Origin of the sequence: Mycolicibacterium tusciae (assembly GCF_002086795.1) — a bacterium.
Classification (GTDB): Bacteria; Actinomycetota; Actinomycetes; order Mycobacteriales; family Mycobacteriaceae; genus Mycobacterium; species Mycobacterium tusciae.
Map to the genome: position 1 here is coordinate 1 of NZ_MVIM01000017.1, position 55405 is coordinate 55405.

58 protein-coding genes and 2 pseudogenes (1 of these 60 cut by a window edge) are annotated in these 55405 nt (G+C 66.3%); 15 read left to right on the forward strand and 45 right to left on the reverse strand.

Going from position 1 to position 55405, the window contains the following annotated elements; translation table 11 throughout:
• Window positions 1-315 precede the first annotated feature (315 nt).
• Complete coding sequence (gene ricR, locus BST47_RS24175; protein WP_083128223.1) at window positions 316-615, reverse strand: copper-sensing transcriptional repressor RicR; 300 nt, start codon at window positions 613-615, stop codon at window positions 316-318.
• Window positions 608-1234 carry a DUF305 domain-containing protein gene (locus BST47_RS24180; protein ID WP_083128224.1) on the reverse strand — a complete coding sequence of 209 codons (627 nt, stop codon included), beginning with the start codon at window positions 1232-1234 and terminating at the stop codon, window positions 608-610. The genes ricR and BST47_RS24180 overlap by 8 nt, the downstream gene beginning before the upstream one ends.
• Window positions 1235-1312: 78 nt before the next feature.
• Between BST47_RS24180 and ilvD the strand changes: the two genes are divergently transcribed.
• A complete protein-coding gene (ilvD, locus tag BST47_RS24185) occupies window positions 1313-3049 on the forward strand; it encodes a dihydroxy-acid dehydratase (protein ID WP_083128225.1) in 1737 nt (578 codons plus the stop codon).
• Between the two features lie 22 nt (window positions 3050-3071).
• Here ilvD and BST47_RS24190 read toward each other — a convergent pair whose 3' ends face one another.
• The 4 genes from BST47_RS24190 to BST47_RS24205 are packed head-to-tail and all read right to left on the reverse strand — an operon-like array spanning window position 3072 to window position 6181.
• Entirely contained in the window at window positions 3072-3464 is a 393-nt protein-coding gene (locus BST47_RS24190) for an SRPBCC family protein (RefSeq protein ID WP_083128226.1), read from the reverse strand.
• 43 nt (window positions 3465-3507) lie between these two features.
• Window positions 3508-4035 (reverse strand): MBOE_33420 family protein, encoded by a 528-nt coding sequence (locus BST47_RS24195; RefSeq protein ID WP_083128227.1) that lies wholly within the window; start codon window positions 4033-4035, stop codon window positions 3508-3510.
• Window positions 4036-4061: 26 nt separating this feature from the next.
• A complete protein-coding gene (locus tag BST47_RS24200; RefSeq protein WP_083128336.1) occupies window positions 4062-4841 on the reverse strand; it encodes a DAPG hydrolase family protein in 780 nt (259 codons plus the stop codon).
• Window positions 4841-6181, reverse strand: coding sequence for an FAD-binding oxidoreductase (locus BST47_RS24205; RefSeq protein WP_083128228.1), 1341 nt, complete (start codon window positions 6179-6181; stop codon window positions 4841-4843). The genes BST47_RS24200 and BST47_RS24205 overlap by 1 nt, the downstream gene beginning before the upstream one ends.
• Window positions 6182-6246: 65 nt before the next feature.
• Here BST47_RS24205 and BST47_RS24210 point away from each other — a divergent pair, with 65 nt between their 5' ends.
• Complete coding sequence (locus BST47_RS24210) at window positions 6247-6924, forward strand: IclR family transcriptional regulator (RefSeq protein ID WP_083128229.1); 678 nt, start codon at window positions 6247-6249, stop codon at window positions 6922-6924.
• Here BST47_RS24210 and BST47_RS24215 read toward each other — a convergent pair.
• The 5 genes from BST47_RS24215 to BST47_RS24235 are packed head-to-tail and all read right to left on the reverse strand — an operon-like array spanning window position 6917 to window position 10688.
• A complete protein-coding gene (locus BST47_RS24215) occupies window positions 6917-7591 on the reverse strand; it encodes an O-methyltransferase (RefSeq protein WP_107529078.1) in 675 nt (224 codons plus the stop codon). The two genes, BST47_RS24210 and BST47_RS24215, sit on opposite strands and share 8 nt — an antisense overlap.
• Window positions 7592-7601: 10 nt before the next feature.
• Window positions 7602-8090, reverse strand: a complete 489-nt coding sequence (locus tag BST47_RS24220; RefSeq protein ID WP_083128231.1) for a TIGR04338 family metallohydrolase — start codon at window positions 8088-8090, stop codon at window positions 7602-7604.
• Window positions 8091-8093: 3 nt separating this feature from the next.
• On the reverse strand, window positions 8094-8846 hold the full coding sequence (locus BST47_RS24225; RefSeq protein WP_083128232.1) for a DUF2786 domain-containing protein: 753 nt from the start codon (window positions 8844-8846) through the stop codon (window positions 8094-8096).
• Between the two features lie 16 nt (window positions 8847-8862).
• Complete coding sequence (locus tag BST47_RS24230) at window positions 8863-9852, reverse strand: alpha/beta hydrolase family protein (protein ID WP_083128233.1); 990 nt, start codon at window positions 9850-9852, stop codon at window positions 8863-8865.
• Entirely contained in the window at window positions 9849-10688 is an 840-nt protein-coding gene (locus tag BST47_RS24235) for an alpha/beta hydrolase (protein ID WP_083128234.1), read from the reverse strand. The genes BST47_RS24230 and BST47_RS24235 overlap by 4 nt, the downstream gene beginning before the upstream one ends.
• Before the next feature lie 51 nt (window positions 10689-10739).
• Between BST47_RS24235 and BST47_RS24240 the strand changes: the two genes are divergently transcribed.
• Window positions 10740-11744, forward strand: a complete 1005-nt coding sequence (locus BST47_RS24240) for a sigma-70 family RNA polymerase sigma factor (protein ID WP_420094065.1) — start codon at window positions 10740-10742, stop codon at window positions 11742-11744.
• A 91-nt stretch (window positions 11745-11835) separates the two neighbouring features.
• On the opposite strand, the gene BST47_RS24245 is transcribed toward BST47_RS24240, so the two are convergent.
• Complete coding sequence (locus BST47_RS24245) at window positions 11836-12741, reverse strand: putative endonuclease domain-containing protein (protein ID WP_337360521.1); 906 nt, start codon at window positions 12739-12741, stop codon at window positions 11836-11838.
• Window positions 12742-12911: 170 nt separating this feature from the next.
• On the opposite strand from BST47_RS24245, the gene BST47_RS24250 reads away from it, so the two are divergent.
• On the forward strand, window positions 12912-14036 hold the full coding sequence (locus tag BST47_RS24250; protein ID WP_083128236.1) for an NDMA-dependent alcohol dehydrogenase: 1125 nt from the start codon (window positions 12912-12914) through the stop codon (window positions 14034-14036).
• Here the strand turns inward: BST47_RS24250 and BST47_RS24255 are convergent.
• Window positions 14011-14475 (reverse strand): MarR family winged helix-turn-helix transcriptional regulator, encoded by a 465-nt coding sequence (locus BST47_RS24255; RefSeq protein WP_107529075.1) that lies wholly within the window; start codon window positions 14473-14475, stop codon window positions 14011-14013. The two genes, BST47_RS24250 and BST47_RS24255, sit on opposite strands and share 26 nt — an antisense overlap.
• 68 nt (window positions 14476-14543) lie before the next feature.
• Here BST47_RS24255 and BST47_RS24260 point away from each other — a divergent pair, with 68 nt between their 5' ends.
• The gene (locus tag BST47_RS24260) at window positions 14544-15305 is read left to right on the forward strand and encodes a pirin family protein (RefSeq protein ID WP_083128237.1); all 762 of its coding nucleotides are present in this window, start codon (window positions 14544-14546) and stop codon (window positions 15303-15305) included.
• Entirely contained in the window at window positions 15283-16587 is a 1305-nt protein-coding gene (locus tag BST47_RS24265; protein ID WP_083128238.1) for a PQQ-dependent sugar dehydrogenase, read from the forward strand. The genes BST47_RS24260 and BST47_RS24265 overlap by 23 nt, the downstream gene beginning before the upstream one ends.
• On the opposite strand, the gene BST47_RS24270 is transcribed toward BST47_RS24265, so the two are convergent.
• Both BST47_RS24270 and BST47_RS24275 read right to left on the reverse strand, forming a co-directional pair.
• Window positions 16584-16871: a GlsB/YeaQ/YmgE family stress response membrane protein gene (locus tag BST47_RS24270; protein ID WP_083128239.1), complete on the reverse strand. Its 288-nt coding sequence runs from the start codon at window positions 16869-16871 to the stop codon at window positions 16584-16586. The genes BST47_RS24265 and BST47_RS24270 overlap by 4 nt on opposite strands.
• A complete protein-coding gene (locus BST47_RS24275) occupies window positions 16868-17317 on the reverse strand; it encodes an SRPBCC family protein (protein WP_083128240.1) in 450 nt (149 codons plus the stop codon). Before BST47_RS24275 ends, BST47_RS24270 begins: the two co-directional genes overlap by 4 nt.
• Before the next feature lie 151 nt (window positions 17318-17468).
• Between BST47_RS24275 and BST47_RS24280 the strand changes: the two genes are divergently transcribed.
• Window positions 17469-18572 (forward strand): phosphodiester glycosidase family protein, encoded by a 1104-nt coding sequence (locus tag BST47_RS24280; protein WP_083128241.1) that lies wholly within the window; start codon window positions 17469-17471, stop codon window positions 18570-18572.
• Here BST47_RS24280 and BST47_RS24285 read toward each other — a convergent pair.
• The 18 genes from BST47_RS24285 to fadD5 all read right to left on the reverse strand — a co-directional run bounded on the left by BST47_RS24285 (window position 18569) and on the right by fadD5 (window position 36547).
• On the reverse strand, window positions 18569-19342 hold the full coding sequence (locus BST47_RS24285; RefSeq protein ID WP_083128242.1) for a fructosamine kinase family protein: 774 nt from the start codon (window positions 19340-19342) through the stop codon (window positions 18569-18571). The two genes, BST47_RS24280 and BST47_RS24285, sit on opposite strands and share 4 nt — an antisense overlap.
• Window position 19343: 1 nt before the next feature.
• Window positions 19344-20174, reverse strand: a complete 831-nt coding sequence (locus BST47_RS24290; RefSeq protein WP_083128243.1) for an SDR family NAD(P)-dependent oxidoreductase — start codon at window positions 20172-20174, stop codon at window positions 19344-19346.
• 39 nt (window positions 20175-20213) lie between these two features.
• Window positions 20214-20492 (reverse strand): DUF732 domain-containing protein, encoded by a 279-nt coding sequence (locus BST47_RS24295; RefSeq protein WP_083128338.1) that lies wholly within the window; start codon window positions 20490-20492, stop codon window positions 20214-20216.
• Window positions 20493-20568: 76 nt separating this feature from the next.
• Window positions 20569-21153, reverse strand: a complete 585-nt coding sequence (locus BST47_RS24300; protein ID WP_083128244.1) for a dienelactone hydrolase family protein — start codon at window positions 21151-21153, stop codon at window positions 20569-20571.
• Window positions 21146-21838 (reverse strand): YoaK family protein, encoded by a 693-nt coding sequence (locus tag BST47_RS24305; protein ID WP_083128245.1) that lies wholly within the window; start codon window positions 21836-21838, stop codon window positions 21146-21148. The genes BST47_RS24300 and BST47_RS24305 overlap by 8 nt, the downstream gene beginning before the upstream one ends.
• A gap of 18 nt (window positions 21839-21856) precedes the next feature.
• Window positions 21857-22714, reverse strand: coding sequence for a mammalian cell entry protein (locus BST47_RS24310; RefSeq protein WP_083128246.1), 858 nt, complete (start codon window positions 22712-22714; stop codon window positions 21857-21859).
• On the reverse strand, window positions 22681-23232 hold the full coding sequence (locus BST47_RS24315; RefSeq protein WP_083128247.1) for an Rv1363c family protein: 552 nt from the start codon (window positions 23230-23232) through the stop codon (window positions 22681-22683). The genes BST47_RS24310 and BST47_RS24315 overlap by 34 nt, the downstream gene beginning before the upstream one ends.
• On the reverse strand, window positions 23229-24200 hold the full coding sequence (locus BST47_RS24320) for an RDD family protein (RefSeq protein ID WP_083128248.1): 972 nt from the start codon (window positions 24198-24200) through the stop codon (window positions 23229-23231). The genes BST47_RS24315 and BST47_RS24320 overlap by 4 nt, the downstream gene beginning before the upstream one ends.
• A complete protein-coding gene (locus tag BST47_RS24325; protein ID WP_083128249.1) occupies window positions 24197-24808 on the reverse strand; it encodes an Rv1363c family protein in 612 nt (203 codons plus the stop codon). Before BST47_RS24325 ends, BST47_RS24320 begins: the two co-directional genes overlap by 4 nt.
• The gene (locus BST47_RS24330; RefSeq protein WP_083128250.1) at window positions 24778-26343 is read right to left on the reverse strand and encodes an MCE family protein; all 1566 of its coding nucleotides are present in this window, start codon (window positions 26341-26343) and stop codon (window positions 24778-24780) included. The genes BST47_RS24325 and BST47_RS24330 overlap by 31 nt, the downstream gene beginning before the upstream one ends.
• A 3-nt stretch (window positions 26344-26346) precedes the next feature.
• The gene (locus BST47_RS24335; RefSeq protein WP_083128251.1) at window positions 26347-27507 is read right to left on the reverse strand and encodes a virulence factor Mce family protein; all 1161 of its coding nucleotides are present in this window, start codon (window positions 27505-27507) and stop codon (window positions 26347-26349) included.
• Window positions 27507-29153 (reverse strand): virulence factor Mce family protein, encoded by a 1647-nt coding sequence (locus tag BST47_RS24340; protein WP_083128252.1) that lies wholly within the window; start codon window positions 29151-29153, stop codon window positions 27507-27509. The genes BST47_RS24335 and BST47_RS24340 overlap by 1 nt, the downstream gene beginning before the upstream one ends.
• A 12-nt stretch (window positions 29154-29165) precedes the next feature.
• Window positions 29166-30737, reverse strand: a complete 1572-nt coding sequence (locus BST47_RS24345) for an MCE family protein (RefSeq protein WP_083128253.1) — start codon at window positions 30735-30737, stop codon at window positions 29166-29168.
• Window positions 30734-31765, reverse strand: a complete 1032-nt coding sequence (locus BST47_RS24350) for a virulence factor Mce family protein (protein ID WP_083128254.1) — start codon at window positions 31763-31765, stop codon at window positions 30734-30736. The genes BST47_RS24345 and BST47_RS24350 overlap by 4 nt, the downstream gene beginning before the upstream one ends.
• Entirely contained in the window at window positions 31762-32979 is a 1218-nt protein-coding gene (locus tag BST47_RS24355) for an MCE family protein (protein ID WP_083128255.1), read from the reverse strand. The genes BST47_RS24350 and BST47_RS24355 overlap by 4 nt, the downstream gene beginning before the upstream one ends.
• Before the next feature lie 4 nt (window positions 32980-32983).
• A complete protein-coding gene (locus BST47_RS24360; RefSeq protein WP_083128256.1) occupies window positions 32984-33853 on the reverse strand; it encodes an MlaE family ABC transporter permease in 870 nt (289 codons plus the stop codon).
• A gap of 1 nt (window position 33854) precedes the next feature.
• Window positions 33855-34652: an MlaE family ABC transporter permease gene (locus BST47_RS24365; protein WP_083128339.1), complete on the reverse strand. Its 798-nt coding sequence runs from the start codon at window positions 34650-34652 to the stop codon at window positions 33855-33857.
• A gap of 212 nt (window positions 34653-34864) precedes the next feature.
• On the reverse strand, window positions 34865-36547 hold the full coding sequence (gene fadD5, locus BST47_RS24370; protein WP_083128257.1) for a fatty-acid--CoA ligase FadD5: 1683 nt from the start codon (window positions 36545-36547) through the stop codon (window positions 34865-34867).
• A gap of 72 nt (window positions 36548-36619) precedes the next feature.
• On the opposite strand from fadD5, the gene BST47_RS24375 reads away from it, so the two are divergent.
• On the forward strand, window positions 36620-37312 hold the full coding sequence (locus tag BST47_RS24375; RefSeq protein WP_207568691.1) for a GntR family transcriptional regulator: 693 nt from the start codon (window positions 36620-36622) through the stop codon (window positions 37310-37312).
• Window positions 37313-37384: 72 nt separating this feature from the next.
• Here BST47_RS24375 and BST47_RS24380 read toward each other — a convergent pair whose 3' ends face one another.
• The 4 genes from BST47_RS24380 to BST47_RS24395 all read right to left on the reverse strand — a co-directional run bounded on the left by BST47_RS24380 (window position 37385) and on the right by BST47_RS24395 (window position 40126).
• Entirely contained in the window at window positions 37385-37825 is a 441-nt protein-coding gene (locus BST47_RS24380) for an SRPBCC family protein (protein WP_083128259.1), read from the reverse strand.
• Window positions 37826-37841: 16 nt separating this feature from the next.
• Window positions 37842-38288: an acyl-CoA thioesterase gene (locus BST47_RS24385; protein WP_083128260.1), complete on the reverse strand. Its 447-nt coding sequence runs from the start codon at window positions 38286-38288 to the stop codon at window positions 37842-37844.
• 30 nt (window positions 38289-38318) lie between these two features.
• Window positions 38319-39005, reverse strand: a complete 687-nt coding sequence (locus BST47_RS24390) for a class I SAM-dependent methyltransferase (protein ID WP_083128261.1) — start codon at window positions 39003-39005, stop codon at window positions 38319-38321.
• 80 nt (window positions 39006-39085) lie between these two features.
• On the reverse strand, window positions 39086-40126 hold the full coding sequence (locus tag BST47_RS24395; protein WP_083128340.1) for an alpha/beta fold hydrolase: 1041 nt from the start codon (window positions 40124-40126) through the stop codon (window positions 39086-39088).
• A 68-nt stretch (window positions 40127-40194) separates the two neighbouring features.
• Here BST47_RS24395 and BST47_RS24400 point away from each other — a divergent pair, with 68 nt between their 5' ends.
• Complete coding sequence (locus BST47_RS24400; RefSeq protein ID WP_083128262.1) at window positions 40195-41301, forward strand: alcohol dehydrogenase catalytic domain-containing protein; 1107 nt, start codon at window positions 40195-40197, stop codon at window positions 41299-41301.
• On the opposite strand, the gene BST47_RS24405 is transcribed toward BST47_RS24400, so the two are convergent.
• Window positions 41285-42142, reverse strand: coding sequence for a mechanosensitive ion channel family protein (locus BST47_RS24405; protein WP_083128263.1), 858 nt, complete (start codon window positions 42140-42142; stop codon window positions 41285-41287). The two genes, BST47_RS24400 and BST47_RS24405, sit on opposite strands and share 17 nt — an antisense overlap.
• Window positions 42143-42258: 116 nt before the next feature.
• Between BST47_RS24405 and BST47_RS24410 the strand changes: the two genes are divergently transcribed.
• Both BST47_RS24410 and BST47_RS24415 read left to right on the forward strand, forming a co-directional pair.
• Window positions 42259-43380: an L-talarate/galactarate dehydratase gene (locus BST47_RS24410; protein WP_083128264.1), complete on the forward strand. Its 1122-nt coding sequence runs from the start codon at window positions 42259-42261 to the stop codon at window positions 43378-43380.
• A pseudogene (locus BST47_RS24415) lies at window positions 43377-43967 on the forward strand (FadR/GntR family transcriptional regulator); the annotation flags it as partial. The gene BST47_RS24410 and the pseudogene BST47_RS24415, both read left to right, overlap by 4 nt.
• On the opposite strand, the gene BST47_RS31275 reads toward BST47_RS24415, so the two are convergent.
• The 5 genes from BST47_RS31275 to BST47_RS24440 form a co-directional block, all read right to left on the reverse strand.
• Window positions 43857-45536, reverse strand: coding sequence for a tripartite tricarboxylate transporter permease (locus tag BST47_RS31275; RefSeq protein WP_083128266.1), 1680 nt, complete (start codon window positions 45534-45536; stop codon window positions 43857-43859). The pseudogene BST47_RS24415 and the gene BST47_RS31275 overlap by 111 nt on opposite strands.
• A 21-nt stretch (window positions 45537-45557) precedes the next feature.
• Window positions 45558-46106, reverse strand: coding sequence for a tripartite tricarboxylate transporter TctB family protein (locus tag BST47_RS24425; protein ID WP_083128267.1), 549 nt, complete (start codon window positions 46104-46106; stop codon window positions 45558-45560).
• A 2-nt stretch (window positions 46107-46108) separates the two neighbouring features.
• Entirely contained in the window at window positions 46109-47128 is a 1020-nt protein-coding gene (locus BST47_RS24430) for a Bug family tripartite tricarboxylate transporter substrate binding protein (RefSeq protein ID WP_083128268.1), read from the reverse strand.
• A 131-nt stretch (window positions 47129-47259) separates the two neighbouring features.
• Window positions 47260-49026 carry an acyl-CoA dehydrogenase gene (locus tag BST47_RS24435; protein ID WP_083128269.1) on the reverse strand — a complete coding sequence of 589 codons (1767 nt, stop codon included), beginning with the start codon at window positions 49024-49026 and terminating at the stop codon, window positions 47260-47262.
• 12 nt (window positions 49027-49038) lie between these two features.
• On the reverse strand, window positions 49039-49695 hold the full coding sequence (locus tag BST47_RS24440; RefSeq protein ID WP_083128270.1) for a TetR/AcrR family transcriptional regulator: 657 nt from the start codon (window positions 49693-49695) through the stop codon (window positions 49039-49041).
• 139 nt (window positions 49696-49834) lie between these two features.
• Between BST47_RS24440 and BST47_RS30930 the strand changes: the two are divergent.
• Window positions 49835-49945, forward strand: a pseudogene (locus tag BST47_RS30930) (CAP domain-containing protein); the annotation flags it as partial.
• 6 nt (window positions 49946-49951) lie between these two features.
• Here BST47_RS30930 and BST47_RS24445 read toward each other — a convergent pair.
• Window positions 49952-50575, reverse strand: coding sequence for a DUF3159 domain-containing protein (locus tag BST47_RS24445; protein WP_083128271.1), 624 nt, complete (start codon window positions 50573-50575; stop codon window positions 49952-49954).
• 112 nt (window positions 50576-50687) lie between these two features.
• Between BST47_RS24445 and BST47_RS24450 the strand changes: the two genes are divergently transcribed.
• From BST47_RS24450 to BST47_RS24460, 3 genes are read left to right on the forward strand one after another with little or no spacing between them, the layout of a single operon-like run.
• The gene (locus BST47_RS24450; protein ID WP_083128272.1) at window positions 50688-52220 is read left to right on the forward strand and encodes a Re/Si-specific NAD(P)(+) transhydrogenase subunit alpha; all 1533 of its coding nucleotides are present in this window, start codon (window positions 50688-50690) and stop codon (window positions 52218-52220) included.
• A gap of 6 nt (window positions 52221-52226) precedes the next feature.
• Window positions 52227-53672: a Re/Si-specific NAD(P)(+) transhydrogenase subunit beta gene (gene pntB / locus BST47_RS24455; protein ID WP_083128273.1), complete on the forward strand. Its 1446-nt coding sequence runs from the start codon at window positions 52227-52229 to the stop codon at window positions 53670-53672.
• A gap of 55 nt (window positions 53673-53727) precedes the next feature.
• Window positions 53728-54867, forward strand: coding sequence for an acyl-CoA dehydrogenase family protein (locus tag BST47_RS24460; RefSeq protein WP_083128274.1), 1140 nt, complete (start codon window positions 53728-53730; stop codon window positions 54865-54867).
• A gap of 163 nt (window positions 54868-55030) precedes the next feature.
• On the opposite strand, the gene BST47_RS24465 is transcribed toward BST47_RS24460, so the two are convergent.
• Window positions 55031-55405: the 3' portion of a DUF3592 domain-containing protein gene (locus tag BST47_RS24465; protein ID WP_133056242.1), read on the reverse strand. The gene runs 120 nt beyond the window's last position; the window shows 375 of its 495 coding nt (coding positions 121-495); its start codon lies beyond the right edge, outside the window; the stop codon is at window positions 55031-55033.

Sequence of the window (55405 nt, forward strand, 5' to 3'; positions counted from 1 at the left end):
GCGCAGGGGGCGGTGGCACCGGCGCGGCCGCCGGGTCGACGGGCGCCGGCGGCGGCGGCGGAACGCCAGGTTGAGCCAGTGCTGACGGAGTGCTCAGCACCATCCCGCCGACGAGTCCGGCCGCCAGCACGGCGGAGAGTAGGCGCCTCAATTTCGGCTGCCGCATACGTGACCTCCCAGTCGCATAACTTCGTCCAGTGTGGCACAGCGCGCCGGGCGCTTTTTGTAATCCGCATGTCGCCCGAACCCCGACCGTCACGCCACCAACGACGCTGACCTGCTGTGTTCATCCGCCTGAGGCGGTCGAACGTTACGTCAGGCGCGCACCAACCGGGCGATGGCGGCGGATGCCTCGGCCAGCTTGGCGTCTGCCTCGTCCCCGCCCTCGGCCACCGCCTGGGTGACGCAGTGCCCGAGATGCTCGTCGAGCAGCCCGAGCGCGACGGACTGCAGAGCGCTGTTGACGGCGCTGATCTGGGTGAGCACGTCGATGCAGTACTTGTCCTCGTCGATCATCTTCGCGATGCCGCGAACCTGACCTTCGATCCTGCGCAGGCGTTTGGCGTAGTTCTCCTTCTGGGCCGAATAGCCGTGCTCGGCCGAGCCGTCAGCCATTTCCCCCACCTTTCAGCATCTGGTTCATCTGGGCGATCTCCGCCTGCTGCGTGTCGATCATCGTCTGGGCCATGCGCTTGACGTCCTCGTTCTGACCGTTGGCGACCTCGGCCTTGGCCATCTCGATCGCGCCCTGATGGTGGCTGATCATCGACTTCAGCCACAGTGTGTCGAACTCCGCGCCTTGCAGTGACTGGAGTTTCGTCATCGTGGCCTCGTCGACCATCCCCGCCATCGCGCCGTGGCCGCCGTGTCCTCCGTGCTCCCCCTGGGACGCGTCATCGTCTGGATTTTCATCCCACTGCACGAGGAACACCCGCAATGCCTTGATCTCGGGCTCCTGCTCGGCGGAGATCTTGGCCGCCAACGCGATGAGGTCGGCATTGGTGGAGCGGTCCGGCACCATGGCGGCCAGCTCGATCGCCTGCTCATGGTGGGGAATCATGTTGGTCGCAAACGCGTGATCGTCGGCGTTGAAGCCGGGGGGCTGGGCGGTGCCGACCGGCTCGTCCGCCTGGTGCGTCTCGGTGTGGTCGTTGGACCCCGAGCACGAGATGAGAAACAAGGCGGCGAAGATGGCTACGAAGACGGTGGCGATCCGTGTGGTGCGAGGCGACATGAGGATCAGCGTACCGCATACCCCTCTGGGGTATCTAAAGGAGTTTGTCCGGTGAAAAGCCGGAGGCATACTGCTCTCATGCCCTCACAGCCCACGACCGATGCTCCCCGCGCAAGCGGCTCGTCGACGCCCGACATCAAGCCACGTAGCCGCGACGTCACCGACGGCCTCGAGAAGACCGCGGCCCGCGGGATGCTGCGCGCCGTAGGCATGGGCGACGACGACTGGGCCAAACCGCAGATCGGCGTTGGTTCGTCGTGGAACGAGATCACTCCGTGCAACATGTCGCTGCAACGGCTCGCGCAGTCGGTGAAGGGCGGCGTCCACGCCGCCGGCGGCTACCCGCTGGAGTTCGGCACCATCTCGGTGTCCGATGGGATCTCGATGGGCCACGAGGGCATGCACTTCTCGCTGGTGTCGCGCGAGGTCATCGCCGACAGCGTCGAGACCGTCATGCAGGCCGAGCGCCTCGACGGATCGGTGCTGCTCGCCGGCTGTGACAAGTCGATCCCCGGCATGCTGATGGCCGCCGCGCGGCTGAACCTGGCGAGCGTCTTCCTCTACAACGGCTCGATCATGCCGGGCGTCGCGAAGCTCACCGACGGCAGCGAGAAAGAAGTCACGATCATCGACGCGTTCGAGGCGGTCGGCGCCTGCGCCCGCGGCCTGATGTCGCGCGAGGACGTCGACATCATCGAGCGTGCGATCTGTCCCGGCGAGGGCGCGTGCGGCGGTATGTACACCGCCAACACCATGGCGTCGGCCGCCGAGGCACTGGGTATGTCGCTGCCGGGCAGCGCTTCGCCGGTGGCGATCGACTCGCGCCGCGACGAATATGCCCGGCGTTCGGGTGAGGCCGTCGTGGAGATGCTGCGTCGCGGCATCACCACCAGCGACATCCTCACCATCGAGGCGTTCGAGAACGCAATCGCCGTGGTGATGGCGTTCGGCGGATCCACCAATGCGGTACTGCACCTGCTGGCGATCGCGTCGGAAGCCGGGGTCAAGCTCACACTGGCCGACTTCACCCGCATCGGACAGAAGGTCCCGCATCTCGCCGACGTCAAGCCGTTCGGCCGCCACGTGATGAAGCACGTCGACGAGATCGGCGGCGTGCCGGTGGTCATGAAGGCGTTGCTGGATGCCGGTCTGCTGCACGGGGATTGCTTGACGGTCACCGGTGAGACCATGGCCGAGAACCTGGCCCACATCGAGCCGCCCGACCCGGACGGCAAGGTCTTACGCGCGATGAACAATCCGATCCACCCGACCGGCGGCATCACGATCCTGCACGGATCGCTGGCACCCGAAGGTGCGGTGGTCAAGTCGGCCGGCTTCGACTCCGACGTGTTCGAGGGCACCGCAAGGGTTTTCGAACGCGAGCGGGCCGCGCTCGATGCGCTCGAGGACGGCACGATCACCAACGGCGACGTCGTGGTCATCCGCTACGAGGGACCCAAGGGCGGCCCGGGCATGCGCGAGATGCTCGCCATCACCGGCGCCATCAAGGGTGCGGGCCTCGGCAAGGACGTGCTCTTGATGACCGACGGCCGGTTCTCCGGCGGCACCACGGGCCTGTGTGTGGGACACATCGCGCCCGAGGCGGTCGACGGCGGGCCCATCGCGTTCATCAAGGACGGCGACAAGATCCGCCTCGATGTCGCGAACGGAACGCTCGACGTGCTGGTCGACAAGGACGAATTCGAGTCGCGCAAGGCCGGCTTCCAGCCACTGCCGCCCGTCTACAAGACCGGGGTGCTGGCCAAGTACACCAAGCTGGTGGGCTCGGCGGCCGGCGGCGCGGTCTGCAGCTGACCCGCCGTCGAATGAGCCCTCCTCACGTCACCATGCGGTCGATCCGCTGCAGTGCCACCGCGCACACCGACAGGTAGACCGGCGCCCACCACGGGACTGCGAACGCCAACCCTGTTCCACCGTCGGCGGGTCGCACCTCATGCCGCGTGGCGCGCACGCCGGCCACCTCCCACGCCCAGCAGCGGTTCTCTTCGAATTCGGTGATCGTGAACGGCAGCGCGACTCCGATCGCCGTCCACACTTTGCCTCGCGAACCCAACCTCATCGGCCCGATCTCCGCCAGCTCTGCCCGCCGAATCGACGGACCCCATTGCGGCCACAGGTCAAGCTCGACGAGAACGTTCCACACCGCCTCAGGCGGCGCCTGAATATGCCGTTCGACGGTCGGCATGCGCTGCCGGAGGCCAAAGTCCATTAGCGGTCTGTGCCCCAAAGGCGAAGTACTAAACGAGCGCTGGCTAGCGCGGGGGCGGTGGCGGCGGGTCGGCGGGCGTCACCGAGATCGGCAGCGAGTGCACTCCTGCTCCCTCACCCGGACATCCGGCGCCCTCGACGGTGATGGTTCGCTGGCCGAAGAAGCTGCCATCAGGCCGTGGGATGAGGTAGTCCGACCGCACGGACTGCACCGCGCTGTCGGGATTCATGCGCTCGCACAGGTACGGATAGTCACTGCTCGTTTCCCAGCGGTCGTTGTTCCACCGGTACTCGAAAACCGGTGGGGCGCCGGGGTCACGGGACAGATCGTCGGAGTTGTCCATAGTCACCACGCAGCCGTTCACGTCGCAGTTGGCGGTGTATTCGACGAGGAAAGTCTTGGACGGCATGGGTGTCGGCGCACCGTTGAAGGTCTGCTGCGCGAAGTCGACGGACACGTTGTACCACCCGTACAGCAGCGGAGGCGCGGGTCTGGGTGTCGCCTGGGCTACCGGGGCCGCGAGCAACGCGGCACATGCTCCGATTGCGCTGATGGCTCGTGTCCTGGACATACCTGTGTCAATAACACACCGGAATGTCATGCACCCGCGAATTGGGCATACACCGCGGGCAGGAAGCCGGCCAGGTGGTTCATCTCCTGAGCGCAGTGCACGAGCAGATCGCGCGGAGCGGGCAGCTGGTGGGCGGCGACGGGCCGAATCACCGCGTCAGCCAACATATTTCCCTTCCGCAGGCCGATGTGGGGTCCGCCCATCCAGAATCGGGACCGCATCTCCGCGCCGTCGGCGGTGGCCCGTACGTGGTGGACGAACCAGCCGATGTCGACGGGCACCTCCGCCGATCCCAGCCGTGCGCACACCGCGACGTCTGAGCCAAGGCGTGTCGGTTCAAGACCGATCACCTGCGGTTCGACGAACTGGATCGCGGCCTTGGTGTACGACGATCCGAGGTACTCCTCGATCAACGACGTCCGGCCGACCCAGCTGCCGTCACCGCCGTTGTCGGACCAGCGCGCCGACGCATGCGCGCGTGGATGCCACAGTTTGTAGCGCGTCGTCTCACTGCCGTGCCAGCCGAACCACCAGTCCCACATGGCGGGCGTGACGCCGGGCATCTCGGTGCGCACCGACACCTGGAAGCCGCCACCGCGCAGCTGACCGAATCCGTTCTCGGTCTGCTGGTAGCCCTCGTCGAGAATCGTTCCCGCGGAATCGAATCCGAGCAGCGTCTGGTCGGCCTGAGGTCCATGCTCCAGCGCGACGACCACATGCCTTGGCAGTTCGGCCATTTCGGGATTGAAGTACGTGCCCCACGGGGTGTCACCGTCGGCATCGCGGTAACCGAGATAGGCGCTCATCAGACCCGTCCCATCCATGGGTAGAAGCGGCCGTCGGGGTCGTAAGCAGCCCGGGTGTGGTCCAGCCGTGCCATGGCCTCGTCGGTGGCGAACTTCGCAGGACGCTGTCCGAGATTCTCGTCGGCCAACTGGATTCCGGTGGCCAGATGCGCCATCTCGGCCATGTTGTCGCGCGGCCAGTTCGCGTACTTGTCGTCGTCGGCCTCGTCCATCCAGCCTCCGTAGAGCGCCAGGTAGATCTCGGCCTCGACGCTGTAGGCCATGTCCTGCCGGGCCGGTGACGGTCCCCAGTTGAGCCAGAGGAAATGCGCGGGGTGCGGCGGGAGGGTGTCGAGGATCCGACGAATGCCGGGCATCAGGTCCGCCGCCGGTGCCGAGGTCCACATGTTGTCTGCGGAGTAGCGGTGATCTTCCAGATAGTTGCCCATCACCGCGGTGTACCAGGTGGGCAGATCCGTTGGCGCATAGGGAACTTTGACCAGTGCCTTGTCGATGGCCGGACACGTGCCCAATATCGCGAGCGCCTCCTCGGCTTCGGCCTCGGTGTCGGCGAACACCGGCGACGCGAGCACGATCGCGGGGCCGTCGATCCCGGCATCCCGCACGGTTCTGGTGGCGACGATCTGCAGTTCCACGCTGCGGTCCACGTCGGCACTGATGTCACGCGCCCAGGTGAACACTTCCTCTGCGCAGTCGAACGGATAGGCGTACAGGCTCATGCCGCAGACGGCCGGCTTCGGGTACAGCTTGAGATGAAAGGCCGTGACGACCGCGAAGAAACCGGGACCGGCACCTCGCGCCGACCAGTACAGGTCGGGGTGATTCTCTTCGTCGATGTAGAGCTTCTCGCCGTCGGCGGTGATGACGTCCAGACCGATCACGCTTTCGCACGCCGGTCCGTAGACACGACTGTTCCAGCCGTATCCGCCCTGAAGTAGGTACCCGCCGATGCACACGCCCTTGCAGTGGCCGGCGGGGAAGAACAGGTCCTGCTCCTCGAGTTCGGCCGCCAGGATGCTGCCACCTTTGCCGGGGCCGGCCACGGCGAGCATCTTGTCCTTGTCGATGGTGGCCTGGTCGAAACCGTGCATGTCGAGCAGCAGACCGCCGTCGCGCAGATGGTTGGCCGCCCAGCTGTGTCCGCCCGACCGGATCCCGACCTGAAGATCGTGGGCTTTCGCATAGGCCAGTGCGGCGATGATGTCGTCGTCGTCGTGGGCCTGCACGACCATCGCCGGATAGCGATCCGGCACGCGTTGATTCCAGACCGTCGACCGTCGGGCGTCCTCGTACCCGTCGGCCCCGTGCGCGAAGTGCCGCCCCGCCGGTAGTGCCACCACTTAGCCCTCCTAGATTCACATTGCGAATCGTTGTGAGCCGCATTGCGGATCAATATAGTGGTGGAATGGTCCCCGCGGAAGAGAATCAGCCATCCGAATCCGGGCGTTCAGATGGAATTCAGGTGTTGCGACGTGCGGCCGCCGCCCTGGACGAGATCGCCGCTTCCCCAGGCCAGCTTCGGCTGGTCGACCTGGGCGGGCGGCTCGGCCTGGCCAAGTCCACGGTGCGACGGTTGCTGGTCGGACTGGTCGAGATCGGCTTCGCGAGCATCGATGACGAGGGCAGGATCAGCCTTGGCGAACGACTGCTCGGGCTGGGCGGTGCCGACGACGCGAGCCTCGCGACGCAGTTCCGGCCGACGCTGGACAGGTTGGCGCGCACGACCGGCGAAACGGTGGATCTGTCGGTGCTGCGGGGTCAACAGATGTTGTTCATCGACCAGGTGCAGTCCGCACACCGGCTGCGGGCGGTTTCGGCGGTGGGTGTGCGGTTCCCGCTGGAGTGCACGGCCAACGGCAAGGCCGCGCTCGAGCTGCTGACCGACCCGTCCGCGGGGCTCAGCGGCATCGCGTTCGACCGCGACGAGCACACCGCCGGGATCTCGGCGGCCGGTATCGCCGCCAGGACCACCGGCGGGCACATCGTCGCGATTTCGGTGCCGGCACCCAGCGACCGCTTCGACGCGAACGAGCGACGAATCGTCAGCGCGCTGCGCGACTGCGCGCGATCACTGGCTAGCTGACAACCGCGACCGCGAAGCCGTCCCAGCCCTTGGTGCCGACCGTCTGGATCGCTGCGGTGTCCAGACGCGGATGTTCACCCATCATCTCGAGCATGTCGCGCACGGCGCGGGCCTGATGGTCGTCTGCCGCGGGTGCGAGCACCCGCCCGAACCGGGCGATGTTGTCCACCACGATGATTGAGCCCGGCTGGCCCAGCTTGATCGCCCACTCGACATAGGCGATGTTGTTCTCCTTGTCGGCATCGATGAACGACAGATCGAACGTCTCGCCGCGCTCGGCCAGGCCCGGCAGGCTGTCGAGGGCCGCACCGACGATCACCTCCACCCGGTCTTCGACGCCCGCGCGCGCGAGGTTCTGGCGAGCCACCTCGGCGTGGGCGGGTTCGTACTCGAGGGTGACGACACGACCCGACGGTCCGACGGCGCGAGCCAGGTTGATGGTGCTGTAGCCGGCGAGCGTGCCGATCTCCAAGACGCGGGTCGCCCGTGCCGCCGTGGCAAGCAGGTACAGCAGCTTCCCGTGTTGCGCCGATACCTCGATCGCGGGCATCCCCGCCGCGTCGGCCGACTCCCGCGCGGCGGTCAGCGCATCGTCCTCGGTGCGCAGCACGGCGTTGAAGAGCTGATCAAGCGTCTTGGGGTCTGGGCTGGGATCAGGCTCGGCCACACGGGGCACGTTATCGGACACCCTGTTTCGCGTACACCACGCGCAGCACGTGGGCGACCTCCGGACCCATGACCCCGCCGGCGAGGTCGCAGAACGTCGCGACGAACTCGGGTCCGTGTGGCGGTTCGGCGACGCAGAGGTGGTGGGCGATCTCGTGCAGGACCACCAGTTCGCGCAGCGCCCACGTCGTGCGTTTCTCCGGCACCGCGATGCGCGCACCGTCGTCGGCACGCTCGTAGTGCGCCGCGCTGACGCCGCGCCGGGCACGCACCGTCAGCGCTCCCGCTTCGGGCCACGACTCACGGACCAGCGTCATGCCGAGCACGTCGTCGACGTAGCGCTGCACCGACTCCACCGACGCGAACCGGCCCTCGGGTGGCAGGGTCAGCTGCGTCCCGAAGAAGTCGACCACCCGGTTGCCGTGCTCAGCCGCCCGGTCGAACAACGTCCGGACGAATTCCTCTGCGGCGTAGACCTTCGCCCGCTGGGTGTCTCTGATCGCTCACGTCTCCAGGGCCGAGCGGGCACCGGACAGCTCCCCACCGCTACCCAGCCGCGCCTTGCGGCCCGCGCGATCACCCGCGCGTCGCGCCGCCGACGAATACCCCGCCGTCGCACTGGTTGGTCGCCACGTGCCCCGCGCCGCGGAGGTCTGCTGGTAGAAGTCCTTGAGCTCGATCTCTTTGTTCCGCAACGCGATAGCGGTGCCCGGTCTTCTGCGCCAGCGTGATCCGGTGGCCTCCCGTTGCGCCTCTTCGCGGGCTTCGGACAGCCGCTTGCCGATGCGCGCGCCGAAGGCGAGCTGGAAGTTGATGCGCGCGGTGATCGTCGGCGTCGGCCGGTGGTCCCCCGACGCGATATAGGCCTCCGATGCGCGCACCATCTGCATCACCAGGCTGGCGTAGAGCGCATGGCTGGCGTCGATGTCCTCGACGAACCCGTACGCGTACACGAACGTCGAATTCGACGCGACGTCGCACTTCACGTCGTTGGCCATCGCGATCACGGTGAACAGCTGGACATAGGTCCGCAGACCGCGGGTGCCTGCGTCGCCGATCGTGATGGTGCGCTGGACCGGCATCTGCGCCTTGGTGCGGTTGGATGCATGCGACCGTGCGACCGCCAGGTCGATCGACGTGGCCGTGGCCAGCCGTTGGGCTGCGGCCATGAACGCGTCTGCCTCGTGCGTGTTGTCGGTCCCCTCGGCCTGCCGCAGCAGAGCGGCGATGCGCGCCAGCATCTTGTCGTCACTCATGGGCGCCAGATTAGGTCTACTTGCCGACAAATTCGTCGAGCGCGCTGACGAGCTGTGGAGAAAGCGGATCCTGCTTCGCGTAGTTGGCGACGTTGTCGGTCGGATCGTCGCGCAGCACATGGCTGACGCCCTCGAGTTCGACGACGGTCAGCGCGGTGTGTTTGAGCGCATCCTCGAGCGGTCGGATGGATTCGCACGTCGCCTGCTTGTCGGCGTCTGAGCACGTGAGCAGCACGGGCGTGCCCGCGGGCACCTTGGCGGCCAGCGTGAGCGGGTCGATCTTGTCGGCTTCGAACACCGCCTTGACGTTGCCGGGATTGACGAGCGCGCCGAGTCCCTCGGGAAGATTGTTCGGGACCGTGCCCTCGGTGCGGACCTCGTCGACGGCGGCCAGCCAGGTGGTCAGCGCCTCCGGAGAGGCGCTGGCGCGCACCCGGTTGGTGATGATGTCCAGATACCTGCCGGGTAGCGGCTGCAACAGGGCCAGCGAGTGGATCTTCGGTGCGCCGACGTTCGCGTCCGTCGCGAGAGCCATCGCGTGGACCGTGCCTTCTCCCACCGCGTATACCGAGATGCGCGACTTGTCGGTCGCCGACTGCTCGGCGAGGTATCTCACCGCGGCCTTCGCGCCGGTGGTGTACACGGTGCTGACGACGTCCTGGGGCCGCTGCGAATAGGGTCCGAGACCCGTCTTCCCGGTACCGATTTTGTCGTACCGCAGGCTCGCTACGCCTTTGCCGGACAACAGTTCTGCGAGTTGCCGCATGTTGCCGACGGGGCCCGCGACCGCGTTGTCGCCGTTGCGGTCGGTGTTGCCGCTCTCGGAGATCAGCAGGGCCGCAGGTCCCGGTGCGCCGCCGCGCTCATGACGGTACGTGCCGTGGATGGTCAGGTCGTCTGCGGTGAACGACACGTCTTCGTCGACCCAGCCGGACGGTTCGTCGTCCGATCCGCACGCCGACACCACAAGGGCCAGCGAAAGTAGTAGGCCCGCAAAGGCTTTCAAAGCTTGGCCTCGATCCACGAGGTGACGTCGTCGAGCACCAGCGCCTTTTCGGGCTCATTGAACACCTCGTGGTAGAGCCCGGGATACACCTTGAGGTGAGCGTCGGTCGATGCGACGCATTCCAGTAGGTGACGGCTGCCGGCGACCGGGATCAGCTTGTCCTGCTCTCCGTGCACGACGAGCAGCGGCGCGGTAAGCGCCGAGGCGCGCTGCGGCATGGTCTCGCCGACCTTGATGAGCGCCTTGCCGATACCCGCGGGCAGCTTGCCGTGATGTACCAGCGGATCGGCCATGTACGCCGCGACCACCTCCGGGTCGCGGGACACCGCTTCGGTCGGGAGGTCCTCGACGGGCAGGCCCGGCAGAATGCTGCCGACCACCTTGGCAACGCGGATCATGAACGACGAGACGGCGTCCTGGGCGTCGACGGCAGGCCCCGACAGCACCATCGCGGTGTAGTCGTCGGGGTGCTCGACGCCGTAGGCGAACACGACACCGCCGCCCATGCTGTGGCCGAGCACGATCCGCGGCAGCTCGGGGTGGTCGGTCCTGGCGATGCCGACCAGGGTGCGGAAGTCGCCGATGTATTCGTCGATGTTGCGCAGGTAAACCCGCTTGCCGCCGGAGCGACCGTGCCCGCGAAGATCGAGCGCGTAGGTGATCAGCCCCGCCTCGCCGAATCGCTCGGCGACGTGGTCGTAGCGGCGGGCGTGTTCGGCGTATCCGTGGCACAGGACGACGACACCGCGCGGGGCGAGCTCCGGGGTCCAGATGTCGTAGACGATGCGGACGCCGCCGATGCCCTCGAAGCTGCGTTCGGTGCGGGTAGTTGCCACCCAGGGAGAGTATCGGGCTGCCCAATCGCACGCCGGTGACGGTTGTCACCCATGGTGACTAAGCTCGGCGGGGTGACGGTCCTGGCCCGCAATCTGGACGACGACAGTGCCGAAGACGCCTTCTTGGCCGACGCGCAGCGCTATCGACGCGAGCTGCTCGCGCACTGCTATCGGATGACCGGGTCGCTACATGACGCCGAGGATCTGGTGCAGGAAACCTACTTGCGGGCGTGGAAGTCGTACAAGGGGTTCCAAGGCAAATCGTCCGTACGTACGTGGCTGTACCGGATCGCCACCAACACCTGTCTGACGGCGTTGGACAGCCGTCAGCGCCGGCCGCTGCCGACGGGGCTCGGCGCGCCCAGCTCCGATCCCGTCGACGACATCGTCGCCCGCGACGAGGTGCCGTGGCTGGAGCCCATTCCCGACGATTCGACCGACCCGTCGAACATCGTCGGCTCGCGTGAATCGGTGCGGCTCGCGTTCGTCGCGGCGCTGCAGCACCTGTCCGCCCGCCAACGCGCGGTGCTCGTGTTGCGCGAGGTACTGCAGTGGAAGGCCGCGGAGGTCGCCGACGCCATCGGCTCCTCGACGGCGGCGGTCAACAGCCTGTTGCAGCGCGCGCGTGCGCAACTCGATGCCGTCGGGCCCAGCGAGGACGACCATCTGCAGGTCCCGGAGTCAAAGGAGGCCCGGGATCTGCTGACGCGCTACATCGACGCGTTCGAGACGTATGACATGGACAAGCTCGTCGAGCTGTTCACCGCCGACGCCGTCTGGGAGATGCCACCGTTCGACGGCTGGTACCAGGGCCCGGAGAACATCGTCCTGCTGTCGAAGACGCACTGCCCGGCCGAGTTGCCCGGCGATATGCGGTTACTCCCCACGGTGGCCAACGGTCAGCCGGCCGGCGCGATGTACATGCTCAACCGCGAAACCGGCGCGCACGAGCCGTTTCAGATGCATGTGCTCGCCACGACCGACGAAGGCATTACCCATGTGGTTGCCTTCCACATGGCGTCATTCGAGAAGTGGGGCCTGCCCGCCACGCTGTAGGTTGCCGAGTGTCGGGGTTTGTCACGCTCTTGCGCCGTAAACGTGCAAAAGGCCGACACTCGAGCCCGAGCTCAACGGGGCAAGCTCGCATCTAGCCGGACTGTCGCGTGGTCAGGCCATCCTCTGTCGCGCATCGCATCCCGAACCCGCGCGAGGAAGGTGCTCCGCCGATATCGAAGGATGTCGCGGGTGAGCCGAATGACGATCCACCCTTGGGCTTCGAGGTCAGCGATCCTCTCGATGTCGCGAGCGTGCGCTGCGGGACCATCCCAATGTCCCCCTGCCCTTCGGGCGGGGGTGCCCCCAGTGGACCGTCGTATTCAATCGCGACCCTCCACTTCCGATAGCCGAGATCGACACGGCCCACGAACTGCCCGAAGTCGTCGCACACCACGATCTGCGTCTCGGGCCGCGGAAATCCGGCTGCGATGAGAAGTAGGCGCGTCCGCGTCTCCTGCGGGGACTCCGCGCCGCCGTCCATCAAGGCGATCACGTCCCGCAACTGCGGCAACCCGCGGGCGCCGCGGTGAAGTGACAATAAGGCCGCGACGTCCTCCGGCTTCAGATCTGTCGTGTTTGCCAGCGCATCAAGCCTCATCACCGCTTGCATCAAAGTCCCTCGCCGCCCTAGGTCGTAAGCGGTACGCGCCGGCGTGGTCGCTGCGACTCCGCGGACAACGCAGGTTTCGGTTTCGACTAGACAGTCGCGATGGATCACGATCCCATTCACCTTGCATGGCACCGGTCGGATCATTTCCGCGGGGAGTGCCGCGTCAATCCATTTCGATCCGTGCCACGCAGCGGCCGAAAGTCCGGCGATTGTCGCCCGGCGTCCGGACCACAGCCAGGCAGCCATCGCCCGCGTCTCGGCAGAGAGTTTCACGCCCTTCGGCAGGTAGACGTTCTGGTGGATCATTACGTTTCGACTCACCAGCGTCCTACGGGTGAAGAGGCCCGCCGCCACAGCCTCGGTCCCGAGGAATGGGTCCATATTCATGCCGCAACGGTGGGGTCGGCATCCGACAGGATCGGCGAGTGTCGGGGTCTGTCACGGTACTTATCCACAGGCGTGGCAAAACCCGACGCTCGACGATCAATAGCGCGCGAATGCCAAGCTCAACGCTGTGATTGGCACCATTTCTGCAACGTGTTCTATCCTCATGGGTCATGAAGACCAAGGGCGCTCTGCTGTGGGAGCTGAACACGCCGTTTCGCGTCGATGAGATCGAGATCGGCGACCCCGTCGACGACGAGGTGCAGATCCGTGTCCACGCCGCGGGCATGTGCCACTCCGACTACCACCTGACCACCGGCGCCACCCCGATCGCTCTGCCCGCGCTCGGCGGCCACGAGGGCGCCGGCGTCGTCACCAAGGTCGGCCGCAATGTCTCGGGCATCGAGGAGGGCGACCACGTCATCCTCGCGTTCATCCCGGCCTGCGGCGAGTGTCCGCCGTGCCTGAAGGGCTACCGCTCGCTGTGCGATCGCGGCGCGGTTCTGCTCGGCGGCAAGGCGATCGCCGACGGCACCTCGCGCGTGCACGCCGGCACCACCGAGGTCTCGCCGATGAACCTGCTCGGCACCTTCGCCCCGTACATGACGGTGCACAAGGACTCCGTCGTCAAGATCGACAAGGACATCCCGTTCGAGACCGCCGCGATCATGGGTTGCGCGGTACCGACGGGCTTCGGGTCGGCCACCAACGTCGCCGACGTCCAGCCCGGCGAGACCGTCGCCATCATCGGCGTCGGCGGCATCGGCATGAGCGCACTGCAGGGTGCGGTGATCTCGGGCGCCCGCAACGTCATCGCCATCGATCCGAACGAGTGGAAGCGCGACCAGGCGATCAAGTTCGGCGCAACGCACGTCTACCCGTCGATGGCCGAGGCGATCGCCCCCATGATCGACGTGACACACGGCTTGATGGCCGACAAGACGATCATCGCGGTCGGCGACATGAAGGGCGAGTACATCGAGGAGGCGATGATCCTCACCGCCAAGACCGGCACCTGCGTGCTGACCGGCATGGGTTCGATGATGGACGCCGACGTCAAGCTCAACATGTTCCTGTTCACCATGTTGCAGAAGACGTTGAAGGGCAACATCTTCGGCGGTGGCAGCTCGCACGTCGATACGCCTAAGCTCACCGGGCTGTACAAGTCGGGATTGCTCAACATCGACGACATGATCACCAGGACCTACCGCCTCGAGGACATCAACCAGGGCTACCAGGACATGCTCGACGGCAACAACATCCGCGGCGTCATCACGTTCGACGAGGCGGACTGGTAGTCAGCCGCTCGGACACGGCCTTGGCCACCGCGCCGAAGGCGCGCAACCGCGCTTCCGGCATTCCGTCGAACATCGCGGACCGCACCAACTCGACGTGCCCCGGCGCGGCCACCTCGAGCGCAGCACGGCCGGCGTCGGTGAGGTCGACGGTCGCACCGCGGCGGTCGTCGTCGCTACCCTGGCGCGCGACCAGACCCCGACCACGCATCCGGCGCAATTGGTGGGACAACCGGCTCTGCTCCCACGCCAACGCATCGCCGAGTTCGTTGATCCGCAGTGGGCCGCGCTCGGACAGGGCGACCAGCACGTCGTAGTCCGAGAGGGACAGCTCGCAGTCCTGCTGGAGCTGGCGGTGCATCGCCGTCTGCAGCCGGCTTGCCATCGCCAGATAGTCGCGCCAGATCTCCTGTTGCTCGTCGGTCAGCCACATGGAATACATGACACATCATCCATGTTGTCGTGTCCAGTGGCCGCACCTAGGCTGGGCCCGGATCGAGAGGATCGCTGATGACCACCCCGACCATAGACGTCCGTCGTGCCGACGACCGCGCGAAAACCAAGATCGCATGGCTGGACTCCAAGCACTCGTTCTCGTTCGGCAGCCACTACGAACCCGAGAACACCCACCACGGCCTGCTGCTGGTCAACAACGACGACATCGTGAAGCCGGGTACCGGCTTTGATACCCACCCGCATCGCGATATGGAGATCGTGACCTGGGTGCTGCGCGGATCGCTCGTGCACCAGGACTCGACCGGTCACTCCGGCGTGATCTATCCCGGCCTGGCGCAACGTATGTCGGCGGGGCGCGGCATCCTGCATTCGGAGAAGAACGACTCCTGGACGCTGACCGGCGAGCAATCCCACTCTGACCCTGTGCATTTCGTGCAGATGTGGGTGGTTCCCGACGAGTCGGGCATCGAACCCGGATACCAGCAGCTCGAGATCGACGACGAGCTGTTGCGTGGCGGTCTGGTGACCATCGCCTCGGGCATGCCCGAGCACAGCGACCAGGCCGCCATCACGATCCGCAACAAGTATGCGGCGCTGCACGGCGCGCGGCTGCAGGCCGGCGAGAGCGTCGAACTGCCTTCGGCGCCGTACCTGCACCTGTTCGTACCCCGCGGTGACGTCACCCTCGAGGGCGCGGGGCCGTTGCACGAGGGCGACGCCGTGCGATTCACCGCTTCGGGCGGCCAGCGCGTCACCGCCGTCGAACCCGCTGAAATACTGCTTTGGGAGATGCATGCGGGTTTGTCTGCGGCATAACCGAATTGGAATCTGCATCGTCGGCGCGGCGCTGCTCACCGCATGCTCCACAGCACCGACCCCGGCACCGGAGCGCCCTGCACCGACTTCGGCCGCCCCGACCGCGGAACCTGCCGCGGGACTGAGCCCCGTGGCGGTGCAGGTCGCTCGCGATCTCGCGCAGGCACCGTTCGACGAGTCCCGGGAGGCGCTGGTTCCGCGGGGGTGGACGTTGTCGGTGTGGGCCCGCATGCCAAAGCCGAGGCTCGCCGCGTGGACCCCCGACGGCGCTCTGCTGATATCCGTGCCCAGTGCCGGCCAGGTTGTCGCCCTGCGCCCTGGAACCGGCAGTCCGACACAAGAGGTGCTACTCGATGGACTCGACCAGCCTCACGGGTTGACCTTCGCCGGAAATTCCTTGTACGTCGCGGAAAGCGACCAGGTCGACGTCTACGACTATGCCGACGGCAGGGCGATCAATCGCCGAACCGTCGCCGGGGGCCTGCCCGACGCGAAGAGCCCGGACCTTCGCGGTGCCTATTCGCACGCGCTCAAGAGCGTCGCCATCGGCCCCGACGGCGCCGTGTACTTCTCCATCGGGTCGACGGGAAACATCTCAGCGGAGGATCGCGATGCCGATCCGCCGCGCGCCACCATCATGCGCGTTCCGCCCGGCGGCGGACCGGCAGAACCCTTCGCGACGGGTGTCCGTAACGGCACCGGCCTGGCGATCGCGCCGGACGGGTCGTTGTGGACCGCGGTCAACAACCGCGACAACGTCGCCGATCCACGCACCGGCGAGGCCGATCCAGAGTACGTCGACGAGCACCCACCGGAATCGGTGGCCCGGCTGACGCCGGGACGCGAATTGGGCTGGCCCTACTGCAATCCCGATGGCGGTCCGGCCAATCTGCCATTGATTCGTGACGTGCAGACCAACGCCGACGGCGACCGCATGGACTGTGCGTCATTGCCGCCGATTGAACAGAGCCTCGGAGCTCACGCCGCCCCACTCGGCATGAGCTTCACCGACGGCGTACTACCCGTGCCCTACGCCAGCGGAGCGCTCGTCGGCGTCCACGGATCGTGGAATCGCGAACCGCCCCGCGAGCCCGAGGTGTCGTTCTTTCCCTGGCGCGACGGCGTCTTGGGCGATCAGCAGACGCTCGTCGGCGGGTTTCAGTCCGCGGGCGGCTCGCGGTGGGGCCGTCCGGTGGCGGCGGTGACCGGACCGGACGGCGCCGTGTACATCACCGACGATTACGCCGACGCCGTGTACCGCCTGGCCCCGCCTTCGCGCTAACGGACCTGCGTGGTCTTGGTGCCCCGCCGCCCGGTGATACCGACATAGATCGCGATCAACACGATGGCGACGATGATGCCGACGAGGAACGGGATGACCTCCCACCCGCCGTTCGAGTTCTGATACCCGAGCTGGTAGGTCAGCCACGAGCCGACGAAGGATCCGAGCGCACCGAGCACGATCGTCATGATCACACCGATGCTCTGTTTACCCGGCATGATGAGACGCGCCAGCGCCCCAACGATCAGGCCGACGATGAGCGCGCTGAGAATGGTTCCGATCATTTTTTCTCCTCTATATAGAGCCGGTTGAGGACCGAGATCAACTGCTTCTCGGTGTCATTGGCCAGTTTTTCGAAGTACAACTTCAACAGCGGGTTCAAAAGTGCTATCGGCCCGCGCATTTCGAGGTCGTTGCGGTAGGTGATAACTGAGCCCGTATTGGCCGCGTCGACGTAGATGTTCTCGGTGGAGGTCGACGACTTGTTCTTGCCGACGAACACCAGATTGCTGTCGCTCATTGTTTCGAGGGTGTAGGTCAGTTCTGCGGTGATGCCCGCGATCTTCGATACGTTGTGCCATGACGCGCCTTCACCGATTGGTCCGCTGTCGTTGCGCGTGCATTGCTGCGTGCCCGGATCCCACTCGACGGCTTGTGCGAAATCCTTGAGGTACTCGATGACCTGGTGCGGCGACGGGCTGACCGAGAATGTTCGCGAGACAGTGGGCATGCGGCACGATTACCCGGTTCTTCGGGGAACTAACGCGCGCCAGTCCGTGACACGTAGCCGACAGCGCCAGTGCCGGGGCGAAATCCTATTGTGATGCACTTGTTACGAAAGTTGACAGTGTTGCTACCGGGGTTAATGTGGTTTCGTCGCTATGTCTTCGGGAGGCCCCCCTTTGTCGATCTCAGTCTCGATTCTTCGGCGCTTCGCGGTCTGCGCGGCGGCGCTGATGCTGTGCGCTGGGCTGTCGACGACGGCCGGAGCCCCGAACGCGGGCGCAGCCAGCGGCCGCGATCTCCTCGCCGGCGCCATCGCCAACACCCGCGGGTCCTACCTCGTCTACAACTTCGGCAGCGGCCATCCCGCACCGATGCTCAACGCCGGCGGCAACTGGTACGAGATGAGCAACGGCGGCCACTTGATGATCATCAAGTCGGCGTCGCAACGGCTCGCCCCGCGACTGCTCGTCGACTCGCACAGCGGTTATCAGGGCCGCTGCGAACGTGATCCACGCGCGCGCACCGGCGAGGGTCTCCGGCAGGCATCCGAGATCTTCTCGCCGCTGCAGGCATGGCAGGCGCTGGGCCAGCCCACCATCGCGATCAACGCCAACTTCTTCGACGTCCGCGGACAGCAGGGCGGCTCATGGAAGTCGACCGGCTGCAGTTCCCCACTGGGCGCCTACGTCGACAACACCCGCGGGCAGGGGCGCACCAACGCGGCCGTGACCGGCACCCTCGCGTATGCGGGTAAGCAAGGCCTCTCGGGTGGCAACGAGAACTGGAAAGCGTTGTCCACCATGATTCTTCCCGTCGCCGGCGCACCCTACGTGGTGCCGCCGAAAAGTCCCGACGATTACGACGCCGCAACGCCGGTGATTCAGGACCTGCTCGACAAGGATGTTCGCTTCGTCGCGGTCGCGGGCATCGGGCTGTTGGCGCCCGGTGACATGGGGCAGCTCAACGACGGCGGCCCGAGCGCGGCCCGCACCGCCCTCGCATATTCCAGGACCAAGGACGAGATGTACGTCTTCCAGGGCGGCAGCTACACACCCGACCAGATGCAGGATCTGTTCCGTGGCCTCGGCAGCGATACGGCCGTGCTGCTCGACGGCGGCGGCTCGTCGGCGATCGTGTTGCGTCGCGACACCGGCGGCATGTGGTCGGGAGCCGGTGTCCCGGACGGCAATTGCGATACCCGTCAGGTGTTGTGCGATTCGCGGGAACGGGCGCTGCCGAGCTGGCTGGCGTTCAACTAACGCAGGACATTCAGCGCGCTGCGCGCCGCCTGCCCGGTCTGCTCCGCATAGCTGCCGCCGAACAGCACGACGTGGGCCAGCAGCGGATACAACTGGTGCAGACCGACCCGGTCGCGCCAACCCTCGGACAGCCTCCGCTGCGACTCGTACCCGTCGATGACGGCCTCGAAGTGCGGACAGCCGAAGAGTGCGAGCATCGCGAGATCGGTTTCGCGGCGGCCGCCGTGGGCCGCCGGGTCGATCAGGACGACGCCGTTCGGCGTCCACATCACGTTGCCGCTCCACAAATCACCGTGTAGACGGGCGGGACGATCGTCGTCGTCGAATCGCCCGTTCTCACATTGCGCGATCACCGCATCGAGTTCACGCCGGATCGACGCGTTGAGCCGGTCGGCCGCGCGCTCCGACATGGGCGCCAACCGTTCACGGGCGTAGAAGGTCCCCCACGAGTCGTGTGCGGTCAGCGACATCGGCAGAGGATGGTGCAGCGGTCCGAAGAAACCCGGCCCCGGCCATCCGGGTGGCCCGACGCCGAACGCATCGGCGCCCGCGTCGTGCGTGCACGCCAATCGCCTACCGAACTCGCGGGCGGTGTCACGGTCGGGCGCGACGGCGTCGAGCCGTCCCAAGGTCAGGGCCCCATCGTCGTATTCGACGACCTCGGCGCACGGCACCCCGCCGTCGGCGGTTGAAAGCCATTGCAGCCCTGCGGCTTCGCACGCGAAGAAACCCGTCGGCGCGCCGGGGTTGCGCTTGACGAAGGTCGGCATCTCAGGGCTGGCCGGAGACCTTCCGCAGCGCGATGTCGCGCATCTTCGTCGGCATCACGCTCATCAACGCCACCTGCGCTTTGGGTACCAGTCCGACGATGTAGCGAGCGCGTGGCCGCTTCGCGGTGAGCGCCTCCTCGACGACCGCGGACACCTTTTCCGTCGGGACGGCGATCTTCTGCGACACCGGGATCATCTTCTTGAAGCCCGCGATGTGCTTGGCGTAGAGACCGCGGTGCTCCGGGGTCAGCCCGGCCTCGAGGTCTTCCACCATCGTGTCGGCGGTACGCCACATGTCGGTGTCGGTCTGTGCCGGCTCGACGACGATCACGCGGATCTTCCAGGGGTTCAGCTCCATCCGCAGCGCATCGGCGGCCGCCTCCAGCGCGAACTTGCTCGCCGCGTACGCACCGATCAGCGGCATGGACAATCTGCCGTTGACGCTCGAGATGAACACGACACGTCCGCGGGATTTCCGAAGCCGAGGCAGGACCGCCTGGGTGACAGCCAGCGCGCCGATGACGTTGATCTCCAGCTGCTTTCGCCACTCGTCGGGACTCAGGGTCTCCATCGCGCCGCCGACCGCGATGCCCGCGTTGTTGACGACGGCGTCCAGCCGTTCGGGCAGCGATTGGTCGAGCGCGGCGATGTCGTCGGCGGAGGTGACATCGAGGATCACCGACGACACCCGCTGCGGGTCGAGTTTGGTTACCGCGTCCGCGTCCTGCTGACTGCGGACGCCGGCGATGACATCCCAGCCGCGGGCGGCCAGATGCTCGACGATCCCCTTGCCGATACCCCGTGAAGCTCCGGTGACGAGTGCTGTTGGCATACGCCGAGACTAGTCACTGCCTGCGCTGACGCCACCGACTCAACAAAGCTCCCACTCGGCGGCGCTGACGATCTCGAGCGCCGTGTTGTTTCCGACCCCCAGATCGTTGATCACCATCGTGGTCTTGCCGGGTGACAACACGCCTGCGCGTTCGGCGGCGCACACCCTTTCGCCCTCGGCGAGCAACTGCTGCGGGGTCAGGAATGCGTACCTGTCCTGCAGCTTCGCCAAGTACGCTGCCTCGTCCGCAGTCGCCGTGGGCGCGGACAGTACGGCCGCACCAACCAATGCACCCAACAGACCGATAATTCGAATCACGAGCCCCACCTCCGCAAACCGGAATTTCCACCGGTCAATGCGGTTAAACACCCATTTGCGCGAGTACTTGCAAACGCTAGGAAATTTGTCGTGCGACAAACTGCGCCGTCAACCGATGCCACCGACTCCAGTCGCTGAGTAGGTTATGTCCGGCGTTGGGGATGCCGACCCATTCGGCGTCGACGCCGCGATCCTTGGCCCGCAGGGTCTGCTCCCGTGACGCGCGAGGATCGGTGCGCGTATCGCCGGTGCCGTGGACGACCAGGAGCCGGCAACCGACGGGCACCAGGTCGGCATCGTCTCTCGGCCACCATGGGGCCAGTGCCACGACGCCGCCGATGTCGGAGCCGGCGCTCAGGTGCGCGGCGACCCGTCCGCCCATCGAATGGCCGACGAGAACGACCCGGCGCGGGTCGACTTCGGTGAGCATGCGGTCGAGCTCCGCTTGGGCATCGTGTACGGGATCTCGCCGAGCTCCGTTCCATCCCCGCAGGCGGTACTGCACACGGTGCAGCCGGACACCGCCGCCGAGGCTGCGCCGAAGTGCCAGCGCCAACCACTCCATCCTCAGGTTGGCGAGCTGCCGTGCGCGGGAGGTTTCGTCGCTCTGCGGCTTGCCCCCGGGAAGGATCAGCACGCCGCCGCGGGCTCCGCTACTCATGGCCGACCGGGTGGCGACGGGGCCCGAACGAGAAGATGGCCGCGGTGGTCGCCACCAGAGCGGCCGCCAGGGTGATCACGGGTGCAACCGCGAACCGAGTCAACGTCGCGCCCAGCGTCGCACCGGCGAGAATGGTGAATACCACTCCGTAGCGCAGCTTTTCGCGGTCACCTGTGCCACCCGCCAATCGGCTGTCGAAGCCCAGACCGGAGACCGTCGTCGTCAGCACCGTGGTGGACAATTCTTGGATACCGAACTGCCGCGCGGTGGAGTTTTGGATGCCGAACGCGATGGCCAACCCCGCAATCAGGAACAGCTTCGTGTGGTCGTGGTAGTCGAGAACCCCGGTTCCCGCGAGGATCGACAGCGTCACGAGCATCACGACTTCCAGTGAGAGCGTAATCCCCAGCCAGCGGTGCACTTCGCGGTCGAGGTGGCGGGCCAACCGGCCGCCGAACACCGCGCCGGCCACGAAGCAGACGAGCGCGACCAACGCGGCGGTCACGTCCACGACCGTGCGCGGGGCCAGCCAGAGACCGAGGAAGATGACGTTGCCGGTCATGTTCGCCACGAACACATGGCCGAGTTCCAGCACACTGACCGCGTCGACGAGGCCCGTCGCGAAGGTCAGCAACAGCAGCGCGACGTGGGTGAGCCGATCGGATACCGGTGATTCGACGGCCACGGTCTGCGATGGCCCGTCCTACAACTGCGGCGTCAGGTCAAACGATGTCACGGTGGACATCTTGGTGATCAACCACTTCGCGTGATCGCGCTCCATCGTCAGCCGATAGGACAGATACCGCAGCGAGGGAATGTTTTTCGTCACCGGGCTGGTCGCCACCGAGTTGGTGTACACGATCGCGGTGGCTTCGTCGGCGGACAGCGATTCCACGGCGGCACTCATCACCTGGGTGGTGTTGGTGACCTGGGCCTGTTTGTTGGGTGCGACGATCGCGTCGATGTACTTGCGGTACTCATCGGCGAAGTCGCCACCGAGGAAGACCTCGGCGCGGTCCGGCAGCGCTTCCATGTTGTCGGGGGTGTACGTCCACAGCGTGGAGATCGCACTGGCCGCGGTGCGGGCGACGTCGAGCTTCGTGTCGACCGTCGCGCGTTCGGCCAGATAGGGCTGGAGTGTGGCACCCGCGAAGGCGCCGGCCGCAACGAAGAGCGCTGCCGCGGCGGTGGCCGCGATGAGCAGTCGCTTTCCGGCGGGACGATGCGGCACCAGAATCCGGTCGTCGTCGGATTCGTCGGCCGGTTCGGCGTCAGCCTCCGACTCTGGGAGCTCGGCAGCTTCCTCGGGTTCCGGCGTCTGCACACCTTCGAAATCGTCTTCCGCTGCTTCCGCTTTGGGGGTGCGCCGCTTCTTACCCACGGGGGTCCGCGGCGCCTCGACGGGCTTGTCCGGATCGACAGGCTCGGCGGTAGTCTCGGTAACCGTCTGGAGCTCAGGCGTTTTCGGGCGGCGGCGTAACGAGAACCGGCTGCGGCGTGGTTCGGCCGGTGCATCCGCTTCGGTGGTCAGATCACCTGGATCAGCTGGCTGATCTTCCACTGTTGTCCTTCCTTGATGGCGGTTGCGACCCAACGGTTTCCGCTTTCGATCGTCGACTTTCCGTCCGGCGACTTGGACGTGATCTTCGTCGCGACCAGTACGTCGGCGCTTCCGTTGTCGTTCCACCGCTGTACGCCCGCGGCGACCACGGAGCCCGTGGTCGGTTCGGCCTGCGCCACCTGGATCAGGATCTCGTTCTGCTTCTCGGAGAACATGCTGGCGAACTCGCCGGTGCCCTGCGCCATGATCCGGTCGGTGTAGGCGTTGGCGTTGAACGGATCCAACGTGGTGTAGGAGGTCATGAACGCCTGCACGTAATCCAGAACCTGGGCATTGTTTGCGGTGTTGCGGACGTCGGCCCGGTGGCTGACGAGCATCAGGGTGCCCGCCGTGAGCGCCGCGGCGATCAATACCGATGCCAACGCGGCGATGAGTGGCAGGCCCCATCGCCGCGGCGGGTCCGGCTTCACCTCGAAGAAGTCGGGCTCGTCGGCCTCCATTCTGCGCCGCGGGCTCATTGGCCCGGCGCATTCATCTGCGGCTTCTTCAGCACGACGAGATTGGCGACCTTCCACTGGCCGTCAGCTGCCTTCTCGAACTCCACCCGCAGCGTCGCGGTGATGAACTTCAAGTCCTTCGGATCGGTGCCGCGCTGCCCCTGCAGCGCAATCAACATCGAGGCCTGCTCCGCCGTCGCCGACAGCACGGCGCTGCTGACCGCGAAGTACTCGTTCGACGTGGCGCCCGACTGCAGCACGAGCTGCTGTTGCGCGATCAACTGTTCCCGATAGCCGTCCGTCGTCAGCGACTGCGCATGCGAGAAGTCCTGCGGCAGTGACTCACTGTTGTAGCTGAGCAGCTGTTCGACGATCCGGGGACCCTGCTCGGCGATCTGCTGACGGGCGACGTCGACCGCCCGTTCGGGTCGGTACACCACGAGGTAACCCAAGCCGACGGCCACCGCGCACAGCACCGTCGCCACGACCAGCGCGATTGCCGCGGGCCTACGCGTATCACGTTGTGGCCGTTCGGCATTGTGCACCTCGGTGCGCAGCAACAGGTCGGCGAACGTGCGGCGCCTGCCGTCCCACAGCGGCCACAACCAGCCGACGAACAGCGCCGCGGTGTCCAGCAGGTGCACCAGGTCCCGGCCGGCCAGGCGCAGCACGCCGGGGGCGGCACCGTTTTGGGTGCGGACCGCGATGCCGAAGACCGCCCGGCCCAGGCTCCAGCCGGTGATCGTCGGTAGCAGCAGCCGGTTGACCGCCATCGCGACGATCACACACGCCGCCGTCGCTACGTACACCCACCACAACCAGCCGAGCCACGGTGCGCTCCACGCCGACACCGCCATGGTTGCGATCACCGCAACCCCGAGGAGGACGTCGATGGCGATCGCACCCGCCCGTGCCGGCCAGGACGCCAGCGACGGTCCGGCCTCCACCTCGGTCTGCGACGAGTCCACAGTGTCCAGTACAGCTGTCACGAGGTGACCTGGTCCAGTTGTGCGATCTTGTAGGTGCCGTCGGCCGGCGCCATCTGCAGCCGCAGCCGATAGCCCTGCTCCTGGTCGGCGGCCTCGGAGTTGGTCACCTTCACCCGCACCGCGACCAGGACCTGGAAGGATCCGTCGTCGTTGTGCCGTTCCACCGCGGCGCGCATGTCGGACACCTGCACCGTCACATTGGCGGCCTGGTAGGCGTCGACAAGGACCCCGCTGTACAGGCTGGCCTGCGCACCGAAATCACCCGTCGAACATTCGATGATCTTCGACTGTGCCACGCTCATCGCCGTCACATCGGGCGCGTGCGTCGCCGCCACACAATCCCGGGCTGCCTGCAGGGCGGCGGATTCCTCACGCGCAGCCTTCTCGCTCTGCTGGTTCGCCTTCAGCAAGAGAAAGCCCGCCACCGCCCCGGCCCCGGCGAGCACCAGCAGGCCGGCGCAGATCGCGGCAACCCAACCGCGACCAAGCCGCGCCGGGCGATGCTCGTCGGCGGATCCTTCGGTTTCGGGTTCTACTGCTAACGACTCGTCGAGCGCCTCATCAGCATCGGTGGGGTTCAGCTGGCTGGTGCCAGCATCTCCTTCCATCCGTCGTCTCCTGGGTTGCTCGAATTTGTGACGTTGTACCTGACACCGTCCGGTCCCACGACCTGGCCGCTGGACGGGCTGTAGACGGCCGTGGAGCCCGGGGGCCCTGGTGCCGGAGTGTAGATGCACGGGTTGGGCTGCTGTCCACTGCAGGTGACGCTGCCCTGGCCAGGGGGGCTGAGCGGGTCACTGATCGGCGCCGTCGACTGCGGCGGAGGCAGTACGTCGGCAGACGCCGGATTCACACCGTTGTTGACGCTCGGGGCCGGAATGACACCGCGTCCGGGGTTGACGCCCTGATCGCAACGCGCACCCGGCGCCGGGCAGGACAGGACCTGGTTCGGATCGCCGTACCACGGATTGGTGCCCAGCGGCACGTACGGTTCGGGACTGCGGCATTCCATCGGCGTGGCCGCGCGCTTGCCCGGCACGTCAACGCACGGATAGTTGCGGGCACCACGAACGACGTTGCCCTGGTAGTCCTTCGGGATCTTGCAGTAGGTGCCCTTGGGCAGCGGTGCCATGCTCGTATCCGCCGGCGAACGCCACTCCGACGCAGGCAGGAAGCCGGTCAGACACGGCGGCGGCTGGTTGATCGCCAGCACGAGCGGCAACTGGCCGAGGTCTTCGAAGATCGTTCCCGCCTGGGCGGCCGACGCGCCCTGCGGCAGCATCACCAGCGACTGTTCCAGACCCTTGTTGTAGCGCTTGAGCATGTCGATGACGATCGACAGGTTGGCCAGTGTCTGGGGCAGTGAGTCGCGCACACCGCCGAACACCGCGTTCACCTGATCGAGCGTCGGGGCGGCGTCCTGGATGCCACTACGCAGCGCAGCATCCTGCTCTGCCGTCTGTGCGGCGATGACGTTCAGGTTGCGCGACCACGCCTCGATGTTGTCGCCGGACTGAACCTGGCTGTCCAGGATCGGTGCCGAGTTGGCGATGATGTCGTTGACCTGCGGCAGGTTGTCCTTGAAGCCCTCCGCCAAGTTGCTGGTCGAGTCGACGAGCCGTTGCAGCGCCGGCCCCAAACCGCCCACGGCGTTGGACGTCTCGGTGAGCAGCGCGTCGATCTTCTCCTTGGGCAGTACCGCCAGGCCTTCGTTGGCGGCGTCCAGTGCGGGCCCGACCTCGCTCGGCACGGTGCTGTCGGTGATGGTCGACCCCGGGCTGAGGAACTGGCCCGGATTGCCCGTCGACACCAGGTCCAGGTACTGCTCGCCGATCGCCGACACGGAGTGCACGTTGGCGGATGCATCCGCGGGGATCTTGTACCGGTCGTCGATGCTCATCGTCGCCAGCGCGCCCGACTCGGTCGGCACGACGCTGGTGACCTTGCCGATCTGGGTGCCTCGGTAGGTCACGTTGGCCGTCGCGTACAGACCGCCGGAACGCGGTAGCTGCGCCTTCAGCTCGTACTGCCCGATGCCGATCAGGCTCGGTATCCGCAGGTAGTACACGCCGAGCACGGTGATGGCGATGATCGTCAGGATGGTGAACAGCACCAGCTGGAACTTGATGAACCTGGTCAGCATTGCTCACTCACCCCTTTCGACCAGTGGGCCGCCCGGTGCGTTGTGCGGGTTCGGCGTGAAGCGAACGTCCGGGATCATCGTCGCCGGGTCGCGGCCCCAGGACTGCTCGAGTGCGCGCAGCATGCCCGACACCCCAGTGCCCGACAAGGCGGCGTTGTCGAGCGCCGACAGCGTTAGGTCGACCATCAGCGACGCGTTGAGGTAGTCACCGCGAATGACCTTCGGCACGTTCTCGATCGAGAACGGTGCGGTGAGCATCAGCTTGAGCGCACCGATCACATACGGTGACGCCCGGCCAAGCTGCTTCAGCGGCCGCTGCAAGTTCTGCAGGTTGGTGTTGAGGTTGTCGCTCGCGGGCGCCAGTGCGTTGTCGGCGGCGACGCTGACCCGGCCCAAGGCCTCCACCGCATCGGCGAACAGATCGCGGGTATCCGCGAAATGCTTGATCAGCGGCGGGAATTCGGTCAGCACCTGATCCAGCGTGTCGTTGCGCTGAGCCACGATCGACAGCAGCCGGTTGGTGGAGTCGATCGCGCGGGTGATGTCCTGGGTCTGCTTGTTCAGTTCATCGGTGAACGTGTCGAGCTTGTTGAGGAACTCGCGGATCTGGTCGGCCCGGCCGTTCAGCACGTTGAAGATCTCGGTCTGAATCGTCTCGAGGTTCGACACACCGCCGCCGCGCAGGATCGTGGCGATACTCGCCAGCACCCGCTCGGTGCTCGGGAACGCCGTGCTGTTCTTCAACGGAATCGTGTCGCCCGTGCGCAGCGGTTGGCCCGACGGATCCGGCGGCGGCTCCAGCTCGACGTGCTGGCTGCCCAGCAGGCTGGTCTGGCCGATCCTGGCCAGCGCGTTGGACGGCAGCCCGAGGTTGGGCTCCATGTCCAGGGTCAGCGTCGCCACCCAGTTCTTCAGCTCGATCGCGCGAACCCGGCCGACGAACACGTCGGCCACCCGGACGCGGCTGTTGACGTTGAGCGCCAACGTGTCCGGCATCTGGACATAGATCGTCATCCGCTCCGAGCCGGTGCCGGGACCACCGGGCAGCTCGACGTTGGAGATGCCGCGCCACGGCCACACCCCGCACGAACTCAGCGTCACCGCGATCGCCACCAGCGCGACGGTGCGTAGCGCGATTCGACTCCATCTGCGACGGGTCATCATCAGCCTGCCTCAGCGGGTAGTGACGGTCCGACCGGCGCGGGCGCCGCTGCCGGGGCTGGTGCTGGTGCGGATCCCGGGAAGGGCAGCGGACCTGTCATTGCCGCACCGCCCGGATCACCCGCGACCACACCCGGCGCCGGGCCGGGCACCGGACCCGGCTGCGGATACCACGGCGGCGGCAGCGGAGTGTTCTCGGTGTACGCGTTCGGCGGGCCGGCCTGATGTGGACCGCCGAAGGTCGGCGGTGCGGGCGGGATCACGCAGTCGGGTCCGCCCATCAGTTCCGCGAGGCACTCAGGGAACATCATGTTCTTGGTGAGCGGCTGCACCTCGACGCCCTGCATGCCGGGCGCGGTCACCCAGCCAGGCTCGTGGTTGCCGTGCGAGAACAAGGTGTCGCGCGACCAGATACCCGGCACGGTGGTGTCCTTGTATCCCGGTGGCGGCTGCAGCCTCGGCTCCGAGTAGGCGATGTGCTTGGGCAGGGTCATCGCCGTGGTGGTCTGGTTGATGCCGAACGGCAGGAAATTGAACTTGATCGCGTCCAGGATCGGCGCGAGGTACTGCGCGCACATCTCGGCCGACTCCTGATAGCCCAGCCGACTGCCCGCCTGAATCGAGCTGCAGATGAACTGGATCGGGTTCGCGAAGTTATTGATCACCGGGAAGCTATTCACGCCACCGGTGACCGGGGACACGATGTTCATCAGGTTGGCGCCCAGGTTGGGGAACACATGCAGCGCGGTCTCCAGCCCGTCCTTGGAATCCGGCTGCAGAATCGCGTTCGTGACGTCGGCCAGGTTGTTGACGTCATGCGTCAGCACCTCGGCGTTCTCGTCGAGGAAGCTGCGGGTGGTCGCCAGAAGTGTGTTGAGGTCCTGCAGCGCGTTGGCGACCTCGCGGTCGGTGTTGGTGAACGCGTTGGTGAACGTCGCGAGGTCGTCGTTGAGTGCGACGAACTGCTGATCGCTCTGGTAGAGCGCGTTGACGAACAACGCCAGGCTCTTGACCACGCCGAAGAAGTCGCCGCGGCCTTCGTTGAGCGTGAACAGCGCCTCGGACAAACCGTTGAGGGTCTTGTTGAGCTGCTCGCCCTTGCCGGCGAAGCCGTCGGCCGCCGACTCGATGATGTCGCCGAACGGGCCCTTGGGTTGTTCCGGTGTCGGCCCCAGGTCGCGCAGGATGCGGTTGATGGAGTCGCGCAGTTCGTCGTACTCCACCGGCACCTGTGTGCGGTCGAGGTCGATGACGGCGCCGTCTTCCAACACCGGTCCGCCGGTGTAGGGCGGTGACAACTGGATGGTCCGCGAGGCGACCAGGCTGGGGTTGAGGATCGACGCCGTGGCGTTGGCGGGCACCTTGAACTTGTTCTCGTAGTTGAAGGTCACCTTCATCTTGTCGCCGGCCGGATCGATCGATTCGATCGTACCGACCTTGACGCCCATGATCTGTATCTTGTCGCCGGGATACAGCGCCAGCGTTTCCGGGAAGTAGGCGACGACGGTGTTGGTGGTCAGCTTCTTGTACAGGTTCCATCCGACGATGGCGGCCACCAGCGCGAGGATCACTATGATCGTGCCGATGATCACCGCAGCACGGGATACCTTCGGCAGCTGCATGTTTCGTACGTTGAAGATCGTTGCCATCGGTTACACCCCCTACTGGCCCTGTGAAAGTGGTGGAAGGAACGGCGGGTTGCCAGGCAGTGGCGGGGTGCCCGCCGGCCCCGCGTCAGGACCGGGTCCCGGCGGCGGTGGCGGTCCGGTCAGCGCCGGCGGCAGCGGAGCGATACCCGGCGTGAAGTCCGGCGGCAGCGGAGGCTGCGGGCCCACGGGGACTGTGCGAGCGCCCGGCGGAGCCGGCGGCAGCGCGGCGGGGGCACCGGGCATATCCGGTGACACCTGACCGGGGATCGCGGCGGCAGGCACACCCGGCGACGGCTGCGGGCCGTGCACGTTCGAGTCCGACGTTACGACGTTGGGCGGACCGTATGCGGGACCGCCGAACGGTCCGATCGACAGGTTCGCGCACGGCAGCGGATTGCCCGGGGTCGGGATCCCGTCGGCCGCAGGCGTATACGAGCATGGCGCACCCTTCAGCACGCCGGGTCCGGGATTCTCCGGCGTGCCCTCCAGGACGGCAGGCCCGGGCGCCGGAGCGCCGTTCGGGAAGCGGGCCCCGTTCGGATCCGGGAACCGCCAAGCGGGCAGACCCGCGTCGCCCCAGAACTTTTCGGGGTCGATACCGCGCTTCTTGAACGCGGCGTCGACGAACGGCTGCAGGATCTGGCCGGGCAGCAGGTTGACGAGCATGACCTTGAAGTAGGGACCCGACGCGACGGCTTCACCGAGGGACGCCACGAAGCTGGCGACCGTGGTGAGCGTGTCCATCAGGTCGAACCGGCGCTCGGAAAGGACATCGCTGACCACGCGCAGTTGTTCGAGCACGCGGTTCAGGTTCGGGTTGTCGTCGATGAATCCCTTGACCTGTTCGGAGAACGAGCCCACGCGTTCGAGCAGCATGCTGACCGCGTACTGGCGTTCGTTGATCGCGCCGAGCAGCTGCTGGGCGTTGACCAACAGCTTGTTGATCTGTTCGCCGCGGTTGCCGAGAATTCCGGCGATCTGGTTCGCATTGGCCAGCAGCTGCTTGATCTGGTCGTCGCGCTTGCCGATGGTGTCGGAGAACCGCGCCACGCCGTCGAGTGCGGCGGACAGGTGCGGATAGGTCTGATCGATCGTCTCCGACAAGACATTCAGCGACCTCTTCACGGTCTGGGTGTCCCAGCCCGAGGATGCTTCGGTCACGTCGAAGAACGCGTCGTAGATCTGATACGGCGTCGTGGTCTGACCCAGCGGCAGAGTCCCGTTGGCTTTCAACGGTTCTGAGCCGCGCGGTTCGATCTCGATGTTGCGGCGGCCGAGGATGGTGTCGGTGCGGATGGCCGCCCGGCTCTCGGTGCCGATCTGCGTGCCGTCGAGCGAATAGCCGATCAGCACCTTGTCGCCGTCGATCTCCGCACTGCGCACGAGGCCGACATCCACGCCGGCGATGCGCACCTTGTCGCCGTTGTTGAGGCCACCGGTGTCGGAGAACTCCGCGTAGTACGTGGGTGTCGCGAACAGCATCGGTACGCTGGCGAAGCTCTGCCCGACACCGATGACCAGGATGAGGACAAGGATGCCCATCAGCCCGTTACGGACGCGGTTCGATCCCTCCAGGGTTCTCATTGCGGCGTGCACCTACCCGACGGCTGGCTGAAGAGTTTGACGGTGCGGACCGGACCGCCCGGCTGCAGCCCGTTCATCCGGATCGAGATGTCGCACGAGTAGAAGTTGAAGAAGTCGCCGTAGATTCCGCCGGCCCGCCCAATGATCTTGAACGCGGTGGGCAGCCTGGTCAGGATGTCGTTGAGTTTGTCTCGCTGGTCGACCAGCGGTTGCTGTACCGCCTCGAGATGGCCCACCGTGCTCTGCAGCAGCGGACGGTTGTCCGCCAACAGATCCGCGATGGTGCCCGCGGCGTCGCTGATGTCGGCCACCGATGACGCGATGGGGTCGGCGCGGTCGTTCAGCCCCGTGATCAGGGTCTCGAAATTCTGCACCGTCTCGTCGAACTGCTGCTGGTGCTTGACCGTGGTGTCGAGCACGGTGTTGAGGTTCTTGATCACCTCTCCGATCGCCTGGTCACGGTCGGCCAGCGTCGACGTCAGCGCCGCGGTCTGGTCGAGGATGTCGTTGATGGTGCCGCCTTGGCCCTGGAAGATCGTAATGATCGACTCGGCGATGGTGTTGACCTTGTCCGGATCGAGGGCCCGGAACACCGGGCGGAATCCGCCGATCAACGCGTCGAGATCCAGAGCGGGTTCGGTCTGCGTGACCGGGATGGTGCCCCCACTGGGCAGCCGCCTGTCGCTCTCGCCGCGCTTGAGCTCCATGTAGCGGTCGCCGATCAGGTTCAGGTAGCGGATCGAGGCGGTGGTGCCGTCGAACAGCGGCAGCGAGCGGTCCACGCTGAAGTCGACCCGGACCAGCGAGCCGTCGTTGATCAGCTCGACCTTGGAGACTTTGCCAACCTCCACACCGGAAGCACGGACGAACTGTCCGGCCCGGAGCCCGCTGGCGTTGGAGAACACCGCCGAATAGCCGGTGGTGCGGTCGAAACGCATCTGCCCGAACACCACGATGATGATCGCGGTGAACAGCAACAGCACCAGGGAGAAGGCGCCGAGCTTGATGGCGGTACCGGTGATTTTCATGGGTTGATCGTGTTCTCCCCGATCTGGCGACCCCAGACGTACTCGATCAGGATCGGCTGGCCCAACTCGAAGTGGTTGTACGGCGCAATAGAGGCACCGGTGTCCATCACGAGGTGCGGCGCCGGCCACAGGTCACGGGTGATGGGCTGCCAGCAGCCGGGCTTGCCCTCGGGGCCGCCCCTGGCGTTCACACGCGGCAGGTTGTCCGGGTACACGTAGGGGTTGCCCGCGCCCAAGCCCATGAGGGCCGACAGCGTCCGCAGCGAGTAGCCATTGCCGCCAAGTGACGCCGCCACCTTTGGTTCGACGTCGTGGAAGTTGCGGATCGTGCAGAACAGCGCCGGGCTGTACTCGTCGAGGATCTCCGACGGGCGGATCAGATCCTCCGCGCCGCGTACCAAATACGGGCCGCCGCGCTCGAACACGTCCGCGCCGGTGTTGCCGAAACCGACGGCCGCCATCAGCGCCTGGTCGATGGTGCCCTGCTCCTGGTTGAGCGTGCGGGCCGTGGTGACCGCGTTCTGCAGACCGTCGAACAGATCCGGTGACGCGTCGGCGTAGACGTCGCCGAGGTCGGCCAGCAGCTGGTTGTCCCGACGGAGTTGGGGCATCTGCGGATTGATGTCGTCGAGGATCGCGTTGCCGTTGATGATCGACTGACCGAAGCGGTCACCCAGCCCATCGAGTGCCTCGGCGGTGGCCGCCAGCGTCTGGTTCAATTTGATCGGATCCACCTGCGACGAGACCTCCACGACGGTCTCGAACAAGGTGTTGAACTCGGTGGTCACCTTCGTCACGTCGATCACGTCCGACGGCGTGATCCGTTGCGGTGACGGGTCTTTCGGCGACGTGAACGAGATGTACTTGTTGCCGAAAACCGTGGTCGCGCTGATGTCGGCGGTGACGTTCTTCGGAATCAGGTTGATGTACTTGGGGTCGACGTCGAGGACGATCTTGGCCCTCGGCTCGCCGTCGACATCCACCGCGTTGACGGTGGCCACCCGGCCGATCTCGACACCGTTGTAGGTGACCTTGGCGCCGGGGTCCATCGACAGACCGGCGCGCGCCGACATCATCGTCAGCTGTTCGCGCTTCAGGAAGTCTCCGCGGAACTGGAAGTACACCAGCACCACGGCGACGATCACCAACAGCGTCAACACCAGCCCCGCCAGTTTGTACGGCGGGGTGCGCGAGGCGTTCAGGGGTGCGGTCATGGCGCTACACCGTCAGGTTGAAGTTCGGGTCGACGCCGTAGAGCGCCAACGATGCGAACAGGACCACGCAGACGATCGCGACCAGAGAGGCGCGCATCGAGCGGCCGACGGCCTCGCCGACGCCCACCGGCCCGCCGCTGGCGAAGTAGCCGTAGTAGCAGTGGTTGAGCATCACGATGACCGAGATGACGATCGCCTGAACGAATGACCACATGACGTCGTCGGCGCGCAGGAACGTCCGGAAGTAGTGCTCGTAGGTGCCGATCGACTGTCCGTAGAAAAACGTCGTGGTCACCTGGGCCGACAAAAAGCTCATGATGATCGCCATCGCGTACAGCGGGATGATCACGATGAAGCCGGCCATGATGCGCGTCGACACCAGGTACGAGATCGACTTGATGCCCATCACCTCGAGCGCGTCGATCTCTTCGCTGATTCGCATGGCGCCCAGTTCCGCGGTCGCGCCGGCACCGACCGTGGCGGCCAGGGCCTGACCCGCGACGACGGGTGCCGCGATCCGGACGTTGATCAGGGCGGCGAAGAAGCCGGTGAACGCCTCGACACCGATGTTGCCCAGCGACGCGAAGCCCTGGATGGCGACCAGCGATGAGCCCGACAGCGTGACGAACCCGACGATCGCGACGGTGCCGCCGATGACGGCCATCGCGCCGGTCCCCATACCGATCTCGGCGATCAGCCGCAGTGTCTCCTTGCGGTAGTAGCGCAGTGCGTGGCCGACCGAGCCGATGGCGGTGACGACGAACCACGCGACGTGTCCGACGCTGTCCAGGAGTCGCGCCGGGGCCGTGACGACACCGGTTCCGCGAGAGACCGCCCGCGGGAACCGAGAACGCAGGACCTGGGTTGTCGACACGTCAGCTCCCCGTTCCGAATCGGACGCCGATCGTGGTCAGCACCACGTTCACGGCGAAGAGGGCGATGACGCACAGCACCAGCGTCTCGTTGACCGCGGTACCCACGCCCTTGGCGCCACCGGCGACCGTGAGTCCGCGGTAGCAGCCGACCAGACCGGCGATCAGTCCGAAGGTCATGGCCTTCACGACCGAGATCAGCACCTCGGGCAGCCCGGTGACGAGGGTGAGGGTGGAGACGTAGGCGCCTGCGGAGACGTTCTGCAGGTAGACGCCGAAGATGAAGCCGCCGACCAGGCCGATGGTGATCACGGCCCCGTTGAGCAGCAGCGCGACGAACGTCGAGGCGATCACGCGTGGGACCACCAGTCGCTGGATCGGGTCGATGCCGAGCACCTCCAGCGCGTCGATCTCCTCGCGGATGGTGCGGGCGCCGAGGTCGGCGCAGATGGCCGTCGAGCCGGCGCCGGCGACCACGAGCACGGTCACCAGTGGCCCGAGCTGGGTGACGGCGGCCAGCGCGGCGCCCGCGCCGGAGATGTCGGCCGCGCCGAACTCGGTCAGCAGGATGTTCAGCGTGAAGATGAGGAGCACGGTCAGCGGGATGGAGACCGCGACTGTCGGCAGGAACGCCACCCGCATCAGGAACCAGCTCTGGAGGATGAACTCGCGCCACTGGAACGGCGGCTTGAAAGTCGCTTTGGCGGTGAGCACGCACATCCGAACGAATCCGCCGACGGCGGTCAGACCTGGCCGAATCTGATCGCGGACGTAACCGACGATGTCGGTCTGCGCCGTCACCGACATCCTCCTACGACGAGACCCCGCCCATCGTGGCGCGACGGCAAATCCTGTCGCACGCGGCCTCCTTGCCCCAACCCGATGACTGTGACCAGCGTCTCCCTACCCGCCGGTAGTAAGACAGACCACAGGACTGTACCCGATGCCATCCCTTCGCTGCATGGCATCTGAAAGATTGAGCCCTGAACCGTTAGCAAACTCGTCCCAATTCCCTAATTCTCTTGTGCGCCAGCAGAAACCGTTGACGGAGTAGCACTTTCGCCTGCGTCAATCCGTTTCCCGGCGCCGAAACGCACTCGTAGTTCCGTCTTGAGCACTTTGCCAGCCGGGTTGCGGGGGAGCGCGTCCACGATCTCCAGCGCCTTCGGATGCTTGTATCGCGCAAGGCGTTCGGACAGGAAATTCTCGAGGTCCGCGAGCCCGAGCTCGCCGTCGCCGCCGAGCGCGATCACGGCCACCGGCACCTCACCCCATTTGTCGTCCGCGCGGCCGATCACGGCCGCCTCGGCGATGGCGGGATGTGCGGCAAGGACATTCTCGACCTCGGCGCAGTAGATGTTCTCGCCGCCGGAGATGATCATGTCCTTCTTGCGGTCCACCACCCAGATGTAGCCCTCCTCGTCCTGACGGACGAGATCGCCGGAATGGAACCAGCCGCCGGCGAAGGCTTCCGCGGTGGCCTTAGGGTTGTTCCAGTAGCCGGCCATCAGCGTGGGTGCGCGATAGACGATTTCGCCGACCTGGCCGATCGCGACGTCGTTCATGTCCTCGTCGACGACGCGCGCGGACACCGTCGGAATCACCTTGCCGACCGAGCCCCGCTTGCGTATCGCGTCGTCACCCAACAACATGCACGTCACCGGCGACATCTCGGTCTGGCCGAAGGCGGCGAGGATCTGCGTTCCGGGGAAGGTCTCAGACATGCTGCGCAGCAATGTATCCGAGGCCGGTGCGGCACCCCACGAGAGGACCCGCAGCTTCAGGTTCCTCGGACGCGCGCGCTGCTCGGCGACGACCGCCTGCCATTGCGAAGGCACCAGGAAGATGCCCGTCACCGCTTCGGCGTCGAGGACGTCGAGCAGTGTGCCCGGGTCGAACGCGCCGAGCGGGTAGAGCACCGTCGGCCTGCCGAGCAGCAGACCGATGATCATGTTCCCGATGCCCGCGATGTGGAACAGCGGCACCCCGACGAACCCGACGTCGTTGTTGAGATCGGCGCCGTTGGTGAACAGGAACGTCATCGCCTGCCCGGCGAGGTTGTTGTGCGTGAGGACCGCGCCCTTGGGCCTGCCGGTGGTTCCCGAGGTGTACATGATCAGAGCGGGCGAGTCGTCGGGGATGTCGACGAGGGGTGGCGCGTCGCCAGCTTCGGCGATCAGGTCGTCGTAGCCGACCAGGCCTACTTCGGTGGTGCCGCCGGCCACCACGACGGTCGTCAACGTCGGATCGATGTCGCGGACCGCGGTCGCCACGTTGGCGAGCACCGATTCGGTGATGACGACCTCGGCCTGACAGTCGCTGACCAGGAAGGCGATCTCGGGCGGGGTCATCCGGAAGTTGACCGGCACCGCGATGGCGCCGAGCTTGTTGATCGCGAGGAACGACTCGATGAACTCGGTGCGGTTGAGCATCAAGATCAGCACGCGGTCGCCGAATTGGACTCCGCGCCCGCTCAGGGCACCTGCGAGGGCGCCGACGCGGCTATCGAGTTCGCCCCAGGTCGTGGTGCGGCCGAGGAAACGCAGGGCGGTTTCGCCAGGCTGCATCAGGGCGTGCCGCGCGACCTGGTTCGTCCAGTTCTGACGACGTGCGAGGAACGGCTGTTCAGTCGGGTCCGGCTCCGTCAACGGCGAGTGTCCCCTCCGGTTGCGCTGGGGTGATATTTGATCAAACATGGTGTTGCCCCGGTCACAGTATGGCCTCGGCGGCTCGGGTACAACCCCATGCCAGACGGACCCGGAGAGCCAGTGAACGCACCCCCGAGAGCCCGGGCGAAGCCCCGACGCGCGTTGCGGCGCGAGCAGCTGTCCGAACAGGTGGCGGCCCGGTTGCGCACCGACATCATGACCGGTGTCCTGCGGCCGGGGACCTTCATCCGACTGGATGAGACCGCCGCTGAGCTGGGCGTCAGCATCATGCCGGTCCGCGAGGCGCTGCGCACCCTGCGCGGCGAGGGCATGGTTGCGCTCGAACCGCACCGGGGTCACGTCGTGGTTCCCCTGACCCGCGGCGATGTAGAGGACATCTTCTGGCTGCAGGCCACGATCGCCAGGGAGTTGGCGGCGACGGCGGCCGAGCGGATCACCCCGGCGCAGATCGATGAGCTGGAGCATCTCAACGAAGCTCTGGCCGAGGCCGTCGACCACCATGAGCCCGACGCGATCGCGTCCGCGGAGTTCGCGTTCCACCGGGCGTTCAACCGATCCACCGGTCGCATCAAGCTCGCGTGGTTCCTCTTACATGTGGCGCGATATCTGCCGGGCCACATCTATACGGAAAGCCCGCAGTGGGGGGTTTCGGCCATCGCCGCGCACCGCGCGATGATCGCGGCGCTGCGCGTGGGCGAGGTAGACACGGTGGTCAGGCTGACCGGCGGCGAGTTCGACGACGGCGCGCAGCGGCTGCTCGCCCGGCTCGACGAGACGAAGTTGTGGGGCTGAGTCTCTTGCGCGAACGTGGGTTACCCGCACGCAATCGACCTGATTTGCGTGCAACGAGCCCACACTCGGGTCCTAGGAAGCGGAGAGTTCCTCGGCGCGGGCCTTCAGATTGTCCGCCAGGTAGTCGAGCGTGTCGCCGATCGCCTTCTTCACCATCTGGCTCGGGATCGGCAGTTTGGTCTCGACATCGAGGTCGACCGTCAGCAGCGACGTCGCCCCCATTGGGACCACCGCGAACTTCTGCTCCTGCTTCTCGAAGAACTCACCCTGCTGCAGCACCGTCTGGATCTGGTTCTGGTCGGGGTAGTAGACCGCGGTGATGAAGGTGCCCGACTGCCCCTGGACGACGACGTCGAGACGCAGCTGGCTGGGCCGGCCGTCGTCGTAGCGCGCCAGCACCCAGCTGCCCTTGATCTCCTCGTTCCACACCGGGTACGACTCGAAGTCCGCGACGATCCCCATGATGGCCTCGGCGGGGGCGGTGACCTCGACTGTCTTGCTCACAAACGGCATTGCACGAGCATATCGACTAGTCGACGCACGCCTTTTCGAGCAGCGAGCGGATCACGGCCGGGATCGGCATGGGTCGGCGGTTCGCCCGGTCGACGTACACATGCACCCAGTGGCCGACCGCCGCGACGGGTTCGTCGGGTCCATCCGCCTGCCACAGCCCCAACCGGTATGTCACGCTGCTGGAGCCCAGCCGGGCCACCGCCAACCCGACGAAAAGCGGTTCAGGGAACCGCAATTCGTCGAAGTACTGGCATCCCGATTCAGCGACCACACCCAACCAGGGCACCTCCGTCGGGTCGATATCGCAGTTGGTGTTGATCCAGCCGTTGATCGCCGTGTCGAACAGTGCGTAGTACACCGCGTTGTTGAGGTGGCCGAACATGTCGTTGTCGGTCCATCTCGTCGACACCGGCCAGTGCACCGGAAAGTCGGCACTGGTGAGCTCCCGCTCGCTACCGGTCATGGCAGCAGTCTCGCAGGCGTCGCCGCTCCCTTACAGTCTGCAGGGCCCGTGGTCTCGTGTCGCACGACCCATGGCGAGGGGGTGGACGAGGGCAGGCATGCCGCGCCACACAACGTCTTGGGCCGCCACTGTGAAGCCGCAGGCGCGCATCCGCCCGACGGTGTCGCGGTTGCAGCGGCAGCCGCCTGCGAAGTGGCGCCACGGTGCGGCCAGCTTGTCCTGGACCGCCGCCAGCAGCCGCGAGCCCGCCCGCACATGTTCGATGAACAGCAGCTGTCCGCCGGGCCGGAGGACACGCGCGATCTCGCGCAGCGCAGCGTCGGGGTCGTCGACCGTGCACAGGGCGAGCGTGGAAACGACGGTATCCACTGATGCGTCGGCGAATGGTAGCCGCTCCGCTTGAGCGTCGACAACTTCTGTGGCACAACGATTTACGTCTGTCCGGCGCGAGAGCTTCTTGCGCATTCCTGGTTCGGGTTCGGTCAGCAGCAACTCGGTGACCGCCTCCGGATAGTGCGCGATGTTCAGCCCGGTCCCGGAGCCGATCTCGACCACGCGACCATAGGCGTCGGCGAGCAAGGTTGCACGCCGGCCACGCATGCCTGCGATCTCACCCAGCCAGAGAAAGGGGTCGTACACGAGGGCGAAGATCCGCAGCCACGCGGCGGACGGCGGGTTCTCCCGCGCAGTCAAATTGATGCTGGCGATGTCGGTCATGCCGCAAAGCTAGGCGCGGCCACCGGGCGCGCGCATCGCCCGATGCGGCCATCTTCTGCAGATGGCCCGTTGCGGCCACGTCACAAGATTCCGAGACGCGCAGCTTCGGCGACGGCGGCAGTTCGTGAAGTGCGGCCCAGCTTGCGGCGGATGTTCGCGACGTGCCGGTGCACGGTGTGCGAGCTGAGCACGAGGTGCTCCGCGATTTCGCGATCGCTGAGACCACGCGCGATGCACGCGAGGATTTCGCGCTCGCGCGCCGACAGCACTTGCTCCGGCGCGCTCGTAGCGTGCGGCAGTGCCGGCAGCTGTCCCAGCGCTTCGCGACATGCGCGAACAACGGAATCGGCGTCACCGTGCCACGGGAAGTGCGCGCTTCCTTTCAGCGGGATGAATGTCGCGCCCGGAATCGCCGCCGCGACCTCGCGCCCGAGCCGGTACGGCACGGCACGGTCGTCACGACGATGCACCACCCACGTCGGCGAGCGGACGAGCGGAAGCCGGTCTCGAACATCGAGCCGGTAGACGAGGGCCAAGACCGCTGCGGCGGTCTCGGCCGTCGCAGACTCACGCTGCAATCGACCGAAACGCTCGTGCTCGTCAGCGTTGGCGCCGCCGAGAAAGATGTCGCCGAGCAGACGTGATCCCAAGCCCCAATGTGCTTGTATCGCAGCCAGTATCGCGTCGCCCACACCAGGCGCGGTGATCGCCGTTCCATCCGGGTACGACCCGTACAGCACCAGCCGCTCGACCCGCTCGGGAAACGCCGCGGCGAACGCGACCGCCGTGCAGCTCCCGGACGAGCCGCCGATGAGCGAAACGCGTTCGAGCCCGAGCTCGTCGACGAGCGCGCGCAACGTCGCGACCTCGCTGTCGAGGGTCAGGTCGGACTCGTGCAGCGTGTGGTCCGACATGCCGACTCCGAGCCGGTCGTACCGGATCAATGTGTATCCGTCGGCGATTCCGTCCCAGAATCGACGGAAATCGGGGTTCTGCCAGTCGAGTTCGAGGTGACTGACCCACCACGCCGGAGCGACCAGCGGTGGACCGCTGCCGCGCACCTCGTACGCCACCCGGCGTCCGCCGACGGGCAGAAACCGGATCTCGGATCTCTCCAGCATCACCCGCAGCGTAATGCGAATTCGGCGGCGGATTGTCGACTCGGCGTCGTTGCGGGCAGGCTGTAGTCATGAGGATCAGCGGCGCCGTACTCGAACAGATCGGGCTCGAGAGGCCGTACGCCGAAACCAGGCCGCTGGTGGTGCACGACCTCGACCTGGCTCCCCCGGGCGAGGGTGAACTCCTCGTCCGCATCGAAGCCGCCGGAATGTGCCATTCCGACCTGTCCGTCGTCGACGGCAGCAGAGTCCGGCCCGTGCCGATGCTGTTGGGACACGAGGCGGCGGGCGTCGTCGAGGACGTCGGGCCCGGGGGTTCGAACGCGGCCGTCGGTCAGCGCCTGGTGATGACCTTCCTGCCGCGGTGCGGTGCCTGCGAGGCGTGTGCGACCAACGGGCTCACCCCCTGCATACCCGGGACCGCCGCCAATTCCGCCGGCACCCTGATGACCGGTGAACGCAGGCTCTCCCGCGACGGTCAGCCGATCCATCATCACCTCGGCGTCTCGGGTTTCGCCACGCACGCCGTCGTCGACCACCGTTCGGTCGTTCCGGTGCCCGCCGACGTACCCGCGGAGGTCGCGGCGCTACTCGGCTGTGCGGTGCTGACCGGCGGCGGCGCGGTGATCAACGCCGGACGGCCACAAGCGGGTGACACCGTGATCGTCGTGGGACTCGGCGGGGTGGGCATGGCTGCGGTGCTGACCGCTCTCTCGCACGACGATGTCCGCGTCATCGGTGTCGATCAGCTACCCGCCAAGCTCGAGCTGGCCCGCACCATGGGCGTGCACGAGGCGTACACGGCGGACGAAGCGCGCGAGGCCGGGCTCAAGGCCGCCGTCGTGATCGAGGCGGTCGGGCATCCCCAGGCGGTGGAGACCGCCGTCGACCTCACCGCTGCGGGCGGCCGCACCGTCTGCGTCGGGCTCCCCCGCCCGGATGCGCGAGTCAACTTGTCGCCGTTGGGCTTTGTCGCAGAGGGGCGGTCGCTGATCGGCAGCTATCTCGGATCTGCCGTGCCCTCGCGCGAGATCCCGCACTTCGTCGGTCTGTGGCGGGCAGGCCGGCTACCGGTCGAGTCGTTGGTGTCGGCGACGATCACGCTCGACGAAATCAACTCCGGCATGGATCAACTCGCCGACGGCAAGGCCGTGCGGCAGATCATCCGGTTCGACTAGCCGCGGCTTCGGCATCCGCGACGCCCGCGCGCCGCAACCCCGCGACGATCAGGGCGCGCAGCCGACGACTCACCTCGAATTGCTTGCCGGGCAGCGTGCGTGCCACCACGCGCAGGTTCACGGTGTCCTTCTCGATGCTCTCGACGCCCATCAGTTGCGGCTCGTCGAGCAGCAGCTCGGGCAGGCCGTCGTCGTGCATCGCCATGGTCGACACCTCGCGCAGCGCGTCGTTGACGACGTTGATGTCGGCCGACGTCGGGACCGGGACGTCGACGACCGCCCGCGCCCAATCCTTGGAGAGGTTGAGGGATTTGACGATCTGGCCGTTGGGCACGGTGAACACCTCACCGTCGCTGGTACGAAGTTTCGTGACACGCAACGTCACGTCCTCGACCGTGCCGCGGGCCTCACCACCCGCCGTCACGGTCAGCGCGACCAGATCGCCGAACCCGTACTGCTTCTCGGTGATCAGGAAGAAGCCGCTGAGCAGATCCTGCACGATGCGCTGCGCGCCGAAACCGAGCGCGGCACCGAGCACCGCCGCGGGCGCCACCAGCGAGCCGATCGGCAGGCCGAGCTGATTGGCGATGTCGACGGCGACGACGACGTACAGCACAGCGATGGCGACCGACGAGATCACCGAGGCAACCGCACGACGGTGTTTGACGCGCTCGGGTCGCAGCACCGAGTCGGCGGCGTCGCCGCTGTCCCATCGCTTGCTGATGCGACGGGCGATGAACCGGATCACCCGCGTGGCGATGATCGCGAACACCACCACCAGCGCGATGTGCAGGCCTTTTGTCATCAGCCATTCGGTAAGTGAGTCAAGTGTCGATTGCATATCCAGATGGGCTTCCCGACTGCCCCGCGGGATCAAACACCACGGCTATGTGATCCGCCCAACAACTTGTATGATGAGTTGCGTACTCATCATATGACTTGTTGTAGGAGTTCTGAATGGCCGACCGCATTCGCCACATCACGCTGTCCCACGTTGTTCTCCCCCTGGCCAATCCGGTCAGCGACGCCAAGGTGCTCACCGGCAGGCAGAAGCCGCTGACCGAGACCGTGTTGCTGTTCGCCGAGGTCACCACCGAGCAGGGCCTGGAGGGCATGGGCTTCAGCTACTCGAAGCGCGCGGGCGGGCGGGCCCAGTTCACCCATCTCGCCGAGGTGGCCGACAGCGCGATCGGGGCGGACCCCTCCGACATCGACCGCATTTACCAGTCGCTGCTGTGGGCGGGCGCTTCGGTGGGCCGATCGGGTGTGGCGACTCAGGCCATCGCCGCCCTGGACGTCGCGCTGTGGGACCTCAAGGCGCGGCGGGCCGGGCTGCCATTGGCCAAGCTCATCGGCGCGCACCGCGACTCCTGCCGCGTCTACAACACCTCCGGCGGCTTCCTGCAGGCATCCGTCGACGAGATCAAGGAGAAGGCGACCGCCTCGCTGGAGTCTGGCATCGGTGGCATCAAAATCAAAGTGGGGCAACCGGACTGGAAGAAGGACCTCAAGCGGGTGGCCGCGATCAGGGAGCATCTCGGGGAAACGCCGCTGATGGTGGACGCCAATCAGCAGTGGGACCGGGCGCGGGCCCGACGGATGTGCCGCGAACTCGAGCGGTATGACCTCGTCTGGATCGAGGAGCCGCTGGACGCCTGGGACGCCGTCGGACACGCGGACCTCAGCCACACTTTCGACACCCCGATCGCGACGGGCGAGATGCTGACCTCGGTGCCCGAGCACATGGCGCTGCTGGACGCCGGCTACCGCGGCATCGTCCAACCCGACGCGCCCCGGATCGGCGGCATCACCCCGTTCCTGCGCTTCGCGACGCTGGCCGCCCACGCCGGGCTGGCACTGGCCCCGCACTACGCGATGGAGATCCATCTGCACCTGGCGGCCACCTACCCGACCGAACCGTGGGTCGAGCACTTCGAGTGGCTCAATCCATTGTTCAACGAGCGCATCGATATTCACGACGGCCGGATGTGGCTACCCGATCGGCCCGGCCTCGGCTTCTCACTGTCTGAGCAGATGCGGACGCTGACGAAGGAAAGTGCCGAGTTCGGCCCGCGATGAGCACGACACTGGCTGCGCGGGTGGTCGCCGGTTTGAAGGACAAGATCCTCGCCGGTGACCTCCCTGCGGGTTCCAAGTTGCCGTCCGAGACCGAGCTCATCGAGGAGTTCGGCGTGTCCCGCACGGTCATCCGCGAAGCGGTGACGCGGTTGCGCGCCGAGGGTCTGGTCGAAACGTTCCACGGCCGTGGATCATTCGTGCTGGCGGTGCCAGAGCCGACGTCGTTCACGGTGGGGTCCACCGCGATCCGCACTCATCAGGACGTGCTCGACATGATCGACTTCCGGCTCGGCATCGAAACCGAGGCGGCCGCGCTGGCGGCCGCCCGGTGCGACACCGCGGGCCGCGCCGCGCTTCAGGCGGCGCTGGCTGCGTTCGTCGCCGCCGGGCCCGAGGACGCCGTGGAGGCCGACTTCAGATTTCACCGCGCGATCGCGGCGGCCGCGGGCAACCGCTTCTACGTGGACCTGCTGGACTCACTCGGTCCGATGATGATCATGCTTCCCCGGATGCGGCTGGGTGACTCCTACTCGCTCACCGACGCCAGTCACGTCGACCGGGTCCGGTCCGAGCACGGCAACATCGTCGCCGCCGTCCTCGCCGGTGACTCCGCGGCCGCCCGCGCCGCGATGCGGGTCCACCTCGCCAACTCCCGTCGCCGGCTCGACCCGCGCTGAACTCCGGCGCTGGCGCAGCATCCGGATCATCGGCAGCACGATCAGCAGCGCGAACACCGCGAGGATGACGCCGGAGATCGGCCGGGTCACGAATCCCGTTGGGTCGCCGCCGAAGATGAGCAGGGACCGCCTCGAACTCGACTCGATGATGGAGCCCAGCACGAACGCCAGCACCAAGGGCCCGGGGTCGAAGCCCGCCTTCTTCATCAGGTAGCCGACGACGCCGAAGGCCACCATCACGTAGATGTCGAAGACCGAGTTGTTGATGGTGTACACGCCGAGGATTGTGATGAGCGCCGTGATCGGCGCGAGGATCGCCGGCCGCACCTTGAGGATCCGCACGAACAACCCGACCAGAGGGATGGACAGGATCAGCAACAGAATGTTGCCGATGTACATCGAGTTGATGACGCCCCAGAAGACGTCGGGGTGTTCGTCGACCAGCTGCGGGCCGGGTGAGATGCCGAGGATCAGCAGGGCGCCGAACAGCATGGCCATCGTCGCGTTGGCGGGCAGGCCAATGGTGAGCAGCGGAATGAACGATGACGTGGCCGCAGCGTTGTTGGCGGTTTCCGGTGCTGCGACGCCTTCGATCGCACCGCGGCCAAAGCGCTCGGGGGTCTTGGACCGCCGTTTCTCGGTGGCGTAGGCGACGATCGAGGAGAGCACCGCGCCACCGCCAGGCAGCACACCGAGCACGAAGCCGATGATCGATCCGCGGCCCATCGCTCCTGACGACTGTTTGAGGTCTTTGCGCGACGGCCAAACATTGCCGACCTCGGCGGGCACATGCTTCTTGCCGTGCCGCTGCTCGAGGTTGTAGAGGATCTCGCCGACGCCGAACAGACCCATGGCCACCACGACGAAGTCGATGCCGTCGGTGAGCTGCAGGCTGTCGAACGTGAAACGCGAAGCCCCGGTGAAGCTGTCGCGCCCGACTGTCGCCAGCAACAGGCCCACCGTGCCTGCGATCAGCGCCTTGAGCTTGTTGCCGCTGCCGATCGTGGCGACCAACAGCACGCCGAGTAGCGCCAGGGCGGCGTATTCGGGTGGTCCGAAATTCAGCGCGACGCTGGCCACCACCGGGGCTAGCAGAGTGAGCCCGATGATCGAGATCGTCGCTCCCACAAAGGAACCGATGGCGGCGATGCCCAGCGCAGTGCCGGCCTTGCCCTGTTTGGCCAGGGCGAACCCGTCGAACACGGTGACCACCGATGACGCCTCGCCGGGTAGGCGTAGCAGCACCGAGGTGATGGTGCCGCCGTACTGGGCGCCGTAGTAGATGCCGGCGAGCATGATGATGGCCGAGACCGGGTCGATGGTGTAGGTGATGGGCAGCAGGATCGCGATGGTGGCCGCGGGCCCGAGGCCCGGAAGCACGCCGATGATCATGCCGATCAGCACGCCGATGAGGCAGTACAGCAGGTTGTGCGGTTCGACGACGAGGGCGAACCCGTCCAGGAATGCGGTGAAGTCCACGGTTGGCTCCTGGCTGCGAAACTAGAAAGCGATCAAGTGGGGCAACGGGATTCGCAGCCCGTAGAGAAACAGGACATAGAACGCCGCGACGGTCACCACGCTGATGATGACGGTGTTGCGCCAGCTCTCGCCGCCGAGGAACTTGAGCCAGATCACGCACAACGCCAACGCGGGGATCTCGAATCCGGTCACCGGCATCAGCACACCGAAAGCGACGAACGTGATGATGCCGATGATCGGGAGGATGCTGCTGCGCGTGAACGCCTCGGCGTCGGTCAGGTTGCGGCCGATCGCCAGCAGCACTGCCGACATCGCCGCGATCAATACGCTGACGACGAACGGCCACAGCCCGGGACCCGGCTCGCGTAGTGAGCCGAGGCCGTATCCGGCTGACAGCACCGCGCCGCCGATGCCGATCGCGATGCCGACGAGCGCACCGACGATCTGGTAGGCGGGACCGCCCGAGGGTGGCCGCTCCTCCTCCAATTCGTGGGCGACCTCGGCCTCGAGTTCGGCGAGGATGTCGCGGGTGTGCTGGTGCGGCGTGCTGCCGGGTGCGGCGTCGTTCATGCTCAGCCCTCGTCGCGCAGGTTGATGCCGTACTGCTTGACCAGTGCCTCGTACCGCTTCTTGTCAGACTGCAGCTGCGCGAGGACCTCGTCACCGGAGAGTTCCATCGGGGTGAGGCTGTTCTGCTTGTTGAACTCCTTGTAGCTCTCGGTCGCGAACGTGGCCCGCATACCTTCGGCGATCTTGTCCTGGATCTCCTGCGGGGTGCCCTTGGGCACCGTCATGAAGCGGTACTGCGTCACCTCGACGTCGAGTCCCTGTTCCTTGGCGGTGGGCACGTCGGGCAGGTACTCGATGCGCGACGGGCCGAAAACCGCGAGCGGGGTCAGCTTGCCGGACTGGATGTTCTCGATGGCCTCACCGACCTGGATGCTGGCCACGTCGACCTGGTTGCCGAGCACGGCGGCCAGCGCCGGGGCTCCGCCGTCGAACGGAACAGCCTGTGACTCGACGTTGCTCGTCTTGAACAGCAGGGCGGCCGACAGCTGCGCTCCGGTGCCCACGCCCGTCGTCCCGTACCGGACGACGCGGTTGGCGTTCTTGAGGTCGTCGAGCGTCCGGAATCCGCTCGCTGGATTGGTCACCAGCACGTAGTCGTCACGCGAAACTCCCTGCACCACATCGAAATCGTCGATGTTGGTGACCTCGTCGGGGCTCACCGCCATCGGGGTGATGGTGAACAGCGACGCGTTCTGGATCGCGATGATCGAGCCGTTGGGCTCCGCCTTGGCGACCTCGGCCGCGGCCAGCGCACCGTTGGCACCTTCCCGGTTGATGACCGGGAACGAGGCGCCGAGGTTGTCGCTCAGTCCCTTGGACACCGCGCGGCTGATCAGGTCGCTGGAGCCGCCTGCGGACGCGCCGACGTACATCTCGACCGCACCGGACGGGTAGGAGTCGCCGCCACCGCCGCCGGTGGAGTTCTGGACGCCGCTACATCCGGTGAGGACAAGCCCGACGGCGGCCGTCGCCGCCAAACCGGCACGGACGCGATTACGAATGAATGTGTCGTGGGCGGGCATGAATCACTCCTCGTCGTGTGATCTGACGTCCACAGGGTCATGGATGTGGTCGTAGTCACTCCACCGTAGGAAAATCCAGTGATACCTGTCCAAGCCTCTTATCGCATTACTTCATGCGCTTTAGGTATTAGTCAGAACCAGCTGTCGCGCATGTCCAGCGTCGTGCGGTCCAGTGCGGCAAGCAGATCGAGTTGGGGACCCGTCTTGGGCAGTTCGCTCCGGAAGAAGTACCGGGCGGCTTGCCGTTTGCCGTCGTAGAAGTCGCCGGCGCGGCCGTTGCAGGCGACCACCTGCTCGAGCCAGATCCAGGCGACCACGATGTGGCCGAACGCCTCGAGGTACGCGACGCTGTTGGCCAGCGCGGCATCGATGTCGCCGGAAGCGAACATTGCGGTGGTCACCTCGACCAGCCGCTGCCAGGTTGCAGTGAGCCGAGGGGCCAGTTCCGCGGCATCCCCGCCCGCGGCGTTCGCGATCTCGACCGTCTGCGCAATCGCCGCCCCGAGCGCCGCGAGGCTGGCGCCGCCGCGCTGGGTCACCTTGCGGCCCAACAGGTCGAGGCTCTGAATGCCATGGGTGCCCTCGTGAATGGCGTTGAGCCGGTTGTCGCGGTAGTGCTGTTCGACGTCGTATTCGCGGGTGTAGCCGTATCCGCCGTGCACCTGAATCGCGAGGCTGTTGGCCTCCAGGCACCACTGCGACGGCCAGCTCTTGCCGACCGGCGTGAGGATGTCGAGCAGCAGCGTCGCCGCATCGCGCTCGGCGTCGGTTTCGGCGCTGTGCTGCACGTCGACGAGCTTGGCGCAGTACAGCAGCAACGCCATCCCGCCCTCGACATACGCCTTCTGCGCCAACAGCATTCGCTTGACGTCGGCGTGTTCGATGATCGGGATCTGCGGCGAAGTCGGGTCCTTGGCCGTCACCGGTCTGCCCTGCGGACGTTCGCGGGCGTAGTCCACCGATTTGAGGTATCCGGTGTAGCCCAGTGCCACCGCGCCCATGCCTACGCCGAGGCGTGCCTCGTTCATCATGGTGAACATGTAGGTGATGCCGCGGTGCGGCTCACCGACGAGATAACCGACGGCGCCGTCGAAGTTCAGCACGGTGTTGGTGATACCCCGCTGCCCCATCTTGTGGTTCAGCCCGGCGATGACGACGTTGTTGCGCTCGCCGATCGAACCATCGTCATTGACAAGGTATTTCGGGACGATGAAGAGCGAGATGCCCTTGGTGCCCGCCGGCCCGCCCGGGATCTTGGCAAGCACCAGGTTGACGATGTTCTCGGTCATCTCGTGCTCGGCGCCGGAGATCCACATCTTCGAACCGAACAGCCGGTACGTGCCGTCGGGCTGCGGTTCGGCCCGCGTGAGGATGTCGGCGAGTGACGAACCGGCGTGTGTCTCGGACAGTGCCATGGTCCCGGTGAACCGCCCGGCCAGCATGGGACGCAGGAAAGCGTCGATCTGTTCGGGGGTGCCGAACTTCGCGATCAGGTTCGCGTTGGCGATGGTGAGCATCAGATACCCGGTGGTGCTGACGTTGGCCGCCGAGAACCAGGCCAACCCGGCCTCGGCCACCGTCACGGGCAGCTGGGCTCCGCCGTGCTCGGCGTCCATCGCGACGCCGAGCAGGTCGGCCTGGGTGAACGCGTCCAGCGCCTCTTTGACCTCGTCGATGACGGTGACGGTGTCACCATCGAAGGTCGGTTCGGCGGCGTCGCTCTTCTTGTTGTGCGGCGCGAAATACCGCGTCGCCAACTGTTCACACAGCTCTAGCACCCCGTCGAACGTCTCGCGGGAGTGCTCGGCGAAGCGGTCGCGCTTGGTCAGTTCGTCGACCCGCAGCCACTCGTAGAGCAGGAAATCGAGATCCCGTCGCGACAGCAAGTTCGATTTCATCTGATTCGACGGCTAGTTGGCTGCGCTGATGTTCACGCCCAGGGGCTCGGACTCGCGCACCGTTTCGTCGCGGATCAGTCCACGCAACAGCGCGGTGCTGAACTCGACGGCGATCTCCTGGGCGGTGCGCCGACCGTGCGGCCGCAGCCAGCGGTAGGACCCCAGCGTCATCCCGATGTAGCCGAGGGCCAGGACGTGGCTGTCACAGTCGTAGAACTCGCCGCTGGCGATGCCGCGGTCGATGACGTCGCGCACGTGCTCGTAGACCTGGGTTTCCTTCTCCCTGATGTAGGCGACCTGCTCCTCGGTGAACCACTCCGTGATGTAGGGGCCCTCCTGGAAGTACACCGCCGCGCGCTCGATGTCGCTGGCGATGCCGACCAGCAGCCGACGGGTGAAGTGATAGATGGTCTCCCTGGCCGACGCGGTCGGGTCGTCGTGCAGGGCATCGACGGTGAAGTCGGCAGCGCCCTTGTAGATGTCGTAGAGGATCAACGCTTTGCTGGCGTAGTAGTGGTACACCGTGGCCTTGTTCAGGCCGACGGCATCGGCGACGTCGTCCATCCGGGTGCCGTGATACCCACGAGCGGCGAACAGCTTGGTGGCGACGGCCAGCAGTTCCTCGCGACGTGACATCCCGTTCGAGGCTTCCGGTGACGAGGCTGGCATGGCGACTCACTATATGCAGGCCCGGAGCGGATCCGGGTATCAATCAACTGGTTGGCTAGTTTATGCGTTGAGGGTGTCGGCGCCTCGGCGGCAGGTCTAGACTCGGGCCAGAACCAGCCGCGACACGAGAGGTGATGACGTGGATCCCAACCCCGATTATGACGCGAGCGACGAGCTCGAATACGGCGCGAACTGGTTCGCCTGGATTCTGCGTGGCGTTTATCCGCCGCCGGCCTATCCCCCCGTCTAACCCGCGTCACGCCTCGCGTGCGCGCGGGAGAGCCCGGATGCTCACCCGGACGGCGAGATAGATCACCGACGAGGTGACCACGAATATCGGCCAGCCCATCGCGATACGCGCCGCCGCAAGTAGCCCCTCCTGATCCGTGTCATACAGGTAGTTCTGTACCAGGAATCGTGACCACGATGCCGTCGCCATCACGGCGGTCGCGATGTCGAACGCCAATCGAACTCTCGGAACGCGACGCCACGTGTCGTCGCGACCCGTCATCCATGCCCACCCGACGCCGACGAGTGGTCGGCGGATCACGATCGAAACGGTGAAGGCGAGCGCCAATCCGAGATACATCCAGATGCCGGGCAGATAGAAGTCCTTGGCCCTGCCGGTGATCAAGGCGAACGCCGCGCACACCGCGATACCGGCGAATCCCAATATCGCAGGCCGGGTGGACTCCCTGCGGAACAGCTGCCACGCGAGGATGAGCGACGCGACCGTGATCGCGGCGATGAGCGCCGGACGCAAACCGGTCAACGAGTTCGTCACCGCGAACGTGGTGACCGGAAGCGCCGTGTACACCAACCCGCGCACTCCGCCGGCGCGAATCAGCAGCGCAGCTGCGGGCGGTCGGGACTCGGTCATCACCTCGAACTTTACGTGGGCCTCGGCGCTCGCCTCGGCTGCAAGTTTGGGGTAAGCCGCTTACCGCCGGAGGGGCACACGGTCGCCAAGACGCGGATGGGAGACTTTTCGGATGATTATCGGGATACCGCGCGAATCCCTGGCGGGTGAGACGCGGGTTGCCGCTACGCCGCAGACCGTCGGACAACTGCTCAAACTGGGCTACACGGTCGTCGTCGAGTCGGGCGCAGGCGCTGCGTCCAGCTTTGCCGATGCGGCCTACGTGGAGGCCGGCGCCAGTGTCGGCGACCCCTGGGCGGCCGACGTCGTCCTCAAGGTCAACGCTCCCCGGGACGATGAGGTCGACGAGATCGCCAAGTTGCGCGACGGCGCGACACTCGTGAGCCTGATCTCCCCGGCGCTGAACCCGGAACTGGTCGAGAAACTGTCCGCCCGCCCCATCACGGTGCTGGCGATGGACGCCGTGCCGCGCATCTCGCGGGCGCAGTCGCTGGACGTGCTGTCGTCCATGGCGAACATCGCCGGATACCGCGCGGTGGTCGAAGCCGCGCATAGCTTCGGCCGGTTCTTCACCGGGCAGGTGACCGCCGCGGGCAAGGTGCCGCCGGCCAAGGTGCTCGTGGTCGGCGCAGGGGTGGCCGGCCTGGCCGCCATCGGCGCGGCCGGCAGCCTCGGTGCGGTCGTCAAGGCCACCGACCCGCGGCCCGAGGTCGCCGATCAGGTGCGCTCCCTCGGCGGGGAGTACATGCCAGTCGATCCGGAGGCGGCCGAGGTCTCGGCGACCGGCTACGCCAAGGAGATGGGCGACGACTACAAGGCGCGCGAGGCCGCGCTGTACGCCGAGTTGGCCAAAGAGGTCGACATCATCATCACCACCGCGCTGATCCCGGGTAGGCCCGCGCCGCGCATCATCACCGCTGACATGGTCGCGTCGATGAAGCCGGGCAGCGTGCTCGTCGACATGGCGGCCGCCAACGGTGGCAACGTCGAGGGCACCGTCAAGGATCAGGCGATCGTCACCGACCACGGCGTGACGATCATCGGCTACACCGATCTGGCGGGACGTCTGCCCGCCACCGCGTCACAGCTCTACGGCACCAACCTGGTGAACCTGCTCAAGCTGCTCACCCCGGAGAAGGACGGGCAGCTCACCCTGGACTTCGACGACGTCGTTCAGCGGTCGGTCACCGTGGTGCGCGACGGCGAGACCACATGGCCGCCTCCTCCGGTACAGGTGTCCGCGGCGCCCGCGGCTGCCGCCGCCGCACCGGTCGAGCACAAGCCGGCCAAGACGCCGATGACGACCCGACGCCGGCTGGGCATCACCTTCGCGGCCGCGGCGGTGCTGTTCGCCCTCATTGCGCTGTCCCCCGCCGCGCTGCAGGTACACCTGACGGTGTTCGCGCTGGCGATCGTCATCGGCTACTACGTGATCGGCAACGTGCACCACGCGCTGCACACGCCGCTGATGTCGGTAACCAACGCGATCTCGGGGATCATCGTCGTCGGCGCGCTGCTGCAGATCGGCCACGGCAACGGCGTCATCACCGGGATCGCATTCGTGGCCATCCTGCTCGCCAGCATCAACGTTTTCGGTGGCTTCGCGGTGACGCGTCGCATGTTGTCCATGTTCTCGAGGAGCTAGATCGTCATGTTCACCATTGAGACTGCCGCCACCGCGGCCTACGTCGTCGCCGCGCTGTTGTTCATCCTGGCGCTTGCTGGCCTGTCCAAGCACGAGACATCAAGGGCGGGAAACAGTTTCGGCATCGCCGGGATGGCCGTCGCGCTACTCGCGACCATCGCGCTGGCGCTCGCCCGCCACATCGAACCCTTGGGTCTGGGCCTGCTCGTCGTCGCCATGGTCATCGGAGCGGTGATCGGGCTGTGGCGGGCGAAGATCGTCGAGATGACGGGCATGCCCGAGTTGATCGCGCTGCTGCACTCATTCGTCGGCCTGGCCGCCGTGCTGGTCGGCTGGAACGGCTACCTACACGTCGAGGGTGACGCCACCGGCGCTGAGGCGGTGCAGCTCGGCACCGAGGGAATGCTGGGCATTCACTCCGCCGAGGTCGTCATCGGTGTTTTCATCGGGGCGGTGACGTTCACCGGTTCGGTCGTCGCCAACCTGAAGTTGTCGGCCCGGATGAAGTCCGCGCCGATGATGCTGCCCGGCAAGAACGTCCTCAACGTCGGCGCGCTGGTGGTGTTCGCCGCGCTCACCGTGTGGTTCGTGATCGACCCGCAGCTGTGGCTGCTCATCGTGGTCACGGTGCTGGCGCTGCTCCTGGGCTGGCATCTGGTTGCGTCGATCGGCGGCGGCGACATGCCCGTGGTGGTGTCGATGCTCAACAGCTATTCGGGCTGGGCCGCCGCAGCGTCGGGCTTCCTGCTGGGCAACGACCTGCTCATCGTCACCGGCGCGCTGGTCGGCTCCTCCGGCGCCTACCTGTCCTACATCATGTGCAAGGCCATGAACCGGTCGTTCATCTCGGTGATCGCAGGCGGCTTCGGTATCGAAGCCGGCCCGGCGGATGACAAGGATTACGGCACCCACCGCGAGATCGACGCCGACAGCGCGGCCGAACTCCTCGCCTCGGCGAGTTCTGTGATCATCACGCCCGGCTACGGCATGGCCGTCGCGCAGGCCCAGTACGGTGTCGCGGACCTGACCCGGAAGCTGCGCGACCGCGGCGTCAACGTCCGGTTCGGCATCCACCCCGTTGCGGGACGCCTGCCCGGCCACATGAACGTGCTGCTGGCCGAGGCCAAGGTGCCCTACGACATCGTGCTCGAGATGGACGAGATCAACGACGACTTCAGTGACACCGACGTCGTCCTGGTCATCGGCGCCAACGACACCGTCAACCCGGCGGCCTCCGAGGATCCGAGCAGCCCGATCGCCGGTATGCCGGTGCTGACGGTGTGGAACGCCAACAACGTCATCGTGTTCAAACGATCGATGGCATCGGGCTACGCGGGCGTGCAGAACCCGCTGTTCTTCCGAGAGAACACCCAGATGCTGTTCGGCGACGCCAAGGACCGGGTGGATGCCATCAACGCTGCACTCTCGGAATCGGTTTCCGCCGGCCACTAGGTACCGGCGTTGGCGCCCCGCAGGCTGATCCGGCAGTGCCGATTAGAGTCCGCGTATGCCCGTAGACCGGTTGTTGCCCACCCAGGAAGCCAACGAGCTGATCGCGCTCACCCGCGAGATCGCCGACAAGGTTCTCGATCCGGTGGTGGACACCCATGAGAAGGACGAGACCTATCCCGACGGGGTGTTCCCCGCCCTCGGCGCGGCGGGATTGTTGAGCCTTCCGCAGCCCGAGCAGTGGGGCGGCGGCGGGCAACCGTTCGAGGTGTACCTGCAGGTGCTCGAGGAACTGGCAGCGCGGTGGGCGGCCGTCGCGGTCGCGGTCAGCGTGCACAGCCTGTCGTCGCATCCGCTGCTGATGTTCGGTACCGAGGAACAGAAGCAACGCTGGCTTCCGGACATGCTGTCCGGCAGCCAGATCGGGGCCTACAGCCTGTCGGAGCCGCAGGCGGGCTCCGATGCTGCGGCGCTGCGGTGTGCCGCCAAATCCGATGACGACAGCTACGTGCTCAACGGTTCAAAATCCTGGATCACCCACGGCGGGGTCGCCGACTTCTACACGTTGTTCGCGCGGACCGGCGAAGGGTCAAGGGGCATTTCGTGTTTCCTGGTACCCGGCGATCTGCCCGGGCTCAGCTTCGGCAAGCCCGAGGAGAAGATGGGGTTGCATGCCGTCCCGACCACCTCTGCGTTCTACGACAACGCGCGCATCGGGGCGGACCGTCGTATCGGTGCGGATGGCCAGGGGCTGCAGATCGCGTTCAGCGCGCTGGACTCAGGCCGGCTGGGCATCGCCGCGGTGGCCACCGGGCTGGCGCAGGCGGCGCTGGACGAAGCGGTGCGTTATGCGAACGAGCGAACAACGTTCGGCCGCAAGATCATCGATCATCAGGGGCTGGGATTTCTGTTGGCGGACATGAGCGCGGCGGTGGTCAGCGCACGGGCGACATACCTCGACGCCGCGCGTCGTCGCGATCTGAACCTCCCGTACTCGGCGCAGGCCAGTGTGGCCAAGCTGGTCGCCACGGACGCGGCGATGAAGGTGACCACCGATGCCGTGCAGGTGTTCGGCGGCGCCGGGTACACGCGCGACTATCGCGTCGAGCGGTACATGCGAGAGGCCAAGATCATGCAGATCTTCGAAGGCACCAACCAGATTCAGCGCCTTGTCATAGCTCGCGGCCTTACGACCTGAGTCGTACACGGGGTGGTCCCGCCATCGAAATCAAGTCGAACTTTCGCTGCAAATCGTTGAAACCGATGACCTAGCCGCGGCGAGGCCGCTACTTGCTCGTTGCGCAGCTGCGTGACCTTGTCATAGCTAGCGGCCTGACGACCTGAGTCGTAGGGCCAGCCCCTCACCACGCAGTGCGCTGGCGTGCGGCCTTACCCCTTCTCCGGTGAACGATCACCGCGCCGATGACCGCACCCACCATGACGACCAGTCCCAAGAACGCGCCCACGATGAAGACGAGGGCCATGATGATCTCCGAATCACTACCCGCCTCAATGGCGTACGACGGGTCGGACGGGTCGTAAGTGATCTCGACTTGGTCACCGACATCGGGGTTGTTGCCCGTGAACCAGACGATCTCGGCGCTGACTGGTGTGCCACCGTCGGACGTGAACTCGACGGTGACGGTGTCGGTGAAGGCCGCCACGTCGGTGACGGTTGCCGTGGTCGTCACGCCATAGGAGTCGAGATAGCTGTTGGACCAGTAGCCCGCATACGC

What these genes read in the sequence shown, in the direction of transcription:
- ricR (WP_083128223.1), bottom strand. Translation starts at nt 615, where the DNA reads ATGGCTGACGGCTCGGCCGAGCACGGCTATTCGGCCCAGAAGGAGAAC.
- BST47_RS24180 (WP_083128224.1), bottom strand. Translation starts at nt 1,234, where the DNA reads ATGTCGCCTCGCACCACACGGATCGCCACCGTCTTCGTAGCCATCTTC.
- ilvD (WP_083128225.1), top strand. Translation starts at nt 1,313, where the DNA reads ATGCCCTCACAGCCCACGACCGATGCTCCCCGCGCAAGCGGCTCGTCG.
- BST47_RS24190 (WP_083128226.1), bottom strand. Translation starts at nt 3,464, where the DNA reads ATGGACTTTGGCCTCCGGCAGCGCATGCCGACCGTCGAACGGCATATT.
- BST47_RS24195 (WP_083128227.1), bottom strand. Translation starts at nt 4,035, where the DNA reads ATGTCCAGGACACGAGCCATCAGCGCAATCGGAGCATGTGCCGCGTTG.
- BST47_RS24200 (WP_083128336.1), bottom strand. Translation starts at nt 4,841, where the DNA reads ATGAGCGCCTATCTCGGTTACCGCGATGCCGACGGTGACACCCCGTGG.
- BST47_RS24210 (WP_083128229.1), top strand. Translation starts at nt 6,247, where the DNA reads ATGGTCCCCGCGGAAGAGAATCAGCCATCCGAATCCGGGCGTTCAGAT.
- BST47_RS24225 (WP_083128232.1), bottom strand. Translation starts at nt 8,846, where the DNA reads ATGAGTGACGACAAGATGCTGGCGCGCATCGCCGCTCTGCTGCGGCAG.
- BST47_RS24240 (WP_420094065.1), top strand. Translation starts at nt 10,740, where the DNA reads ATGGTGACTAAGCTCGGCGGGGTGACGGTCCTGGCCCGCAATCTGGAC.
- BST47_RS24245 (WP_337360521.1), bottom strand. Translation starts at nt 12,741, where the DNA reads ATGAATATGGACCCATTCCTCGGGACCGAGGCTGTGGCGGCGGGCCTC.
- BST47_RS24250 (WP_083128236.1), top strand. Translation starts at nt 12,912, where the DNA reads ATGAAGACCAAGGGCGCTCTGCTGTGGGAGCTGAACACGCCGTTTCGC.
- BST47_RS24255 (WP_107529075.1), bottom strand. Translation starts at nt 14,475, where the DNA reads ATGTATTCCATGTGGCTGACCGACGAGCAACAGGAGATCTGGCGCGAC.
- BST47_RS24260 (WP_083128237.1), top strand. Translation starts at nt 14,544, where the DNA reads ATGACCACCCCGACCATAGACGTCCGTCGTGCCGACGACCGCGCGAAA.
- BST47_RS24265 (WP_083128238.1), top strand. Translation starts at nt 15,283, where the DNA reads ATGCGGGTTTGTCTGCGGCATAACCGAATTGGAATCTGCATCGTCGGC.
- BST47_RS24270 (WP_083128239.1), bottom strand. Translation starts at nt 16,871, where the DNA reads ATGATCGGAACCATTCTCAGCGCGCTCATCGTCGGCCTGATCGTTGGG.
- BST47_RS24275 (WP_083128240.1), bottom strand. Translation starts at nt 17,317, where the DNA reads ATGCCCACTGTCTCGCGAACATTCTCGGTCAGCCCGTCGCCGCACCAG.
- BST47_RS24280 (WP_083128241.1), top strand. Translation starts at nt 17,469, where the DNA reads ATGTCTTCGGGAGGCCCCCCTTTGTCGATCTCAGTCTCGATTCTTCGG.
- BST47_RS24285 (WP_083128242.1), bottom strand. Translation starts at nt 19,342, where the DNA reads ATGCCGACCTTCGTCAAGCGCAACCCCGGCGCGCCGACGGGTTTCTTC.
- BST47_RS24290 (WP_083128243.1), bottom strand. Translation starts at nt 20,174, where the DNA reads ATGCCAACAGCACTCGTCACCGGAGCTTCACGGGGTATCGGCAAGGGG.
- BST47_RS24300 (WP_083128244.1), bottom strand. Translation starts at nt 21,153, where the DNA reads ATGAGTAGCGGAGCCCGCGGCGGCGTGCTGATCCTTCCCGGGGGCAAG.
- BST47_RS24315 (WP_083128247.1), bottom strand. Translation starts at nt 23,232, where the DNA reads ATGAGCCCGCGGCGCAGAATGGAGGCCGACGAGCCCGACTTCTTCGAG.
- BST47_RS24325 (WP_083128249.1), bottom strand. Translation starts at nt 24,808, where the DNA reads ATGGAAGGAGATGCTGGCACCAGCCAGCTGAACCCCACCGATGCTGAT.
- BST47_RS24330 (WP_083128250.1), bottom strand. Translation starts at nt 26,343, where the DNA reads ATGCTGACCAGGTTCATCAAGTTCCAGCTGGTGCTGTTCACCATCCTG.
- BST47_RS24335 (WP_083128251.1), bottom strand. Translation starts at nt 27,507, where the DNA reads ATGATGACCCGTCGCAGATGGAGTCGAATCGCGCTACGCACCGTCGCG.
- BST47_RS24340 (WP_083128252.1), bottom strand. Translation starts at nt 29,153, where the DNA reads ATGGCAACGATCTTCAACGTACGAAACATGCAGCTGCCGAAGGTATCC.
- BST47_RS24345 (WP_083128253.1), bottom strand. Translation starts at nt 30,737, where the DNA reads ATGAGAACCCTGGAGGGATCGAACCGCGTCCGTAACGGGCTGATGGGC.
- BST47_RS24350 (WP_083128254.1), bottom strand. Translation starts at nt 31,765, where the DNA reads ATGAAAATCACCGGTACCGCCATCAAGCTCGGCGCCTTCTCCCTGGTG.
- BST47_RS24355 (WP_083128255.1), bottom strand. Translation starts at nt 32,979, where the DNA reads ATGACCGCACCCCTGAACGCCTCGCGCACCCCGCCGTACAAACTGGCG.
- fadD5 (WP_083128257.1), bottom strand. Translation starts at nt 36,547, where the DNA reads ATGTTTGATCAAATATCACCCCAGCGCAACCGGAGGGGACACTCGCCG.
- BST47_RS24380 (WP_083128259.1), bottom strand. Translation starts at nt 37,825, where the DNA reads ATGCCGTTTGTGAGCAAGACAGTCGAGGTCACCGCCCCCGCCGAGGCC.
- BST47_RS24385 (WP_083128260.1), bottom strand. Translation starts at nt 38,288, where the DNA reads ATGACCGGTAGCGAGCGGGAGCTCACCAGTGCCGACTTTCCGGTGCAC.
- BST47_RS24390 (WP_083128261.1), bottom strand. Translation starts at nt 39,005, where the DNA reads ATGACCGACATCGCCAGCATCAATTTGACTGCGCGGGAGAACCCGCCG.
- BST47_RS24395 (WP_083128340.1), bottom strand. Translation starts at nt 40,126, where the DNA reads ATGCTGGAGAGATCCGAGATCCGGTTTCTGCCCGTCGGCGGACGCCGG.
- BST47_RS24400 (WP_083128262.1), top strand. Translation starts at nt 40,195, where the DNA reads ATGAGGATCAGCGGCGCCGTACTCGAACAGATCGGGCTCGAGAGGCCG.
- BST47_RS24405 (WP_083128263.1), bottom strand. Translation starts at nt 42,142, where the DNA reads ATGCAATCGACACTTGACTCACTTACCGAATGGCTGATGACAAAAGGC.
- BST47_RS24410 (WP_083128264.1), top strand. Translation starts at nt 42,259, where the DNA reads ATGGCCGACCGCATTCGCCACATCACGCTGTCCCACGTTGTTCTCCCC.
- BST47_RS24425 (WP_083128267.1), bottom strand. Translation starts at nt 46,106, where the DNA reads ATGAACGACGCCGCACCCGGCAGCACGCCGCACCAGCACACCCGCGAC.
- BST47_RS24430 (WP_083128268.1), bottom strand. Translation starts at nt 47,128, where the DNA reads ATGCCCGCCCACGACACATTCATTCGTAATCGCGTCCGTGCCGGTTTG.
- BST47_RS24435 (WP_083128269.1), bottom strand. Translation starts at nt 49,026, where the DNA reads ATGAAATCGAACTTGCTGTCGCGACGGGATCTCGATTTCCTGCTCTAC.
- BST47_RS24440 (WP_083128270.1), bottom strand. Translation starts at nt 49,695, where the DNA reads ATGCCAGCCTCGTCACCGGAAGCCTCGAACGGGATGTCACGTCGCGAG.
- BST47_RS24445 (WP_083128271.1), bottom strand. Translation starts at nt 50,575, where the DNA reads ATGACCGAGTCCCGACCGCCCGCAGCTGCGCTGCTGATTCGCGCCGGC.
- BST47_RS24450 (WP_083128272.1), top strand. Translation starts at nt 50,688, where the DNA reads ATGATTATCGGGATACCGCGCGAATCCCTGGCGGGTGAGACGCGGGTT.
- pntB (WP_083128273.1), top strand. Translation starts at nt 52,227, where the DNA reads ATGTTCACCATTGAGACTGCCGCCACCGCGGCCTACGTCGTCGCCGCG.
- BST47_RS24460 (WP_083128274.1), top strand. Translation starts at nt 53,728, where the DNA reads ATGCCCGTAGACCGGTTGTTGCCCACCCAGGAAGCCAACGAGCTGATC.